The organism is Microbacterium sp. BWT-B31 (assembly GCF_041379855.1).
Taxonomy (GTDB): Bacteria; Actinomycetota; Actinomycetes; order Actinomycetales; family Microbacteriaceae; genus Microbacterium.
In genome coordinates, this window is the sequence record NZ_JBFECU010000021.1 from 1 (window position 1) to 48,859 (window position 48,859).

The 48,859-nt window shown below is 69.6% G+C and carries 67 protein-coding genes; 7 read left to right on the forward strand and 60 right to left on the reverse strand.

All coding sequences use genetic code 11. From position 1 onward, the window contains the following. The first annotated feature begins 131 nt into the window (after window positions 1-131). The 4 genes from AB1K54_RS15770 to AB1K54_RS15785 all read left to right on the forward strand — a co-directional run bounded on the left by AB1K54_RS15770 (window position 132) and on the right by AB1K54_RS15785 (window position 4,613). On the forward strand, window positions 132-1,613 hold the full coding sequence (locus AB1K54_RS15770; RefSeq protein WP_371203711.1) for a substrate-binding domain-containing protein: 1,482 nt from the start codon (window positions 132-134) through the stop codon (window positions 1,611-1,613). A gap of 17 nt (window positions 1,614-1,630) precedes the next feature. Beyond that, entirely contained in the window at window positions 1,631-2,644 is a 1,014-nt protein-coding gene (locus tag AB1K54_RS15775) for a hypothetical protein (RefSeq protein ID WP_371203712.1), read from the forward strand. A gap of 76 nt (window positions 2,645-2,720) precedes the next feature. Beyond that, window positions 2,721-3,098, forward strand: coding sequence for a DUF4870 domain-containing protein (locus AB1K54_RS15780; RefSeq protein WP_371203713.1), 378 nt, complete (start codon window positions 2,721-2,723; stop codon window positions 3,096-3,098). A gap of 126 nt (window positions 3,099-3,224) precedes the next feature. Beyond that, a complete protein-coding gene (locus AB1K54_RS15785) occupies window positions 3,225-4,613 on the forward strand; it encodes a glycine--tRNA ligase (protein WP_371203714.1) in 1,389 nt (462 codons plus the stop codon). A gap of 142 nt (window positions 4,614-4,755) precedes the next feature. Here the strand turns inward: AB1K54_RS15785 and AB1K54_RS15790 are convergent, their stop codons facing one another. From AB1K54_RS15790 to AB1K54_RS15800, 3 genes are all read right to left on the reverse strand, one after another. After that, entirely contained in the window at window positions 4,756-6,534 is a 1,779-nt protein-coding gene (locus AB1K54_RS15790) for a choice-of-anchor K domain-containing protein (protein WP_371203715.1), read from the reverse strand. 189 nt (window positions 6,535-6,723) lie between these two features. Further along, window positions 6,724-8,232: an SPFH domain-containing protein gene (locus AB1K54_RS15795; protein ID WP_371203716.1), complete on the reverse strand. Its 1,509-nt coding sequence runs from the start codon at window positions 8,230-8,232 to the stop codon at window positions 6,724-6,726. A gap of 59 nt (window positions 8,233-8,291) precedes the next feature. Next, window positions 8,292-8,765: a hypothetical protein gene (locus tag AB1K54_RS15800; RefSeq protein WP_371203717.1), complete on the reverse strand. Its 474-nt coding sequence runs from the start codon at window positions 8,763-8,765 to the stop codon at window positions 8,292-8,294. Window positions 8,766-9,070: 305 nt separating this feature from the next. Between AB1K54_RS15800 and AB1K54_RS15805 the strand changes: the two genes are divergently transcribed. Next, on the forward strand, window positions 9,071-9,502 hold the full coding sequence (locus AB1K54_RS15805; protein ID WP_371203718.1) for a hypothetical protein: 432 nt from the start codon (window positions 9,071-9,073) through the stop codon (window positions 9,500-9,502). A gap of 82 nt (window positions 9,503-9,584) precedes the next feature. Here the strand turns inward: AB1K54_RS15805 and AB1K54_RS15810 are convergent, their stop codons facing one another. The 8 genes from AB1K54_RS15810 to AB1K54_RS15845 form a co-directional block, all read right to left on the reverse strand. Beyond that, a complete protein-coding gene (locus AB1K54_RS15810; protein ID WP_371203719.1) occupies window positions 9,585-9,893 on the reverse strand; it encodes a YrhB domain-containing protein in 309 nt (102 codons plus the stop codon). A 90-nt stretch (window positions 9,894-9,983) separates the two neighbouring features. Beyond that, a complete protein-coding gene (locus AB1K54_RS15815; RefSeq protein ID WP_371203720.1) occupies window positions 9,984-10,979 on the reverse strand; it encodes a hypothetical protein in 996 nt (331 codons plus the stop codon). Window positions 10,980-10,992: 13 nt separating this feature from the next. Continuing rightward, window positions 10,993-11,196 carry a hypothetical protein gene (locus AB1K54_RS15820; protein ID WP_371203721.1) on the reverse strand — a complete coding sequence of 68 codons (204 nt, stop codon included), beginning with the start codon at window positions 11,194-11,196 and terminating at the stop codon, window positions 10,993-10,995. 13 nt (window positions 11,197-11,209) lie between these two features. Beyond that, window positions 11,210-11,338 carry a hypothetical protein gene (locus AB1K54_RS15825; RefSeq protein WP_371203722.1) on the reverse strand — a complete coding sequence of 43 codons (129 nt, stop codon included), beginning with the start codon at window positions 11,336-11,338 and terminating at the stop codon, window positions 11,210-11,212. A 123-nt stretch (window positions 11,339-11,461) separates the two neighbouring features. Continuing rightward, on the reverse strand, window positions 11,462-11,959 hold the full coding sequence (locus tag AB1K54_RS15830) for an Imm61 family immunity protein (RefSeq protein ID WP_371203723.1): 498 nt from the start codon (window positions 11,957-11,959) through the stop codon (window positions 11,462-11,464). Then, complete coding sequence (locus tag AB1K54_RS15835; protein WP_371203724.1) at window positions 11,956-12,399, reverse strand: glycohydrolase toxin TNT-related protein; 444 nt, start codon at window positions 12,397-12,399, stop codon at window positions 11,956-11,958. The genes AB1K54_RS15830 and AB1K54_RS15835 overlap by 4 nt, the downstream gene beginning before the upstream one ends. A gap of 10 nt (window positions 12,400-12,409) precedes the next feature. Then, window positions 12,410-12,967, reverse strand: coding sequence for a hypothetical protein (locus AB1K54_RS15840; protein WP_371203725.1), 558 nt, complete (start codon window positions 12,965-12,967; stop codon window positions 12,410-12,412). Window positions 12,968-12,998: 31 nt separating this feature from the next. Beyond that, on the reverse strand, window positions 12,999-14,516 hold the full coding sequence (locus tag AB1K54_RS15845; protein WP_371203726.1) for a hypothetical protein: 1,518 nt from the start codon (window positions 14,514-14,516) through the stop codon (window positions 12,999-13,001). Window positions 14,517-14,849: 333 nt separating this feature from the next. Between AB1K54_RS15845 and AB1K54_RS15850 the strand changes: the two genes are divergently transcribed. Next, a complete protein-coding gene (locus tag AB1K54_RS15850; RefSeq protein ID WP_371203727.1) occupies window positions 14,850-14,987 on the forward strand; it encodes a hypothetical protein in 138 nt (45 codons plus the stop codon). Between the two features lie 28 nt (window positions 14,988-15,015). On the opposite strand, the gene AB1K54_RS15855 is transcribed toward AB1K54_RS15850, so the two are convergent. The 47 genes from AB1K54_RS15855 to AB1K54_RS16085 form a co-directional block, all read right to left on the reverse strand. Then, complete coding sequence (locus AB1K54_RS15855) at window positions 15,016-15,366, reverse strand: hypothetical protein (RefSeq protein WP_371203728.1); 351 nt, start codon at window positions 15,364-15,366, stop codon at window positions 15,016-15,018. Between the two features lie 120 nt (window positions 15,367-15,486). Beyond that, entirely contained in the window at window positions 15,487-17,325 is a 1,839-nt protein-coding gene (locus AB1K54_RS15860; protein ID WP_371203729.1) for a hypothetical protein, read from the reverse strand. After that, the gene (locus AB1K54_RS15865; RefSeq protein WP_371203730.1) at window positions 17,216-17,770 is read right to left on the reverse strand and encodes a hypothetical protein; all 555 of its coding nucleotides are present in this window, start codon (window positions 17,768-17,770) and stop codon (window positions 17,216-17,218) included. The genes AB1K54_RS15860 and AB1K54_RS15865 overlap by 110 nt, the downstream gene beginning before the upstream one ends. 13 nt (window positions 17,771-17,783) lie before the next feature. Beyond that, complete coding sequence (locus AB1K54_RS15870; protein WP_371203731.1) at window positions 17,784-18,218, reverse strand: hypothetical protein; 435 nt, start codon at window positions 18,216-18,218, stop codon at window positions 17,784-17,786. Further along, window positions 18,218-18,850: a hypothetical protein gene (locus AB1K54_RS15875; protein ID WP_371203732.1), complete on the reverse strand. Its 633-nt coding sequence runs from the start codon at window positions 18,848-18,850 to the stop codon at window positions 18,218-18,220. Before AB1K54_RS15875 ends, AB1K54_RS15870 begins: the two co-directional genes overlap by 1 nt. Before the next feature lie 115 nt (window positions 18,851-18,965). After that, window positions 18,966-19,406 carry a hypothetical protein gene (locus AB1K54_RS15880; RefSeq protein ID WP_371203733.1) on the reverse strand — a complete coding sequence of 147 codons (441 nt, stop codon included), beginning with the start codon at window positions 19,404-19,406 and terminating at the stop codon, window positions 18,966-18,968. Window positions 19,407-19,418: 12 nt separating this feature from the next. Next, window positions 19,419-22,202, reverse strand: a complete 2,784-nt coding sequence (locus tag AB1K54_RS15885) for a DNA/RNA non-specific endonuclease (protein WP_371203734.1) — start codon at window positions 22,200-22,202, stop codon at window positions 19,419-19,421. Then, complete coding sequence (locus AB1K54_RS15890; protein WP_371203735.1) at window positions 22,203-22,547, reverse strand: DUF6507 family protein; 345 nt, start codon at window positions 22,545-22,547, stop codon at window positions 22,203-22,205. Window positions 22,548-22,562: 15 nt separating this feature from the next. Continuing rightward, complete coding sequence (locus AB1K54_RS15895; RefSeq protein ID WP_371203736.1) at window positions 22,563-22,874, reverse strand: pore-forming ESAT-6 family protein; 312 nt, start codon at window positions 22,872-22,874, stop codon at window positions 22,563-22,565. A 25-nt stretch (window positions 22,875-22,899) separates the two neighbouring features. Further along, window positions 22,900-23,235 carry a hypothetical protein gene (locus AB1K54_RS15900; protein ID WP_371203737.1) on the reverse strand — a complete coding sequence of 112 codons (336 nt, stop codon included), beginning with the start codon at window positions 23,233-23,235 and terminating at the stop codon, window positions 22,900-22,902. A 258-nt stretch (window positions 23,236-23,493) separates the two neighbouring features. Next, window positions 23,494-23,901 (reverse strand): hypothetical protein, encoded by a 408-nt coding sequence (locus AB1K54_RS15905; RefSeq protein ID WP_371203738.1) that lies wholly within the window; start codon window positions 23,899-23,901, stop codon window positions 23,494-23,496. Beyond that, complete coding sequence (gene eccCa, locus AB1K54_RS15910; protein WP_371203739.1) at window positions 23,891-27,988, reverse strand: type VII secretion protein EccCa; 4,098 nt, start codon at window positions 27,986-27,988, stop codon at window positions 23,891-23,893. Before eccCa ends, AB1K54_RS15905 begins: the two co-directional genes overlap by 11 nt. Then, entirely contained in the window at window positions 27,985-28,767 is a 783-nt protein-coding gene (locus tag AB1K54_RS15915) for a hypothetical protein (protein ID WP_371203740.1), read from the reverse strand. Before AB1K54_RS15915 ends, eccCa begins: the two co-directional genes overlap by 4 nt. After that, entirely contained in the window at window positions 28,764-30,101 is a 1,338-nt protein-coding gene (locus AB1K54_RS15920; protein WP_371203741.1) for a hypothetical protein, read from the reverse strand. Before AB1K54_RS15920 ends, AB1K54_RS15915 begins: the two co-directional genes overlap by 4 nt. Then, entirely contained in the window at window positions 30,098-30,346 is a 249-nt protein-coding gene (locus AB1K54_RS15925; RefSeq protein ID WP_371203742.1) for a hypothetical protein, read from the reverse strand. Before AB1K54_RS15925 ends, AB1K54_RS15920 begins: the two co-directional genes overlap by 4 nt. After that, window positions 30,346-31,434 (reverse strand): DUF6177 family protein, encoded by a 1,089-nt coding sequence (locus AB1K54_RS15930; protein ID WP_371203743.1) that lies wholly within the window; start codon window positions 31,432-31,434, stop codon window positions 30,346-30,348. The genes AB1K54_RS15925 and AB1K54_RS15930 overlap by 1 nt, the downstream gene beginning before the upstream one ends. Next, complete coding sequence (locus tag AB1K54_RS15935; RefSeq protein ID WP_371203744.1) at window positions 31,431-32,207, reverse strand: FHA domain-containing protein; 777 nt, start codon at window positions 32,205-32,207, stop codon at window positions 31,431-31,433. The genes AB1K54_RS15930 and AB1K54_RS15935 overlap by 4 nt, the downstream gene beginning before the upstream one ends. A 92-nt stretch (window positions 32,208-32,299) precedes the next feature. Continuing rightward, the gene (locus tag AB1K54_RS15940) at window positions 32,300-33,127 is read right to left on the reverse strand and encodes a hypothetical protein (RefSeq protein WP_371203745.1); all 828 of its coding nucleotides are present in this window, start codon (window positions 33,125-33,127) and stop codon (window positions 32,300-32,302) included. A 46-nt stretch (window positions 33,128-33,173) separates the two neighbouring features. Then, complete coding sequence (locus AB1K54_RS15945; RefSeq protein ID WP_371203746.1) at window positions 33,174-33,608, reverse strand: hypothetical protein; 435 nt, start codon at window positions 33,606-33,608, stop codon at window positions 33,174-33,176. Next, window positions 33,608-33,862: a hypothetical protein gene (locus AB1K54_RS15950; RefSeq protein ID WP_371203747.1), complete on the reverse strand. Its 255-nt coding sequence runs from the start codon at window positions 33,860-33,862 to the stop codon at window positions 33,608-33,610. The genes AB1K54_RS15945 and AB1K54_RS15950 overlap by 1 nt, the downstream gene beginning before the upstream one ends. 524 nt (window positions 33,863-34,386) lie before the next feature. Next, the gene (locus AB1K54_RS15955) at window positions 34,387-34,833 is read right to left on the reverse strand and encodes a hypothetical protein (protein ID WP_371203748.1); all 447 of its coding nucleotides are present in this window, start codon (window positions 34,831-34,833) and stop codon (window positions 34,387-34,389) included. After that, window positions 34,830-35,420 (reverse strand): hypothetical protein, encoded by a 591-nt coding sequence (locus AB1K54_RS15960; protein ID WP_371203749.1) that lies wholly within the window; start codon window positions 35,418-35,420, stop codon window positions 34,830-34,832. Before AB1K54_RS15960 ends, AB1K54_RS15955 begins: the two co-directional genes overlap by 4 nt. Beyond that, window positions 35,417-35,935: a hypothetical protein gene (locus tag AB1K54_RS15965; RefSeq protein ID WP_371203750.1), complete on the reverse strand. Its 519-nt coding sequence runs from the start codon at window positions 35,933-35,935 to the stop codon at window positions 35,417-35,419. Before AB1K54_RS15965 ends, AB1K54_RS15960 begins: the two co-directional genes overlap by 4 nt. Continuing rightward, window positions 35,928-36,293 (reverse strand): hypothetical protein, encoded by a 366-nt coding sequence (locus AB1K54_RS15970; RefSeq protein WP_371203751.1) that lies wholly within the window; start codon window positions 36,291-36,293, stop codon window positions 35,928-35,930. The genes AB1K54_RS15965 and AB1K54_RS15970 overlap by 8 nt, the downstream gene beginning before the upstream one ends. After that, complete coding sequence (locus AB1K54_RS15975; protein WP_371203752.1) at window positions 36,293-36,637, reverse strand: DUF6507 family protein; 345 nt, start codon at window positions 36,635-36,637, stop codon at window positions 36,293-36,295. Before AB1K54_RS15975 ends, AB1K54_RS15970 begins: the two co-directional genes overlap by 1 nt. Before the next feature lie 20 nt (window positions 36,638-36,657). Then, window positions 36,658-36,969, reverse strand: coding sequence for a pore-forming ESAT-6 family protein (locus AB1K54_RS15980; protein WP_371203753.1), 312 nt, complete (start codon window positions 36,967-36,969; stop codon window positions 36,658-36,660). A 25-nt stretch (window positions 36,970-36,994) separates the two neighbouring features. Next, complete coding sequence (locus tag AB1K54_RS15985; RefSeq protein WP_371203754.1) at window positions 36,995-37,330, reverse strand: hypothetical protein; 336 nt, start codon at window positions 37,328-37,330, stop codon at window positions 36,995-36,997. A gap of 178 nt (window positions 37,331-37,508) precedes the next feature. Next, complete coding sequence (locus AB1K54_RS15990; RefSeq protein WP_371203755.1) at window positions 37,509-38,129, reverse strand: hypothetical protein; 621 nt, start codon at window positions 38,127-38,129, stop codon at window positions 37,509-37,511. 27 nt (window positions 38,130-38,156) lie between these two features. Beyond that, window positions 38,157-38,447 (reverse strand): hypothetical protein, encoded by a 291-nt coding sequence (locus AB1K54_RS15995; RefSeq protein WP_371203756.1) that lies wholly within the window; start codon window positions 38,445-38,447, stop codon window positions 38,157-38,159. A gap of 125 nt (window positions 38,448-38,572) precedes the next feature. After that, window positions 38,573-38,782 (reverse strand): hypothetical protein, encoded by a 210-nt coding sequence (locus tag AB1K54_RS16000; RefSeq protein WP_371203757.1) that lies wholly within the window; start codon window positions 38,780-38,782, stop codon window positions 38,573-38,575. Between the two features lie 380 nt (window positions 38,783-39,162). Continuing rightward, window positions 39,163-39,426, reverse strand: coding sequence for a hypothetical protein (locus AB1K54_RS16005; RefSeq protein WP_371203758.1), 264 nt, complete (start codon window positions 39,424-39,426; stop codon window positions 39,163-39,165). Window positions 39,427-39,455: 29 nt separating this feature from the next. Then, window positions 39,456-40,016 carry an Imm61 family immunity protein gene (locus AB1K54_RS16010; RefSeq protein ID WP_371203759.1) on the reverse strand — a complete coding sequence of 187 codons (561 nt, stop codon included), beginning with the start codon at window positions 40,014-40,016 and terminating at the stop codon, window positions 39,456-39,458. A 164-nt stretch (window positions 40,017-40,180) separates the two neighbouring features. Continuing rightward, window positions 40,181-40,444: a hypothetical protein gene (locus AB1K54_RS16015; protein WP_371203760.1), complete on the reverse strand. Its 264-nt coding sequence runs from the start codon at window positions 40,442-40,444 to the stop codon at window positions 40,181-40,183. 90 nt (window positions 40,445-40,534) lie between these two features. Then, complete coding sequence (locus AB1K54_RS16020) at window positions 40,535-40,813, reverse strand: hypothetical protein (protein ID WP_371203761.1); 279 nt, start codon at window positions 40,811-40,813, stop codon at window positions 40,535-40,537. Between the two features lie 110 nt (window positions 40,814-40,923). Continuing rightward, on the reverse strand, window positions 40,924-41,052 hold the full coding sequence (locus AB1K54_RS16025; protein ID WP_371203762.1) for a hypothetical protein: 129 nt from the start codon (window positions 41,050-41,052) through the stop codon (window positions 40,924-40,926). Then, entirely contained in the window at window positions 41,045-41,266 is a 222-nt protein-coding gene (locus AB1K54_RS16030; RefSeq protein WP_371203763.1) for a hypothetical protein, read from the reverse strand. Before AB1K54_RS16030 ends, AB1K54_RS16025 begins: the two co-directional genes overlap by 8 nt. A gap of 100 nt (window positions 41,267-41,366) precedes the next feature. Continuing rightward, window positions 41,367-41,669, reverse strand: coding sequence for a hypothetical protein (locus tag AB1K54_RS16035; RefSeq protein ID WP_371203764.1), 303 nt, complete (start codon window positions 41,667-41,669; stop codon window positions 41,367-41,369). Beyond that, window positions 41,666-42,490 carry a hypothetical protein gene (locus tag AB1K54_RS16040; protein ID WP_371203765.1) on the reverse strand — a complete coding sequence of 275 codons (825 nt, stop codon included), beginning with the start codon at window positions 42,488-42,490 and terminating at the stop codon, window positions 41,666-41,668. The genes AB1K54_RS16035 and AB1K54_RS16040 overlap by 4 nt, the downstream gene beginning before the upstream one ends. Continuing rightward, the gene (locus tag AB1K54_RS16045) at window positions 42,487-42,921 is read right to left on the reverse strand and encodes a hypothetical protein (RefSeq protein ID WP_371203766.1); all 435 of its coding nucleotides are present in this window, start codon (window positions 42,919-42,921) and stop codon (window positions 42,487-42,489) included. Before AB1K54_RS16045 ends, AB1K54_RS16040 begins: the two co-directional genes overlap by 4 nt. Next, on the reverse strand, window positions 42,921-43,463 hold the full coding sequence (locus AB1K54_RS16050) for a hypothetical protein (protein ID WP_371203767.1): 543 nt from the start codon (window positions 43,461-43,463) through the stop codon (window positions 42,921-42,923). The genes AB1K54_RS16045 and AB1K54_RS16050 overlap by 1 nt, the downstream gene beginning before the upstream one ends. Then, the gene (locus AB1K54_RS16055; RefSeq protein ID WP_371203777.1) at window positions 43,463-43,585 is read right to left on the reverse strand and encodes a glycohydrolase toxin TNT-related protein; all 123 of its coding nucleotides are present in this window, start codon (window positions 43,583-43,585) and stop codon (window positions 43,463-43,465) included. Before AB1K54_RS16055 ends, AB1K54_RS16050 begins: the two co-directional genes overlap by 1 nt. A 208-nt stretch (window positions 43,586-43,793) precedes the next feature. Continuing rightward, window positions 43,794-44,051, reverse strand: coding sequence for a hypothetical protein (locus AB1K54_RS16060; protein WP_371203768.1), 258 nt, complete (start codon window positions 44,049-44,051; stop codon window positions 43,794-43,796). Continuing rightward, window positions 44,051-44,302 (reverse strand): hypothetical protein, encoded by a 252-nt coding sequence (locus AB1K54_RS16065; protein ID WP_371203769.1) that lies wholly within the window; start codon window positions 44,300-44,302, stop codon window positions 44,051-44,053. The genes AB1K54_RS16060 and AB1K54_RS16065 overlap by 1 nt, the downstream gene beginning before the upstream one ends. Next, window positions 44,299-44,769, reverse strand: coding sequence for a hypothetical protein (locus AB1K54_RS16070; RefSeq protein WP_371203770.1), 471 nt, complete (start codon window positions 44,767-44,769; stop codon window positions 44,299-44,301). Before AB1K54_RS16070 ends, AB1K54_RS16065 begins: the two co-directional genes overlap by 4 nt. 138 nt (window positions 44,770-44,907) lie before the next feature. Continuing rightward, entirely contained in the window at window positions 44,908-45,273 is a 366-nt protein-coding gene (locus AB1K54_RS16075) for a hypothetical protein (RefSeq protein WP_371203771.1), read from the reverse strand. Beyond that, window positions 45,251-45,502, reverse strand: coding sequence for a hypothetical protein (locus tag AB1K54_RS16080; protein WP_371203772.1), 252 nt, complete (start codon window positions 45,500-45,502; stop codon window positions 45,251-45,253). Before AB1K54_RS16080 ends, AB1K54_RS16075 begins: the two co-directional genes overlap by 23 nt. A 304-nt stretch (window positions 45,503-45,806) precedes the next feature. After that, the gene (locus AB1K54_RS16085; RefSeq protein ID WP_371203773.1) at window positions 45,807-46,427 is read right to left on the reverse strand and encodes a TNT domain-containing protein; all 621 of its coding nucleotides are present in this window, start codon (window positions 46,425-46,427) and stop codon (window positions 45,807-45,809) included. A gap of 75 nt (window positions 46,428-46,502) precedes the next feature. On the opposite strand from AB1K54_RS16085, the gene AB1K54_RS16090 reads away from it, so the two are divergent. Continuing rightward, entirely contained in the window at window positions 46,503-46,934 is a 432-nt protein-coding gene (locus AB1K54_RS16090; RefSeq protein WP_371203774.1) for a hypothetical protein, read from the forward strand. Between the two features lie 28 nt (window positions 46,935-46,962). Here the strand turns inward: AB1K54_RS16090 and AB1K54_RS16095 are convergent, their stop codons facing one another. Together AB1K54_RS16095 and AB1K54_RS16100 are read right to left on the reverse strand one after the other, a co-directional pair. Continuing rightward, window positions 46,963-47,250, reverse strand: coding sequence for a YrhB domain-containing protein (locus tag AB1K54_RS16095; protein ID WP_371203775.1), 288 nt, complete (start codon window positions 47,248-47,250; stop codon window positions 46,963-46,965). Next, a partial coding sequence (locus tag AB1K54_RS16100) for a glycohydrolase toxin TNT-related protein (protein WP_371203776.1) occupies window positions 47,250-48,859 on the reverse strand: 1,610 nt, incomplete at its 5' end. The genes AB1K54_RS16095 and AB1K54_RS16100, both read right to left, overlap by 1 nt.

Sequence of the window (48,859 nt, forward strand, 5' to 3'; positions counted from 1 at the left end):
ACCGGAGACCCGCCACCGCAGCGCCACGCGGCCATTGTCGTACCCTCACAGCAGAATCAGCACCACACCCCCGGCAACGACGCCGAACACCCCCGATCAACGGCCCGATGAAAGATCGAGGCTGGCCGGTGATGTGGTCGCCCGCATCGACGGTGTGGACCGAGCGTGTGGCGGCCGCGGCATCCCCCGCCCTCGTCGGCCAGCCCGAGAGCTTCACCCGCACGCCCGTCGTGTTCGCGGTGCCTGAGACGATGGCGAAGGCCCTGGGCTGGCCCGATGCCGACATCGGGATCGCCGACTTCGAGCGGCTCTGCCAGGATCCGTCAGGCTGGGGGAGTGTCGGCAAGCCGCTGTGGGGCTCGTTCAAGATCTCGAAGACCAACCCGAACACCTCCACCACGGGCCTGTCGATGATCCTCATGCAGACCTACGAAGCCGCCGGCAAGGCCGACGGGCTCACGGTCTCGGACGTCGATGCCGCGGGGGAGTTCTCGCGCGTGTTCGAGGAATGCGTCATCCACTACGGCGACACGACCGGCAAGGTGCTCACGCGCCTGTACGACGACACGCAGAACGGCGCGGGCGGCTCGGGCTATGTGTCGGCCGTCGCGGTCGAAGAGACCTCGCTGCTCAACTACAACCAGGGCAACCCCGACTCGCACACCGTGCAGCCGGGCGAGAAGCTCACGCCTCCGAAAGAGAAGCTGGTCGCGGTCTATCCGGCAGGCGGGTCAATGTGGTCCGACAATCCGATCACGGTCCTCGGCGCCCCGTGGGTGACCGACGCGCAGCGCGAGGCTGCCGGCGCGTTCGCGGCATTCCTGCAGACGGCGCCCGCGCAGCGCATCCTTCCCGACTTCGGCTTCCGGCCGCTGGACTCGTCGGCGCCGCTCGGCGAACTGTTCACTGCGGCGTATGGCGTCGATCCCGCCGGCCCGGCCGTCACCCTTCCGAGCCCCGGGGTGGACGTCGTGTCTGCGGCGATCGACCAGTGGACGCAGATCCGCAAGCCTTCGTCGGTGCTCGAGCTGATCGACATCTCGGGATCGATGGACGAGGGCATCGGCGACGGACGGTCCCGCCTCGACGGCGCGATCGAAGGCGCCCAGTCGACCCTCGGGCACTTCCGCTCCAGCGACGAGATCGGCGTCTGGGCGTTCACGACCGGGGTCGAATCCTCCGCCGGCCGCAACATCGTCGTGCTGCGCGACGTCTCGCCGCTGGCATCCGATCGTGAGAAGGTCGACTCGTCGCTCGACGAGCTGCGCTACGCTCGGCGCGACGGCACGCCGCTGTACGACGCGGTCGCGCTCGCCTACGACGAGATGACCGCGCGCGCCGAACCGGGGCGCATCAACGCGATCGTGCTGCTCTCAGACGGCCAGGACACCGACTCGGCCATCTCGCTCGACTCGCTCGTCGCGCGTCTGAGCAAGTTCTCCCGCGAGGGCGGCGACGACTCCCCGGTGCGCATCTTCCCGATCGCGTACGGCGAGGGCGCCGACACCGGGGCGCTGCGCCGCATCGCCGAGGCGACCGGCGGGCAGTGGTTCGACGCGTCCGACGCCGCGAAGATCGACCTCGTGTTCGCCTCGGTGATCAACAACTTCTGAGCACGACAGGACACAGGATGCCGCATCCGTTCGACGCCGCCGGGTACGTGGACGACGCCGTCGGCGCCCTCGCGCACTCGAACGTCTACGTCTCGCCCGAGGTGGGCGGGTCAACGCAGCTCGCGCACGCGCTCGAGCAGCAGGTGGGGGATGCCTCGATCGGCGTCGTCGTCTTCTCGACGAACGTCGAGCTCGAGGCATCCGATGCCCAGATCCTGGCCGAGCTCGCAGAGTCGACGCCGTACGAGACGATCGTCGTGGCGGTCGGGGACGACCTGTTCGCGGGATCGCGCGCGCTTCCCGCGGGCGAGGCGATGCGGATCGCGAACGAGGCCGAGCAGTCGGCCGGCTCGCTCGATGAGGCCCTCAGCCAGACCGTGCAGCAGATCACGGCGGCCACCGCAGGCGCCGGCGACGGGGGTGGCGGCGACGGCGGACTCGCGATCGGCCTCGGCGTCGGAGTCGCGGTGATCGTGGCGCTCGCAGCGGCGACGCTCACGACGGTGCTGGCGCTGCGCCGGCGCACCAGGCAGCGACCCCTCCCCGATCCGGTGCGCAGCTCGATCGCGAGACTACGCGCCCTCGTCGGGGAGTACTCGGGCGCCGCGGCGCGGGGCACCCAGCAGGCGGGTGAGTTCGCCGGCGAGATCTCGGGCATCGTGACGAACACGACCGAGCTGTTCGTGCGGCTCGGGCGCCGCGGCGACGAGGCGCAACGAGCCATGGCCGCCGTCGAGTACGGCGACACGCTGCGCAAGCTCGCCGCGGCCCTCGACAGGGATTACCTGCTCGACATCCTGACGCACCCGAACCTGTGGGACGACCCCGCCGAGCGCGTGCGCGAGGTGCGGGACTCGGTTACCGCTGTGCAGACCGAGATCGTCGACAACATTCGGCAGGTGAACGCCCGCCGCGGGCTGCTCTTCCAGGTGTCGCTCGACGGCATGATCGGCCGCCGGAAGGAGTTGCGGGAATGGGAGCGGGAGTTCGACCGCGCCGCCGACGACGACCCAGTCGCGCGCGACGGCTGAGGCAGGGTCATCCACCGCGCTGTTGCGGGGGCTGGCACCAGAGCGCGGCGGGGCGCGCGGCCTCTACTCTGGGTTCATGACCACCCCTCCGCAGCCCCCCGTCTACGGCCAGGCCATCCCTCCGCTTCCCATGTCTCCCGCCGACGAGAAGCTGTGGGCGACCCTCGTGCACATCGGCGGCATCTTCTTCTGGTTCCTCTCGCCGCTGATCGGCTATCTCGTGCTGAAGGACCGTGGGCCGTTCGTGCGCGCGCACACCATGACCGCGCTCAACTTTCAGATCACGCTGGTGATCGCAAGCGTCGCCGGAGGCGTCCTGAGCTTCATCGGCGTCGGCGGGCTCCTCATCTTCGCCGCGTACGTGCTGAACATCGTCTTCAGCATCATCGCCGCGGTGAAGGCCAACCAGGGCCAGTGGTACTCCTACCCGGTGGCGATCCCGTTCATCAAGTGAGTCCGCGGCGGGACCGCTCGCGCCCGCGTGCGGCGAAGCTCCAGAGGCGGGATCGATAGAATCGAAGGATGCCGCGGCTCTCGCCGCGCCGCATTCTCACCCCCTTTCACGACCATTGGAGCCACCGTGGCCGAGCAGTCCCGCCTCGACAAAGTGATCGCCCTCGCCCGCCACCGCGGGTTCGTGTTCCAAGCGGGTGAGATCTACGGCGGATCCCGGTCGGCGTGGGACTACGGCCCCCTCGGCGCCGAACTGAAGGAGAACATCCGCCGCCAGTGGTGGCAGACGTTCGTGCGCGGCCGCGGCGACATGGTGGGGCTGGACTCGTCGATCATCCTGCCCAAGCGCGTGTGGGAGGCATCCGGGCACGTCGCGACCTTCACCGACCCGCTCGTGGAGTGCCTGCACTGCCACAAGCGCTTCCGCGCCGACAACCTCATCGAGGACTTCGAGGCGCGCAAAGGCCGCAAGGCCGAGAACGGCCTGGCCGAGATCCCGTGCCCGAACTGCGGCACCAAGGGCCAGTACACCGAGCCGAAGGCGTTCTCGGGCCTCATGAAGACCTACCTCGGCGTCGTCGACGACGAGTCGGGCGTGCAATACCTGCGCCCCGAGACCGCTCAGGGCATCTTCGTGAACTTCTCGAACGTCGTCACGGCCGCCCGCAAGAAGCCGCCGTTCGGCGTGGGCCAGGTCGGCAAGGCGTTCCGCAACGAGATCACCCCCGGCAATTTCATCTTCCGCACGCGCGAGTTCGAGCAGATGGAGATCGAGTTCTTCACGCCGCCCGCCGAGGCCGGCGAATGGTTCGACCACTGGGTCGAGGCCTGCTGGAACTGGTTCGTCGACCTGGGCGTCGACCCCGGCAACATGCGCCGCTTCGACGTGCCGAAGGAGGACCGCGCGCACTACTCGGCCGGCACGATCGACGTCGAGTACCGCTTCGGCTTCCCGGGCAAGGAGTGGGGTGAGCTCATGGGCATCGCCAACCGCACCGACTTCGACCTGTCGAGCCACACCGAGGCCTCCGGCCAGTCGCTGTCGTATTTCGACCAGGCGTCGGGCGAGAAGTACATCCCTTACGTGATCGAGCCCTCGTTCGGTCTTACGCGGGCGATGATGGCGTTCCTCGTCGACGCGTACCACGAGGAGCAGGCGCCCAACGCGAAGGGCGGCTTCGACACCCGCACGGTGCTCGCGCTCGACCCGCGCCTGGCGCCTGTCAAGGTCGCGGTGCTGCCGCTGTCGCGCAATGAGCAGCTCTCGCCGATCGCGCGGGGCCTGGCCGACGACCTGCGCGCACGCGGCTGGAACACTGACTTCGACGACGCGGGCGCGATCGGCCGCCGCTACCGACGCCAGGACGAGATCGGCACGCCGTTGTGCGTCACGGTCGACTTCGACTCGCTCGATGACAAGGCTGTGACCGTGCGCGACCGCGACACGATGGGCCAGGAGCGCGTGCCCCTCGACGCCCTCGAGGCGTATCTCGCCGAGCGCCTGCGCGGCGCCTGACCGGCGCCCCAGCCCCCGACAAAGAACCGAGGCCTGTGATCCGTCGATCACAGGCCTCGGCCTGCGCTGAAGATACGCTCCAGCGCGGCGCAGCGGGCGGACTCTGGGGATTGGTGCCCGTCCGCTGCGCCGGTCTTTGCGGCTAGCGGCGTCGTGCGCGGCGAGTCACCATCAGTGCGGCACCGAGCAGCAGGACCGCCGCTCCGCCGACCGCCCACGGGAGGACAGGGGCCGAGCCGGTGCTCGGCAGGGCCGAGATCCCGGGTGTGCTCGGAGTCTGCGGCGTGCCGGGGTCGACCGGCTCCTCGGGGTGGGTGTACAGGTTGGTGATCGTCAGCGATGCCACCTCGTCCTCGGCGATCGACACGGACCCGCTCGTCTCATAGCCGTCCCACGCGTAGTCGTCGTCGGCGAAGTCGGTGGGCTGCGGGGTCAGCCACTCGTCGGTGATGTCACACTCAGCGCCGACGGGCACTCGATCGATCACCACGGGTGCGCTGATCGTGACGGGAGCGAGTCCCTGGGCCACGGTGAAGCCGTCGAGCGCGCACACGTACTCCACCTCGTAGACACGCTCGTCGCCGCCGGTGTAGCCCTCCGCAGGCACGCCGGGGCGCGGGGCCACGTCCTTGCGGATCTCGACCGAGCCGAGCAGGGTCACCACGTGGGGGTGGTACTCGTTCGTGAAGGTGCACGTGATCGGCGACGCCTCGGGATCCTGCACCGACAGGTCGCCGCGGCCCAGCGATACGTTGCCGTCGCGGATGAGGGTGAGCGGGTTGCCGAGGCCGTCGACACAACTGACGTCGACGAGGTCCCAGTCGTCCGGGCGATCACTCTCAGAGATCGTGATCGACTCGCCCGCCGTGAAGGTGGCCGTGGTCGATGCTGCCGCGCCGATGCCGAGTCCGGTCGGCGTCAGCGTGAAGTCGTTCGCCCACGGCGAGCCGAGTGTGCCGCTGGTCGAGGTGAAGTCGAACGAGGGCACCACGTCGGGCTGGGGCCCGGGTGCGGTGGCGACCTTGACGATGGTCAGTTCACGCACCTGCTCGACGTGAGCGTACAGGCACGCGTAGTTCGACTGGGCCTCGAAGGTCGAGAACTGCTCGAAGGGCACCGTGGCGTCGATGGTCTCGGGGCAGGCGACGTCCGGGTCCACGTCGGTGAACCCGTCGATGATCAGCGTGTGCTCCAGGCCGTCCGCCGTGGTGAACGACTGGTCGCCCACAGTGTTGAGGAAATCGACGATGTCATTGCTCTCGGGCGGTCCGGGCTGGTTGGGCGTCTCATGGAGTCGCCACTCGAAGGCGAGGTCCATGCCGAGGAGTTGGACGTCCAACGTGCCGTGGTACCACTCGTTGGGCTCGAGCACCGGGTTGTTGCGGTGGATCAGACGGCCGAGGTTGAACAGCGGCCCCGTCTCGATCTCGGAGACCGAGGCGGGTGCGAAGCCGATCGCGCTCTGCGTGGTGAGGTCCAGGTCGGAGGAACACCTCGGCGTGCCATTGCCGTCGGCTGTAGCGGCCCCGTGGGCGGTGTAGACGGTGGTGCCGGCAGTGCCCCACTCGGTGTAGCCGTCGGAATAGGCGGCAGCACTGTCGCCGACGTATCCGTGGACGTTGCCGATCACACCCGGCGCCGCGTCGCTGGGGGCGGCGCCGTAGCGCACGCAGTCGTACACCTGCGGGTCCGGAGCGGTGTCGCCGTCCCACCCCGTGTGGAAGGCGAGTCGTGCCCTCACGCCGTCATCGACGGGCACCGTGATCGTCTCCGCAGCGGCGGGCGCGACATCCAGTGCGAGCTGGGCTCCCGGGATCATGCCGACCAGCAGCACGCCGACCCCGATGAGGGCCGCTCCCGGTGCCTTCTTGGGCTTGTGGACAGGACTCTGTGCGCGCGAGAGCGCGGACAGGTTCGCCATGGAATCTCCTCATGCCGCGATGCGTACGACGACGCACCACATGCCCGGTCGGCGCCCCAGATCGCCCCGTGACCGGCTCAGGTTAAGAGAAAGGAACATCCGCGGATCATTACGCGAGTTTGAGAATTTTCCTCCAAAACGACCGATGCCCCGCCCCGGCGCGCGCCGGGGCGGGGCATCGGTCGTTCGTCAGCCCTGCGTGGCGTGCCCGTTCGGCGGGGTGGGCGATGCCGACGAACCCGCCTTGAGCGCGAAGCCCTGCAGCAGCGTCGTCAGGTCGAGCCCGGTGAGGCTTTTGACGACCTCGGTGCCCTCGCCGAGCACCTTTCCGACGGTCTTGGTCATCTCGGCTGCGCCGTCGGTCGAGACGACGGTGAGCGTCCCGATCGCGCCGATCGGCTCGGCGGCCGCGCGCACGATCTCGGGCAGCCGCGAGATGATCTCCTGTGCGAGGGCTGCCTCGCCGTACTTCTGCAGTGCGAGAGCCTTCGCATCGGTCGCGGCCGCCTCGGCCAGACCCTCGGCCTGCACCGCCGCGGCGCGCGCCTCGCCCTCGGCCTTGATGCCGGCGGCGAGGGCGACCTGCTTGTCGCGTTCGGCCTCACCCGCGACACGCACGGCGGTGGCCTGCGCCTCGGCGGCGAAGCGCACGGCCGTCGCAGACGCCTCGGCGTCCTGCACTGCGGCGACCTTGTTCGCCTCGGCGATCTTGGTGCGCTTGTAGGCGTCGGCCTCGGTGGCCGCGTTGGCGGCGTCGCGCAGCGCGGTGGCGCGCTGCACCTCGGCATAGGCCTCGGCTTCGGCGGGCTTGCGCACCTCGATGTCGAGCTTCTCCTGCGTGACGAGGGCCTGCTCGGTGAGCGCCTCACGCTCCTGCACGGCGACCAGCTTGTCCTGCTCGGCGGTCGCGAGCTGTCCAGCGGCCTGCGCCTCGGCGTTCGCGCGGTCGGTCTCGGCCTTGATGGCGGCCTGCTTGAGGCTGAGGGCCTTCTGGCGCTCGGCGATCTGCTCGGATGCCTCGATACGGGCGAACTCGCTCGCACGGGCCGCCTCGGCCTCGCTGATCTCTGCGACCTGGCGGGCGCGTGCGGCCTCGGCACGGCCGAGGTTGGCGAGGTAGTCGCTGCCGGGCGTCGAGATGTCGCTGATGTTGAGCAGGTCCACCTGCAGGCCCTGCTCGACGAGGTCGGTCTTCGTCTCGGCGACCACGCGGTCAGAGAGGCTCTTGCGATCCGAGATGATCTGCTCGATGGTCATGTCGCCCACGATCGAACGCAGCGACCCCTCGAGCGACTCCCTGATGATGTCGGTGAGCGCGGTCTGCTGCGACAGGAAGCGCTGCGCGGCGCGGCGCACGCCCTCTTCGGTGCCCGAGACCTTGAAGTTGATCGACGCCTTGATGGCGATCTTGATGCGGTTCTTGTCGACGCCTTCGACGGTGATGCCGATCTGGCGCTGCTCGAGCGAGATCGAGAAGCCCTGCTGCAGGATCGGCCACACGAACGTGCGTCCGCCGATCACGACCCGCTGACCAGAGGCGGACTCGCCCGCGGCGGGCTTGCCCGCGCCGCGGCCTACGATGACGAGAGCCTCGTTCGGGGGGACGCGCCTGATGCGGCGGGCGATGAACACGAGCAGGCCGAGCACCGCGACGACGAGCGCGACGACGGCGATGATCTGGACGAGATCGACGGGCATGGTGTCCTTTCGGGAGTGGGGAGCCGCGGCGCCAGGCGTCGCGGACGGTGAGGGGGACGCTATTCGGCGACGACCTTGACGCGCGTGCCGTTGTGCTCGACCACGCGGATGCGGACGCCCTCGTCAAGGGTCGTATCGGCGTACGCTAGCCGACGCTCGACCTCGTGGGGTCCGTCGAGGCTCACCTCACCGCCTGCGGGCGAGACGGTCGACCGAGTGACGCCGACCAGGCCCACGGCCGAGGCGGGGACGCCGTCGGAGCTCTTCGTCAGGCGGCGCACGACCACCGCCGCCGCGAGGTACGCGAGCACGGCGAGGACCGCGGCGAGCACGTACGCCCAGATCAGGTCGAGCCCAGCCGAGGTGGTGAGCACGCCCGACGCCCCGAACACGACGGCGGCGATGCCCAGCGCGGTGCCCGAGATGGCTCCATCGCCGATGTCGAAGAAGTCGAAGATGTCGCCCACGATGAGCGAGATCACGAGCACGAGGAGACCGACGCCTCCGATGACGATGAACGGCGTGAGGGCCACCGGGGGTCCTTCCTCGTGACGGATCGCACGGCGGCGTGCGAAGCGGATGCTTCCAGCTTAGGTGCTCGCCCGGGCGGCCTTCGCACGCGCGTGGCACCTGTGGACAACGGGCGTCACAGAGCGGGCGGGTCGAGGCATCCGTCGCCTGCACGACCCGCGTCAGCGTCGCCGGGCAGGATCACCGCCTCGTCGCGCAATCGCGCGCGAGCCGCCTCCCAGGGTTCCGTCATCACACGCCCTTCCGTCGGAATCGCCTGCCAAGCCTGCCGATGTCGGTGGGGCGGCCGGACGGGCAGAATGGAGCAGTGCACGAGGAGCAGCTGCTCGCGACCTGGGCTGAGCGCCTGGGCTTCGCGGAGCTCTCGAAGGAGCCGGGCCTCGTTCACGGGTGGGGCGACATGGAGGTCGCGTTCGGGGTGCGCCACGAGCTCGACGGGTACACGGTCGTCACTCAGAATCGCGGGCACTGGTCGACGACGGGGCACTTCGCGACTCTCGCGGACGCCGATGCCTTCCTTCTCGTCTGCTTCGGAGTGATCTGGCGGGCCGATCGGGGGCTGGAAGACGTCTTTCCGGCGGATCCTGCGCCGCGCGCGACGATCGTACACGCGGATGGTGGATACATCGCGGAGGTGGACGGCCACCGGGCCGTGCTTGCGCGCCGCTCGGACGCCAAGCGGTACACGTACGTCGCCGGAAAGAGCCTGCGCGAAGTGGCCGACTTCCTCCTCGCGTGACGCTGCGGTGCGTCCGCCGATGCGCACCGGGGTGGCTGGGCTCTCCGCGTTCTCGCCGGTGTTGCCCGCCCGCCCGGCTGTTCTAGACGTGAGGGTCAGCGTCGTCGGCTCGCTGGAGGCGTTCCATCTGATCTGCGGCAGGTTCGGCGCTCGACAGCGCGAAAGGCTCGGAGCCGTCCTTCGGCACGGCGATCGGTCCATTTCCTGCCAGCGCAGACAGGATGTCACCGCCCTCGACGAAGGCCCGGCTCTGGTAGCCCTGAACCCACCACCGGCCGAAGTCCTTCGCCTCGCCGACGAGCTCACAGGGGACACCGCCTGACTTCTCGGCGGCGGCGAGCATCTCGCGTACGATCCGCCGAGCGGTCTCTGCATCGATGAGATCAGCCATTCTTTGTCACGATGAGGCCGATCTGCGCGGCCTCCTCCAAACGAGCGAAAGTATCCTGTCTGTGCATCGAGGAATGTGACGCCGTTCCGATCATGGATCACGTTGAAGACATGGGCCGACCCGTCGTCGCGAGCGATGTAGACGATTCCGCGGCTGCCGTCCGGCATCGACGCCGGACCCACTGGTCTCGGTGCGGACGGGCGCCTCGTCGACGAGGGAGTTCACGGGCCCCGGGGCGGTCTCGCCGCGCACGCCGCCGGCGGCGAGGAGCTCGGGCTCGCGCACGGGCGCGGTGACCGACGCATCCGCCCCGCCATCCGCTGCGCGGACGCCGCCGCCCGCATCGAAGCTGCCGGAGGGAAGCTCGACGCGACCGCCCGGGAACTCGAGGGCGGGGATGCCTTCGTCGACACGCGCGGTGACCTGGGCCATGTCGACGCCCCAGTCGTCGAGCGCGCGGAGAGCGGAGGCCGAGTCCGTCGCGGTGTACACCTCGATGTGCGGGACGTCGAGCTTGCCGGCGACGTCCAGACCCCCGATGAGGTTGTCGAGCGAGCCGAGGCCGGTGCCGCCGAGTCGCAGAGCGCCGTTGACAGCCCACGCGCCCGGGTCGACGAGGTCGACCACGCGGGCCATCTTGGAGAGCACGGATGCCGCGGTGCCCGCGGTCTTGACGCCGGTGATGGCGGCGCCGGCGGGGATGACGATCGTGGCGACGTTGAACAGGGACTCGCCGAGGGCGGTGCCGGGGTCGTCCTGCCATTTGTCCCACGCGATGAGCGCCTTGCCGGTGTTCAGCAGCGCGTCGTCGGCGGCGTCGGCGAAGTCGTCGATCGGGTCGGGGAGGAAGCCGTCGCCGCCGAAGGCCTCGATGGTGTCGTCGATGCCCTTGATGATGTTCAGCGGCGGGGTGGAGGCGATCACGAGCCCCGCGGCGAGCATGCCGAGCCCGCCCCACGCGGCACCGTACCCGCCCAGCTGGTCGTACCCGCGCTCTCGCACCAGCCCGGACATTCCGGGCGGCAGCAGCTTCTGAAGGACGACCCTGCTCACCGGCGCGCCCCCGCCGTCGTCATCCGTCCGCACCGGTCGAGCATCGTCATCCGCCAATCATCGGGTACATGGTCTCGGTCACGCTGATGTCGTCGATCTCGGACGGCTGGACCTCCGCATGCCAGCCGTCGTTCTGATTGCCGCGCAGTCCCGCGGCGACGGCCTCGTCGGGACGGTTGCCCGTGTAGAAGATCTCAACCAGGCCGCGACGCGGCCCCGACCTGATCGTCGAGCCGACCGAGACAGGCACGCCATGCCACCGCTCATTCGACGACCTCCCTGAGATGGATCCGCCACACGCCATCGGCGAGCAGGTGCTGACCCGCGCCCGCGCGGCGCGTGAGCACGAGCGCGTCCACCTCAGCGGTGCGGGTCGAGTCCGGTGTCGTCATGAGTGTTCCGTCCGGCAGTGGACGCGTCGAGTCTAGGCGAGGCGGAGCCGCCGGATCCGGACGCCCACGGTCTTCGTCGAAGAACGCCTCCCGTGAACGGGGGCGCGCTCGTTCACCTGCCTCTCACCCCTGAAGCGGGATCTCGCGTGCAGGCCCGAGGATCGCGGCGCGGAGCTCGCGGGGCTCCAGCCGGTGGTAGCGGCTGAACCGCGCTGCCTCGATGTCACTGGCGAACATCCACCGTTCACCCGTGCGGGTGTCCTGCAGGACGAAGCCGTTGTCGAGACCGCCCGAGAGGGCGAACCCCGCGAACGGTTCGGCGATGCCGTCGGGCCCGGTGGTGATCCCGTGACGCAGCGGAGGGAGCCCGCGACGCGCCCGGACCTCGTTCGCGGTGAGCAGGGTGAGGTACCGGTCGACGTCCTCGACGGAGGAGCTCGTGAACACGACGCCTCGGTCCTCATCGCGCCAGGTCTTGTGAATCACCCACTCGTGGTCGTCCTTCGCGATGCGCAGCGTCACCTCGTCGTCGGCGACGGAAAGCCCCGTCGGCTGCTGCTGAACGGCTCGACCGGTCTCCGCAAGCCAGTCCGCAACCGCCGTGAGCCCGAAAGTCGTCATCCGAGCACCTCCAGGTCGATGAGCTCGTCGATGCTCAGGAACACCGCCCGCCCGTCCGCTCCAGTCCTGAAGAACCGGATCTGCCAGCCGCCGCCGGGGTAGCCGAGCGCTTCGTCGATGACGGAGATCTCGATCTGCACGCCCCTCGGCAGCGGAGGCGTCAGATCGAAGGCCGAGTACGGCATGGCCCGATGGCCCGGGGTGAGACCGCGGGCCTCGAATGGCGTACCCTCGACGGTCAGGTAGTCGCCTCCCCAGAGGCCGATGCGGTCCAGGCGGGCGAACTCCGGACAGTCACGAAGCAATGCCTCCGTGCTGTCGTAGTGCACGCCAGAGCCCGCCACCGCACCGTCGTTGGTCGGCCAGCGCACGCCCCCGGTGCTCCCGTCCTCGCCGTCGGGATACGCGTAGACGCCGCGGCGGAGCGCCCGTTCGGTCACGACGCGTCCGTCAGGTGCTGAACGGGCGGTACCGGCGCTCCGCCACCATCTGCTCGAACTCGAGCGCTTGCCGTGCGCTGATCGGCTCGATGTCGGCTTCCAGCGGATTCACCGTCGACGACCAGATCACACGGTTGCGGTCCGCTCGCCATTCACCGACGTCCTTGAGCACGGAATCGACGACGGACTCCCCGTCGCGCACCCGGCGATACAGTGCCCAGGGCACACGCTCGCCGTCTTCAATGCCGAATCGGGCGAAGTACTGCACCCGGGGGTTCTCGACCTGGGCGGGAAGGTCGAGCCACAGACGTCGGAATAACCAGGTGTCGGCCAGCGCCGCGCGGGCTTCCGTCGTGAGGTCGGGGCGCGCCGCCGCGAGGCGGGAACGGAAGGTCTCGCCCGCCGTCTCGGACGGAAGGGGAACGTCACTCATGTCGACGGCTTCGGCCGCCGCGAGGGCCGACTCGACCGCCGGCATCAGATCGACCCGGTGAACCTGCCCGAGCAGCGCCACGGCGTCGCGATCCTCGCGGGGCATCTTGGAAGCGCCGTGGCCGGTGTACGCCACGATCGCCTCGGTGAGCAGAGCTGGACCGATCTCAGCGGACATAGGAACTGAGCACCTCGCCTGTCTCGGCGCTGATCACGGTGATGCGCGTCACATGCTCATTCTGGAGGAGCCGCGGCAACTCGTAGTTCAGCCACACGGAGTGACCGCCGACATTGCCGACGACCGCTGTCACCTCGCCGCGCGCGCCCTCGGCGAGGCGCGAGGACACCGCCCGCCACGTCTCGAGCGTCTGGGGCGACGACCACTCGGACGGCATGTCGTCGAGCAGCCCTTGCCGCGCGAGCGTCTGCTCCAGTGTCGCACGCGAATGCGCCGTCGCCCACGCCTCGACGGAACTCATCGAGCTGGAGCCGGACTTCGTCGGCCCCGACCAGAAGGTCAGCGAGTCGGGGGCGGTGCGGTTGTCGAAGCGGCCCACGACATCGCCGTCCACGAGGCCGGCGTCGAGCGCGTGGGGGACGACGTCCGACGGGATGGACAGGTCGGTCCAGTCGACCGCGGATGTGCCCGAGGGCACCTCCACCTGCCCGAACACGCCGTTCATCGCGCCCTCGAGCTCGGCGAGCCGCTCGGGCGTCACCCCGGGCAGGCGCGCCTCCTCGTAGTCGTGGTGCGTCAGAGACTTGGCGTCGAAGCTCGCGTCGGTGTGGAACTGCACCTCGAACACCTGCCTGGTGGACGGGTCGAACCACGTCGAGTTGATGCCCTGGTATCCCGGCCCGCCCCAGGAGTTCTTCAGATCGCCGACAGGAACGAATCCGCGGTCGGAGAGGTCGCTGATCACGGCGCGGGTGCTGTCGGCGTACGCCGCAGCGTCGGTCACGACGGTGTGGCGGATCGCGTCGTGGGTGTCGCCGAGCGCCCGGCGAACCGCGTCGGTCCCGGGTGCGGCATCGTCCAGCGCCGTGGCGATCTTCCGATAGAGCGACTCGTCGCCCTTCAGACGCGCGTCGAACCCTTCGAGACGGCTCCCGGGGTTCACTTCCACGACGTGCTGCAGCGTCGCCGAGATGTCGGGCTCAGCGGCGCGAGCGCCCGCCAGGAACTCGTCGACGGCCGCCTTCTCGGGCGCACTCAGCGTGAGATCGGGCTGCTCGGGACTGCGCCAGGCCACCTCGCCCGGGTCCGAAGCGGCCGGCGCCGGCGAGGTGGACTCGCTCTGTGAGCCGCTGCCACCCGCCGAGGCGGACCCGTCGTCGGCACTGCTGCCGGGGTCGGACTCGCCGTGCCCGCCGAGCGAGCCGTCATCGGCGGATCCGCCACCGTATGCGCCGGAACCGCCGCCGCCGTCGGGCCCGGAAGCGGAGCCGCTCCCGGACGCGCCCGTCTCCGACTCGCGTACGACGGTGCTCTCGCCCGGTCCGCCAGTGTTGGTGCGCACGGGGGCGTCGTCGACGATCGTGTCGACAGCCCCGGGGCCGGTCTCGCCCCGCACACCGCCGGCCGCGACGAGCTCGGGTTCGCGGACGGAGCCGTCAGAGGAATCTCGCGCGCAGGCCCGCGGCTCGTACCGGATCTCGCCATGCGCCTTGGCGACCACCGCCACGCCGGGCTGATCGTGCCCCACACCCCGCCGACGACCACGCCTTCCCAGAGGAAGTCTTTGAACACGAACTTCGCGGTCGCCTCACCACACCCCTCGGTGCGCTCCACCTCGGCACCCCAGGGCATCTCGGTGCCCTCAGGAATCTCCGACAGTCCGTACCCGTTCGCGTCGTTCTCCGACTGGAACGCGCGCAGCTTGCCCGCCCCGTACAGGGCGCGGATCTTGTTCGCACACGCCCGCTCGGCCTCCCACAGCAGCACCTGCTGGGCGTTCACCGCGGCGATCAGCTCATTGTTGCGGTCAACCGCATCCTGATCTTCATGCCACTCCTTCGTGACATACACATACTTCGGGATGTCGGTGTGCACCGCCGTCGCGGGAGCCGACCGCGACTGTCCGTACGCCGGATACCCCGACCCCGCCGTCGACGTCGTCGCCCCGTACGCACCCTGTGCGCGCACCCACGCCTGATTCAGCCCCAACGAATCCCTCATTGGCGTCAAGACTGTTGCGAGTCCCACGCCTCGAGATACTTGTCCGGGATCCGCAAACGGACCTTCCGATCGAGTTCATCGAGAATCCGGTCGAGGTCATCGATTGACTGGCCAGAATCCGGGTCGAGCACAGGCACGAAAGTATCGCCGAGCGGAACCCCAAATCCGAACATGCCTCGGTCGTATCCGAAACTAATGATCCAGTATTCGTAGAGCGCGAACGACGCTTGTAGCACAGCGTGTTCACCCTCACGCCGTTCCCGAATCGTGAAGCCAGAGACTGCCCGACCGAACCGCGCGCGTAGAGTGCCGTTCAGTCTCCTTGCGAGGGTCAGCATCGGCTCATCGGATGGCATGCCAGCCTCCAAATCCGTCAGGCTCGATCATGTAGCCGTGGTCCTCCAAGTAGACCTTCTCCCGATGCAGGAAGGTACCAGTGTTGTCCGCCGCACGCGGGTCATGACTGAAGGTGATATTCAGATCCCGCGCGATCGCGTCGTCGAGCGCGGGGCGGTTGAAGAGCTCGGACATGTCGTCGACGGGCGAGAGGTCATACCGCGTCTTCGCCGCATCCCAGTCGCCGCCCATGTCGAAGTACATCGCGTCGGAGCGTTTCGCGACAGCAAGGTAGGAACTGTCATCGTTCGTCCAACGCCCGAGCACGAGCGTGTTCGAATGCGGGTTATGGAGCGACTCTTCCCGCAGCTGGAGATATTCATCGACAGGGATGCTCGACCCGCGGACCCCTGGTCATACCGCACGACATCGGTGCCCTCGAGCTCGATGCCGCGAGGAAGCCACAACGACTGGCTGTTGACGTCGACGGCCTTGCCCTGAAGCACGGCGGCGGCCGGGGAACCAACATCGCCTCCGTCGCTGTTCTTCGACATACCTCCAGGGCCGTCCCGAAGCCCGCCTGCCGATCCCCCAGTTTCGGTCGGTGGGTCGCTCGGCCCGTCATTACCACCAGCATCGGGGTTGGTCTCGCGGACGATCGTGGACTCGCCCGCGCCACCGGTCTCGTGGTGCACGGGCGCGTCGTCAACAACGGAGTTGACGACACCGGTGCCGGTCTCGGCGCGGGCACCACCCGCGGTGACGAGCTCGGGTTCGCGTGCAGGCACATGCACCGCAGCATCCGTCGTGCAGCGGTGTACTGCCGTGTCGAAGGTACCTGCGGGCATCTCGATCCGGCCGCCGGGGAAGTCGAACACGTCGTTGCCGGCCGCGTCGACGCGGGCGGTGACATCGGCGGGGTCGATGCCGAACTCGTCGATCAGGTTCATGCCATGACCGACATCGGTCGCGGCATACACGTCGATATTCGGGAGGTCGAAGTCGAACGACTTGCCCAGACCATTGATCAGGTTGTCGAGCGAGCCGAGCCCGGTGGAGGCGAGCCGGAGGGAGCCGTTGACGGCCCATGCGCCCGGGTCGACGAGGTCGACCACGCGGGCCATCTTGGAGAGCACGGATGCCGCGGTGCCGGCCGTCTTCACCCCGGCGACGGCCGCGCCACCGACCGGGATCAGGAGCGTGCCGACGTTGAACACGGATTCGCCGAGCGCGGCGCCGGGGTCGTCCTGCCACTTGTCCCACGCGATGAGGGCCCTACCAGTGTTGAGGGCGGCCTCGTCGGCCTGCGCCTTGAAGTCGCGCACACCGTCGGGGAGGAACCCGCCGCCGGACGTCTCCATGGCCTGGTCGGCCCACAGGATCGGGCCGAGCACGGGGGAGTTCATGACGCCGGACGCGGCGAGCAGGCCGAGGTTGCTCCACGCGGCCCCGTACGCGTCACCCGAGAACCAGTCGCCGGTCTCGGGGTTGTAGCCGAACACGAGCGTGCCCACGCCCTGGACCGTGCCCCACACCCCGCCGACGGCGATGCCCTCCCAGATCAGGTCCTTGAACACGAACTTCGCGGTCGCCTCGCCGCACCCCTCGGTGCGTTCCATGGGCGCGCCCCACGGCATCTCGGTGCCCTCGGGGATCTCGTCGAGCCCGTACCCGTTGCGGTCATCCTCGGACTGGTAGGAGTGCAGCGCGGTAGCGCCGTACAGCGCGCGGATCTTGTTCGCGCAGGTGCGCTCAGCCTCCCACAGCGCGACCTGCTGCGCGTTCACCTGGGCGATGAGGTCCGTGTTGCGGTCGATCGCGTCCTGGTCTTCGTGCCACTCCTTCGTGACGTAGCGGTACTGCGGAACGTCACTGCCGGTGCTCGGCGTGCCGCTCGTCGCGCCGTACGCGTTCCACGAGCCCGAGTACGACGCGCCGGAGGTGCCGTAGCCGTGACGCGGGGCGCCATTCGCGGGCACTGGACCATCCGCGCGCGGCACCGCGGTAGACCGCGAGGAACTCCTGCGGGGCGTCGGCGTGGACACGCCAGACCTCCGCGCCGGGCGGGTACCGGGTCGTTGACAGCGTCCAGACCGGGACGATCGTCTCGTTCACCGGACGCAGGAAGCCCGCCGCAAACGACGGCCACGGGCGCTCGGCGCCGGTCGGGGCCGCCAACGTCGCGCAACGCGGCATCGCGAATCGCACCACATCGATCCAGGGGCTCGCGTCGTCGGCGATGCCGTAAGCCGCGCGCAGCGCGCCGGGCGTGCTCAGCGCGGCTGCGGCGGCTGCCTCCACCACGTACCCGCCGAGCTGGTCGTATCCGCGTTCTCGCACCAGCCCGGACATTCCGGGCGGCAGCAGCTTCTGAAGGACGACCCCGCTCACCGGCGCGCCCCCGCCGTCGTCATCCGTCCGCACAGGTCGAGCATCGTCATCCGCCAATCATCGGGAACATGGTCTCGGTCACGCTGATGTCCTCGATCTCGGACGGCTGGACATCCGCATACCAGCCATCTCTCTGATTGCCGCGCAGTCCCGCGGCGACGGCCTCATCGGGACAGTTGCCCTTGTAGAAGATCTGAACCAGGCCGCGACGCGGTCCCGACCTGATCATCTCGCCGACCGAGACCGGCACGCCATGCCACTGGCCGCGCACCTCGCGCTGGTACGCCGCGTCGAACGCGCTCGTGGGAAGCATCACCCACGGATCGGCCGGATCGGCGCTGAACTCAAGCGCCTCGGGAAAGCGTGCCAGCGTGAGCTCGCCGCTCACGGTGACGCGCTTGTAGGTGCCGCCGCCGGAGCGGTACAGCAGCTTCTGGCCCCGGTACTCGAAAAACCGGGCGGTGGTCATGAACTCTGTCATCAGCTTCCCTGGCGGATCCACACCTCATCGCGCAGCACCGCGTACAGCCGCTGCGTCCCATCATCGAGCACTTCCCACACCTCGGCCCCATCGCGCATCTGGACCTCGTCCGCGCGATACTCCGGAATGATATCGTCCGGGGCCGCCAGGAACCCGTTCCCGGTGAAGGGAGGGCTGTAGTCGTCGATCGTGCCGTCGCCGCCCATCGAGCTGTGCAACTGCGAGTCGACCGTGTTCGTCCCGTTGCCGAGATCGAGGTTGTCGGCTTGGAATCGCAGCACGAAGGCCGAGCCGTCTCCGGAGGAGAAGTTCGTGCCGGGATAGTCCAAGCGCAGGGCGCCGAAGAAGTCCCGCGGCGTCGCGAGGTGAGCCGTGTCCTCGACCACCGACACGGACCCGCTGATCTCACGGAGGTCGCGGAGCACCATATTCTCGGCCTGGCCGAAGACCAGCGTCACGCTGCCGTCGGGTCCGACCTCGAAGTGCGGCTGGTCCATCACCTTCTGGAACACGGTGTCGGGGGTGATCTGGGCGGTGAGCGCGTCGCGCACGTCGTTGATGAGAAGACGCTCACCCGCCGACAGCGACCTGATCGGCTTGTTGATCAGGTCGATGAACTGCGCCCGCGTCACTCCGTGGCTCTTACGAGTCAGGTCAGAAAGCCTCCCCACCCGAACTCATGGAGAGAAGACCCGACCGAGCCCGGGAAATCGTGACATCAATAGGCGAGAGCCTTCTCAAGCCGATTCAATCGACGAGACTGTCAGATATCTCAGACTGCCACTCTTGAACGATATCCGCTGCGGTCAACGAGGAATGATTCGTATACTGCATTTCATACTCGTAAGACGCGTCTAGAGAGCCGTCGGCAACCACATAGTGAAGCTTAATTTGAGTCGGCAAAGGTCGATCATACTTCTTCGCAGCATCTTTCAACCTAAGGAGTTGCTGATTTCCGTACTTCACAAGTGCACGCTGACGCGGAATCGATGTGTCAATCCCCGCGATCTTGTGACGTTCAGCAACCTTGCCGTCTACCACGAAGAAAGGATCGTACTGAAAAACCCCGCCTTCGGTAGTGCAGTAGACATAAACATCACTGGCGCGACCGTCCACATATTCGAGAGCAGCCGCAATCATCTCGCTTTGCACGTCGGCAAGATCGTGCTCAAAACTGCCACTGTTCACCGATTGACATCCCTACTCATTGGGTATTGTCTTGCTTTTGAAAAGACCATCTATGGTATATTCTACCTCAAATTCGATGGGACGCCCAGTGCTTGAGTCCGTCTTGACATAGACGTCAACAGAAACATCTAGCGGGCCGCCCGGACGATCGGGATCCAGTGCCTTGAACCACTCAATCTCGATCTTGCGGTAGGTGCTGAGATTGACTCCGCGCAGCTGGGAAACCAAGTTGTCTATGTACTTTGATCCACCGAAGAGATCCCCAGCCAAATGTCCAGCATGGTCGGCTTCGAGTTTGCCCGGGGTGTTCGGATCATGGTTGAGTCTGCCATCGTGCACTTTTAGCTGCAAACTATCGGCATGGAAACTCGAAATGCACCCGTGCTCGTCAGTCGTGTAGATGTACTCGTGTTCGCCCGCTTGATACCGCACATTGGGCTTGAGTGTTCCGTCAGGATTGAACTGCTCGCCGTTTCGCATAATAGGCGCGTTCGCGACGTCAGAAGCATCGTGAATCGACCCGTCCGAACCATCGCCGTCCCCACCGTGGCGGGCGTCACCGCGGTGTGGCGAACCGTCAGACGTCCCGCCGTCGCTGTCGTGTCCGTCAGGCGCACCAGTCCCATCGCCCCCGTCGCCGCCGTGTCCCGGGTTGCTGGTCTCATGCGGGTCTGTGTCCACGTTGTCGTGGTCACTGACCGGGGGCGTCGTGTCGTGCGGGACGGTCGGTGCGTCGGGTTCGCCGACGTGGACGCGTTCTGGCCTGGCGTCGGTGTGGAACTGGACTTCGATGATCCGGCCGGTGCCGGGCTCGACCCAGTTGCTGTTCTCGGCGTGGGCCAGCGTGAGGTCGGCCTGTTCCGAGCTGCGCCAGGCGACATCACCCGGTTCGTCGGCGGCACCGGGCGCGGCGCCGTCTCCATCACCACCGATGCCGGCGGCGCCGTCGCCACCCGAGGCGGGAACGTCGTCGACCGCGGAGCCGTCGGCACCCGACGCGCCGTCGCCGGCGGAGTGCGAGCTCTCGGCGTCCGAACCGTCCGATCCCGTTCCGCCGTGCGATGAGCCGCTGTCGCCGGTGGCGGTCGTCTCGGGTTCGCGTACGACGGTGGTCTCGCTCGAACCGCCGGTCTCGGTGCGCGCCGGAGCCTCGTCGACGGTGGAGTTCCCCGGGCCGGGGCCGGTCTCGGCGCGGACGCCGCCGGCGGCGACCAGTTCGGATTCGCGGACGGGCGCGTGGGTGGCGGCATCTGTCCCGCTTCCGCCGTGGATGGCGGCGTCGAACGAGCCGGCGGGGGTCTCGATGCGGATGCCGGGGGCTTCGAGGACGGGGATGCCGTTGTCGACGCGGGCGGTGACGGTGTTCAGGTCGATGCCGGCGTCGTCGAGGAGGTCCATGGCGTGGGCGGCGTCGGTCGCTGCGTACACCTCGATGTGTGGTGGGTCGAGCTTTCCGGCTACGTCGAGGCTACCGATGAGGTGGTCGAGCGAGCCGAGGCCGGTGGAGGCGAGTCGGAGGGCGCCGTTGACGGCCCATGCGCCCGGGTCGACGAGGTCGACCACGCGGGCCATCTTGGAGAGCACGGATGCCGCGGTGCTCGCGGTCTTGACACCGGTGATGGCCGCTCCGGCGGGGATGAGAATGGTGGCGACGTTGAACACGGACTCGCCGAGGGCGGTGCCGGGGTCATCTGCCCATTTGTCCCACGCGATGAGTGCTTTGCCGGTGTTCAGCAGGGCGTCTTCCGCGGAGTCCAGGAAGTCACCCGCCGGTCCGCTGATGAATCCCTCACCGCCGGTGACGGTCTCCATGATGTTGTCCGCAACCGTGATCGGACCCAACGTGGCCAGCCCGACGGCGAGCATGCCCAGCCCGCCCCACGCGGCCCCGTACGCGTCACCCGAGAACCACTCGCCGGTCTCGGGGTTGTAGCCGAACACGAGCGTGCCCACGCCCTGGACCGTGCCCCACACCCCGCCGACGGCGATGCCCTCCCAGATCAGGTCCTTGAACACGAACTTCGCGGTCGCCTCGCCGCACCCCTCGGTGCGTTCCATGGGCGCGCCCCACGGCATCTCGGTGCCCTCGGGGATCTCGTCGAGCCCGTACCCGTTGCGGTCATCCTCGGACTGGTAGGAGTGCAGCGCGGTAGCGCCGTACAGCGCGCGGATCTTGTTCGCGCAGGTGCGCTCAGCCTCCCACAGCGCGACCTGCTGCGCGTTCACCTGGGCGATGAGGTCCGTGTTGCGGTCGACCGCGTCCTGGTCTTCGTGCCACTCCTTCGTGACGTAGCGGTACTGCGGAACGTCACTGCCGGTGCTCGGCGTGCCGCTCGTCGCGCCGTACGCGTTCCACGAGCCCGAGTACGACGCGCCGGAGGTGCCGTAGCCGTAGCCGCTGCCGTTCAGGGCGGTCCACGAGGGGTTCAGCTCCCGCACGCGCACCCCGTTCGCGACGGTGGTGTCCACGAACGTCTGCGCCTGGGTGCGCAGCGCGTCGAGTTCGGCCTTGATCGGCCGTACGTCGGCGGCGAACTGCTTCAGTGCTGCCGAGACCGTCTCGAGGTTGTCGCCGGCCTGCGTGGCCTGCGACGAGACCGGCTGCATCAGCCCCAGCAGCGTGCCCGATTCGGGAGCCGAGTACACCCCCGCCATGCCCTGCCACTTCAGGTGCACGTTCGAGCCGTTGCTACGCACCTCGGCCGCGAGCGTGGCGACCGTCGACGCGTTCGTCTCGATGGCGTCGGGGTCGAGGTCCTTGCCTGGGATGGATGCCGGATCGATCGCGGACGGCACTCACATCACCCCCGGGGGCAGGTCGGGCGGGTACACCGTGGCCACCGACGCAGACTGCGCATTCGCCGCCATCTCCAGATCCCCGGCCACATACGCCTCGGTGGCCTTGACGACACCGGACGCCGCCGCACCGATGCGGGTATTCATCCCCTGGATGCGGGGGCCTTCCTTCTGCGTGAAGTACGCCTGCACCGCGTCGGAGATCGCCGCGGACTGGGTCGCCACGACCGCCCCCTCCAGTGCGGGGCTCAACCCGTTCAGCGCTTCACCCAGCGCGACGGCGTACGTGTTCACGTCGGTGAGGACGGCCACGACCCCCGACGGCTGAATACTCCAGGACGTCATCGATATGGTGGGGTGCTAGCCGATCGATTCGACAGCGGCGCGCGCCTTGCGCAGCGCGTCTTGCGCGGACTCGTCGTTGCGCTCGAGCGATGCGCGCAGCGTCTGGATGATGCCGCGGACTTCGCCGGCGGCGTTCTTCCACCGCAGCTCCTTGGCGCGGTAGTCCTCCGACACGCCGTCGGCGGCGTAGTCGGCCATCGCGGCCTGCACGTCGCGGTCATGCTGGTCGATGAGTGCTTCGAGCTGCGCGGCGACGCGGTTGAAGTTGTCCTGCGCGTTCTGGGATGCCGCGATGTCGTAGTCGCGACGGTCGGCCTGGTTCGCCATGATGCGTCCTCTCGTCTGTCGCCGGTCAGCGGCCGGAGCCGAACCGGGCCGCGTCGAATGACGAACCGGCCTCGAGGCTCGATGTGGAGTCGACCATCGCCGACTCGCCTTCCAGGAATGAGCGGTTCATGCCGCCGATGCCCGTCAGCACGCCGTCCAGCGCCGCCTTCAGCTCGCCCGAGATCACGTCGGTGCGGTTCTTGAAACGGTCGAACGCGGCGCGCCCGGCCCCCTGGAACCGGCCCTGCAACGGCTCGGCAGCTTCCAGCAGCTGCCGCACCAGCAGCGACAACTCGTCACTGGACCCACTGGTCGCCTTGCTCAACACGCCCAGCGTGTCCGCACCCATCGCGAACTTCATCCCCACGTCCCTTAACTGTCGAGTCGACAAAACCGCCGATCGAACCGCGAACACCAATCTTTGAGACAGGCTGGCCCATCTCGTGCCATGCCCGATGTCTCCGAACGGGGGACATCGGGCACGTGTGCGCGCGTCAGCACGCCGGGGATGGGCGCATGCCACCTCGAAACGCACAGCTCAATCCGAGACCGCACCCGCACACGACCGAACAGACCAGCGACCTTCCCGCGTGCAGGAGCTTTCGAAGGACGGCGCCGCTCACTCCGTGCGGCGCGGGTCGACCGGGCGGGCAAGGCCCTGGTGCACGACACCGCCGCCGGTTGTCGCGACCATCGCGTCGAGGATTGCGACGCCGATCGCACCGCCCGGGTGCCACGGTGTGTACGCGTCGGTCCACCACTTCGCCATCGCCGGGTCGGCGTTCGCGCTCGGCAGCAGGCGCGCGACCTCCGCCGCGGTGGGGAGCAGACGCGGCCTCAGCACCGAGAGCACGACCGTGCCGGTTGCCAGCACCTGCAGCACCGCACCATCGTCGAGCGGGCGCAGTGTGAACGCATCGCGATCGGGATCGAGCCCGTCACCGCGCGCCCACACGACGCCGGCCGCGGTGGCGACGGTGTTGGCATCGATCGGCGTCGGCGTGAGAAGCACACTGCTACGAGGCATCCCGCCTCCCCGCTCGTCGAGACGGAGGTGGAGCGGCGGGCGCGGACACGGGTGCGGATGCCGCGACTTCGCCCGTGGTGGCGGTGGGCGTCGCGGCGTCCGGCGCGGCGGGAGTCGGGTTCGAACTCGTAACCGGTGTCGCTCTGTCGGGCGCCGCGGTAGCCGGACTCTCGACGTCGGTCGCCGGTGCCGGCGCGAAGTGCGCGATCTGCACGAGCGTAGGCCGGTCTCCGCGCCGCGCGAGGCGACCGCGGCCCGCGATCATCGGCTCGGCGTAGAGCTTGGGCAGCAGCTGCCCCTCGGCGCGGTCGCCCGACATGATGACCGCCGTCCCGCCGGTGTCGCGCACGCCCTGCAGGGCGACGTCGAACATCGCACGGGACGCGCCGGCGACCGGCCGGGAGACGACGACGTTGAGCCGCAGGTCGCGCGCCGACGCGAGGTAGGGCAGGAGGGGTCGCAGCGGCTCGGTGCCGCCGGCGGCCAGAATGTCGAAGTCGTCGGCGATCACGAGGATGCGGGGGCCCGAGGCATCCCTCGACGACTGCCGCTTCTCGAGCTCGGTCGCGATCGACTCGGCCAGCAGCCGCGCCTGCCTGCCGCTGGTGGCGTGCCCACCGAGGTAGTCGTCGGGGATCTCGCCGGCGAGATCCCCGCGGGCGTCCATGAGGCCGATCACGAGCTCTTCGCTGGAGTGCCGGTCGATCGCGCCCTGGACGACGCCGCGCAGCACCGTCGTCTTGCCGCATCGGCTGTCGCCGAGCACGAGCAGATGCGGGTCGCGGCTGGCGAGGTCGAGCGCGACCGGTTGCATGGTGTCCTGGCGGAGGCCGATCGGGATCTCGTCGGGCTCGTCGAGCGCGTCGGGGAGGTCGTGCGGCGAGAGGTCCTCGGGCAGCAGCCGGATGGGCGCCGCGCCGGGCCCACCCCAGCGGGCGGCCGTCTCTCGCGCGCTGCGTTCGAGCGCCTCGCCGATGTCGCCGTCGTCGACCTCGGCCAGCAGCGGCAGCGCGATCTGGGCGAACAGTTTCTCGTCGGTGAGGACGCGCCCCGGCTCGTCCGCGCGCAGCGACGCCGACAGCTTGCGGGCGATCTGCGAGTCGGCGGGGTCGTTGAGCTTCAGCTCGAGGCGCGTGCCGATGAGGCCCTGCAGATTCATGCGCAGCTCGCTCCAGCGCGACAGGGTGACGACGACATGCATGCCGAAGCTGCCGCCCCGCTCGAGCAGCTGTGTGAGCGGGCCTTCGAGGTCCTCGAAGTCGGTGCGCAGCGCCCCGAGCCCGTCGACGAGCAGCACGACATCGGCGCTCGGCAGCTCGGGCAGGCGCCCGTCGCGGTGCTGGCGGCGCATGTCGGCGAGGGAGTCGAGTCCTTGGTCGCGGAACACGCGCTCGCGCACGGCCAGCATCGCGGTGAGCTCTTCGAGCAGGCGCGTGAGTCGCTCGCGGTGGCCGCGGGTGGCGACCCCGCCCACGTGCGGGAACGGCTCGATGCGGCCGAGGCCGCCTCCGGTGAGGTCCATGCCGTACACGCTCACCTCGCGCGGCGAGTGCGTGAACGCCAGACCGGCGGCGAGCGTGCGCAGGAACGTCGAGCGGCCCGACTGCGGCGCGCCGACGATCGACACGTGCCCGCCCGAGCGAGTGAGGTCGAGCAGCCACGGCGACTGGCGCTGGCGGGTCGGGTCGTCGAGCAGCCCGATCGGCACGCGAAGCCCGCCGCCCTCGCCCTCGGAGCTCGGGAGCACCCCGCCGAGGGTGAGCACCGGCGGCAGGGGCGGCAGCCAGACGGGGGTCGTGCGGGCCACGCCGTGCGACAGGCGCTCGGTGGCCGCCTGCACCAGGGTGCGGCCGGTCGTCGGCGCCTCCGGCTCGGCAGGCTCGTCGGCGGTCGCGTCCGCGGCCGGCTCGGGCAGGTCGTACGCGGGCAGCTCGAGGATCGGCGGGGCGCCGGCATCCGTCTGCCCGTCGTCGACCCGCTCGGGGACCGGACCCGACACGTACCCGGCGCGGAAGCGTGTGTACACCGACGTGTCGACCTTGAGGTAGCCGAAGCCGGGGATCGCGGGCAGGTGGAACGCGTCGGGCGTGTCGAGGACGACCGCCGACTCGGACTCCGAGAACGTGCGCAGGCCGATCCGGTACGACAGGTAGGTGTCGAGGCCCCGCAGACGCCCGCCCTCGATGCGCTGGCTCGACAGCAGCAGGTGCACGCCGATCGACCGGCCGATGCGGCCGATCGTGAGCAGCAGTTCGACGAAGTCGGGTTCGGCGGTGAGCAGCTCGCCGAACTCGTCGATCACGAGGAACAGGTGCGGGAGGGCGGGAAGGTCGGGGCGGCCCTGGCGCAGCTGCCGGTAGTGGCCGATGGATGCCGCGTTCCCCGCGTCCTTCAAGAGGCGCTGGCGCCTGACGACTTCACCCTGGATCGACTCGCGCGCCCGTTCGGTGAGCTGCGGGTCGTCGGCGAGGTTGTCGATGATGCCCGCGACGTGCGGCAGCCGCGCGAACGGCGCGAACGCCGCCCCGCCCTTGTAGTCCACGAGGATCATGCTGAGGTCGTCGGGCGCGTGGGTGAGGGCGAGCCCGAGGATGAGCGTGCGCAGCAGCTCGCTCTTGCCCGAGCCGGTCGCGCCGATGCAGATGCCGTGGGGCCCCATGCCGAGCTGCGCCGACTCCTTGAGGTCGAGCAGCACCGGCGCTCCGCGGTCGTCGACGCCGATCGGCACCCGCAGGAAGTCGCCCGCCGACCTCGGCCGCCACGCCGCGTGCGGGTCGAGGTCGTCGATGCCTGTGATGCCGAGGAGCTCCGTCACGTCGGGTGCGAGCGAGGTGCCCGCGTCGACCGCCGAGGTGCGCGTGAGGCGAAGCCCCGCCAAGGGCCGCGCGATGACCTCGAGCAGAACGGTGCCGACGTCGTCGGGGCGGATGCCGCGCACGGCGTCCTCGCCGGTTCCCGGCGTCTCGATCATCGCGAGCCCGTCGGCGAAGGTGATGCGGGCCGACACCGCCGAGGGCTCTTTGAGCCGGTCGTCGACGAGGTGGACGACGGTGATCCCGAGGTCGGCGAGGTCGAGGGCGCTGTCCAGACGCGGCAGGGAGGTGGCGGCATCAGTGCCCTCGTCGATGAAGAGAACGAGCCGCCCAGGTTTGGTGCGCCGGCCCGAACGGCGCGATGCCGCCGCTGACGCGACGCGGTCGCGCAGCTCGCCCCCGATCAGGGCGAGCAGGTCATCGAGCGTCGGAGCGAGGCGGCGGGCCGCCGCCGCCCCCGGCGCGAGTGCGGGCTGCGAGACGTGCGGCAGCAGGTCGAAGCCCGCCCACGCGTCGAGGTGCGCCGGCGGCACCACCGCCGCGAGGTGCAGGTCGTCGGGGGAGTGCAGCGCCGCCAGCTGCGCGGCGAGCGCGCGGGCTGCCGCGAGCGTGTCGTGGCGGTCCCCGACGAGCGACACCTGGCCGCCGCGTTCGAGGTCGACGACCGCCGGCACGCCCTGCGCGACGCCCGCGAGCCGCACGAGCCGTTCAGCTGCGCCCTTCATCACGGGGTCGAAGGGCTGCACCGGGTTCTGCTCCGGGGGCAGGCGCACCTCGATGGCGCGCAGGTCGCCGGCGCCCAGGCGCACGCGCAGGAAGTCCGCGTCGCCGGGCCGGCGCTCCCAGCGCCGTGCCGGGTTCGCCCCGATCTCGACCAGCGACGCCGGATCGGGGTTCAGGGCGATGACGGCGTCGCGGTGCGCGTCGGCGTCCTCACGCACGCTCGCCCGGGTCTGCTCGAGGTAGTCGAGGTAGCGCTCGCGCTGCACGCGGCGCTGGCGGACGGCGTTGCCGCGCGCGGTGAACATCATCGTGACACCGCCGACGAGGGCGACCACCAGGATCACCGCGCCGACCACGACCATCAGGGGGTTGTTGCGCAGCAGCACGATCATCGTGACCGACGACAGGCTTCCGACGATCGGCAGCAGGGACTGCAGGGGAAACCCGCCCGCGTTCTCGCCGAGCGGCGGGGGCGGTGCGAGCACGACCTCGGCGGGCGGGTCGGTGGGGGCCGTGACCCGAGCGGGGCGATGGACGACGCGGGCGGTCACGCGACCACCTCGCCCGAGACGAGCGCGGACGCCAGCTGCAGCACGGCGCGGCGCGCGGCGGGCCGGTGGGGGCCGCGGCCGGCGCGCAGCCCGCGATCGAACGGGATGCCGACCACGCGGCCGTCCGCGGCAAAGGCGCGTGCCACGGCGTCGCCGGCGCGGGTGTGGTCCACGAGGGCGAGTAGCGCCGTGGGCGCCTCGGGCAGTCCCTCGATCGCCGGGACGACGGCACGCGCGAGTTCGGCGGGGGAGCGCCGCGCGTCGCTCACAACGCACACGGTGTCGCACAGCGCCGCGCATTCGGCCAGGTCGATGAGCGGATGCCGCGCCCCGAAGTCGGTGATCGACACGTCGAAGAACCGGGTGATCGGCGCCGCCTCGTCGAGCCAGGTCGCGACGGTGCCCGACGATGCGGCCGGGCGCAGGCCGAGGAATCCATCACCGGGCGCCAGGCCCGCGGTGGCGTCGGCGGTCGTGCGCGCCGCCCAGCGGTCGTCGTTCGGGGCGGTCGGTGAGAAACCGAGCCGGTCGCCGAGCCCGAGCGCGCCGGTCGAGACGTCCACGGCGAGGAGCGGCTCGCTCCGCCGCGCCGCGATCGCGCGCACGACCGCTGCGGCGAGCGTGCTCACCCCCACGCCCGGCGTGAGCGAGACGAATCCGATGCGCCGCGCGGTGGGGACGGCGCCGCGGATGCCGGCATCCCACGTCGTCAGGGTGTGCCGCAGCGCCGCACCGCTGCCGAACAGGGCGCCGGGAAGCTCACGCAGGTCGAGGCTCATGAGCCTGCGCCGAACATGCCGAGCAGCTCCGCGTAGACGCCGAACACCCCGAGGACGAGTGGGATGAGCGCGACAACCGCGACGGTCTCGAGCGCGTTGCCGAACCCACGCAGCCGTGCGCGCGTGTGCGGGCGGGGGCGCACGAGCACCGCGATCGCGACGAGCACTGCGGATGCCACGCCCGCCGCGGCACCGATCCATCCGTTCGCGCCGCTGAGGTCTGCGATGAGCGCAGCGAGGGCGATCGCGGCGACTGCGGCCCACAGGGCCCAGCCCTGCGCGCGCAGCGGGAACGCCCGCGTGCGCAGGGCGGCGATCAGCGCGAATGCGAGCGCGAGGAGCCCGCTCCACAGCTCGTGCTCGAGCGCGAGCGCCACGCCGGTCACGCCGAGGACGGCCGAGACAGCGGCGACGCTCCACGTGAGAGCGGCGTACGCGTCGTCGATCGACACCCGCGCGAGCGTCCGCGTGACGCTCGCGCCCTCGGCGACGCGCTGGTCGAGGCCGGTGAGCCCTGCCGCCGACAGGGCGATCCAGGGGAGCGGACCGGTCGCGAACGCGGCCAGAGTGCCGGCGATCGCCGCGGCCGCGACCGGCGGCACGTCGAACAGCAGAAGGGCGATGAGGATCGCCGCGAGCACGAGGCCCAGCGCTCCGCCCGCGGCCGCCCCGGGCCGGCGTCGAGCGAGGCCGAGCCCGACCGCGACCACGAGCGACGCCGACGCGATGAGGACCGCGGCCCCCAGCAGCGCCCCGCCGGGCCCCGCCGCCGATGCCGTGACCGCGGCGACCGCGAGCGGCGCCGCGAGACCGGCGCCGGCTGCGGCGAGGCATCCGGACACCCGCGCAAGACCCGCCAGGCCCACGCCTGCGGCGACCGCCAGCAGCACGAGCAGCGACGCCGTCAGCGCCCACAGCGCGGCCTGTGGGTCGCCCCACGGGGCGAGCAGGCCCGCCGCGGCGAAGGCGAGCGCGATGCCGGTGGAGCCGGCGATCGTGCGGGAGCGGTCGCCCCACAGGTCGGTGCGCGCGTCGTGCACGTCGGCGGCGGCATCGGTCACGTCGATCACAACCGGCGGCGGGGGCGCGGCATCCAGTCGCACGAGGCGCAGCAGGGTGCCGTCGGCGAGGTCGAGCTGCTGCGGCGAACGCGCGATGTCGACCTGCTCGCCGTCGGAGCCGACCAGCGTGAGGGGGCGGGCGACCGTGCCTCCGGTCTCGCCGAGCAGGTCGAGCAGGCGCGGAACCGCTGCGCCGAGCGGCTCGGCGCTGGCGACCACGACCTCGGCGCGGCGCGAGGCGCCGGCGACGGTCAGGCGGGTGTAGATGCTCACGGGGCCTCCGTGGGGGTGACGGCGACGGATGCGGTTGCCCGGTCGGACAGCAGCTGGCCGACGAACGAGACGCCGACGCACGCCGCGCACGCGATGGCGGCGACGATGACGGATGCCATCGCCCGGCGCACGTGGTCGTTGACGGTGCGGCGCTCGTCGATGCGCCCGTAGAGCAGGGCGGAGCCGAGGCGCATGCGCTGGATCTTCGCCTGCTCGATGAGGACGGTATCGCGCTGATCGGGCATCAGGGCCCCTCTTCCTGCGGCGCGCGCAGCTGCGCCGACACCTCGGGTGCGATGGCCAGCAGCTCGGCCACGCGTCCGGTGTCGAGCGCCCCGAGCACGTCGGCGAGCCGCTGCCAGCCGCCGCCCGCTGTCTCGCCGAGGGGCACGAGCACCCCCGGAAGCCGAGGACTGCCGACCAGGGCGGCACCGAGCTCGTCTGCCCAGCGCTTCGGCTCCAGCCCGAGCGCGCGCACGCCCGGTGGGCCTATCAGGAGGGCCAGCGGCTCGGGCGGTGAGACGACGGTGCAGCGGCGGGCGAGGTCGGGGGAGCCCAGCGCGGCGAAGGCCACGCCGAGCAGTGGCATCCCGACCCCTGCCGCACGCGACAGGAATCCGCGGGCCTCGGCGGCGATCGCGGCTCCGCGCGCCTCGCCGGGGCCTGCGACGTCGGCCCACACGCGCGTGGTCTCTTCGAGCCCCTCGGCCGTGCGGGCGACCTGCACAGTGCCGATGAGCGGATGCTCGGCCGCCGTCACCGCGGCGAAGCGCGTGTCGTCCGGCATCCGTCGGCGCGTGCGCTCGGTGATGTCGTCGCGATCCCACGGGGCCACGAGCGGCTCGGTCGGCCCCCACGCGGTCGGCGCCGACCCCGCGAACACCTCGGACGCCGCCTCCGCGACCCCGCCCAGTCGCACCGGGCGGGTCACGCGGTGCCGCGTCGACACCGTCGCGACCACCTGCATGCGCGACAGGATCGCGCCCCGTAGGAAGGAGGGGTGCGGGCCGTGTGCCGCCACGGCGCCCGGGCGCAGTGCGAGGGCGTCCTGGGCCGCCGCGACCCGCACGCCGGTGCGCACGTCGTACAGGCCGTCGCCCTCAGTGCGCACCACCCACGCTCCGCGTACGGCGGCCAGCGCGTCGCTGAGCGGCTGCGTCATGCGGGAGTGCTCGCCCGTGACGACCACGGGACGAAGCCCCGCCGTCGCGGCGCGATGCAGGAAGTCGCTCATCCCGACGGCGAGCGCGACGACCTCGGCGCGCGTCTCGGTCGCCGCCCAGCCGGGGCCGCCTGCGTCCCGCAACGGATGCTCGATCGTCGTGTCGGTCATGCGGCCGTGCTCACGGTGAGGACGCGGTCGCCGAGTTCGAGCGTCGCCTTGGCCGGCAGCGGGGTCGGCTGGAACGGCAGCAGCGGCTGTGGCGCCGCACCCGCCGACCGCAGAAACGTGCCGTTCGTCGAGCCGAGGTCCGTCGCCCACAGCACGCGGCCGTCCCATTCGAGGCGGGCGTGCGACTTCGACAGCGTGCGCGACAGGTCCGGCCACCGGTACAGGTGCGCGGGGATGTCCGCCGGTGCCTGCGGGTCGCGGCCGATCACGAGCACCCCCTCGACCTGGATCCGCTGCCCCGAGTCGAGCTCGACGACGGGCGCGCGAAGGCGCGTGGCGGTGACCGTTGCGACCGGGGCGGGTGCGGCATCCGGGAACACCAGCGGCGCCAGCGCAGGCGCGAACGGATCCCGCCCCCGGTTCAGGTCGAAGGTGCGCAGGCGGCCCGCGAAGAGTGCGGGAACGACGGATGCCCCGGCCGCGACGCCCGTGGAGCGGTCGACGGTGCGCGTGCCCGCGGCGCGCCGGCCGAGTGTGCGCCCGGTGCGGGCGAGCCGGGTGACGGATGCCGCCGCCAGCGCGATGGCGGCGAGGAGCAGCATCCACCCGATGCCTGCCGCCGCCGCGACGAACGCGACCGCGGCGATCGCGATCAGGGCGGCCGGAACGAGGATGTCGACACCCGCGGCGGCGAGGCGCTGGCCGACGCTCGCGCGGCGGGTGAGCACGAGCGCATCCACGTCGGCGGGGCGGGTCGAGTCCGGTGTCGTCATGAAGGTTCCGTCCGGGGTGAGGACCCTACGAGTCTAGGCGGGCCGCCGCGGGCGGCCTCAAGCGTGTGAAGAGCGGATGCCGCGGCATCCGGCTACTGCGGGCCCGGCGAGAGCTGGTTCGCCACCAGCCGGTTCTCGGTGAGCAGAGCCCCGGGCACACCGCCGACCTCGAACACGCCGAAGTCGATCATGGTCGCGCCCAGTCGGCTCGCGACGTCGGGGTCATCGCCGACGACCTGCAGGTGCACGTTCGCGTCGGCGACCCGCAGCACCCGGACCGGCACGCCCTGGTACAGCGCCGTGAAGACCAGTTCGAGCACCTCGCACTCCGCGAGCGACACGGTGCGGCTCCACGTCGCCGGGCGATGCTGCGTCCAGCCGTCGCCCTCGGGCGCGGCGAACGACGTGAGCTCCACCGTGTCTTCGTCGACGTCTGCGGCGTACTCGGTGCCGTTCCAGACTGCGCGGGTGCCGAAGTACCGCGACGCGGGGCGCCATTCGCGCGCGCCGGACCAGCCGCGCGCGGCACCGTGGTAGACGGCGACGAACTCCTGCCGGGTGTCGGCGTGGACGCGCCAGACCTCCGCGCCGGGCGTGTACCTGGTCGTGGACAGCGTCCAGACCGGGACGACAGACTCGTCGACCGGATGCAGGAAGCCACCTGGAAACGACGGCCACGGGCGCTCGGCGCCGGACGGCGCACTCAACGTCGCGCAGCGAGGCATGGCGAATCGCACCACGTCGACCGACGGACTTGCGTCGTCGGCGATGCCGTACGCGGCACGCAGCGCTTCGGGCGTGTTCAGCGCGACCGCGGCGGATGCATCCACCACGTACCCGCCCAGCTGGTCGTACCCGCGCTCCCGCACCAGCCCGGCCATGCCCGGCTGCAGCAGCTTCTGAAGGACGACTCGGCTCACCGGCGAGCCTTCGCCGGCGTCATCGGGGAGCCTCGGGCGAGGCACATCATCCGCCCACCATCGGGTACATGGTCTCGGTCACGCTAATGTCGTCGATCTCGGACGGGTCGACTTCCGCGTACCAGCCGTCGTTCTGATTGCCGCGCAGGCCGGCGGCGACGGCCTCGTCGGGGCGGTTGCCTTCGTAGAAGATCTGAACCAGGCCACGATGCAGTCCCGACCTGATGGTCGATCCGACCGAGACCGGCACGTCGTGCCAACGGCCCGAGACCTCGCGCTCGTAGGCCGCGTCGAATGCGCTCGTGGGAAGCATCACCCACGGGTCGGCGGGATCGGTGCTGAACTCGAGCGCTTCGGGAAAGCGGGCGAGCGTGAGCTCGCCGCTCACGGTGACGCGCTGGTACGTGCCGCCCCCCGAGCGGAACAGCAGCTTCTCGCCCCGGTACTCGTAGAACCGGGCGGGTGTCACGAACTCTGTCATCAGCTGCCCTGGGGGATCCACTCCTGACCGCGCAGCACGGCTTCGAGGCGGGCGTGCGACTTCGACAGCGTGCGCGACAGGTCCGGCCACCGGTACAGGTGCGCGGGCAGGTCCGCGGGCGTCTGCGGATCGCGGCCGATCACGAGCACCCCCTCGACCTGGATCCGCTGCCCCGAGTCGAGCTCGACGACGGGCGCGCGAAGGCGCGTGGCGGTGACCGTTGCGACCGGGGCGGGCGCGGCATCCGGGAACACGAGCGGCGCCAGCGCAGGCGCGAACGGATCGCGTCCTCGGTGCAGGTCGAGGGTGCGCAGGCGGCCCGCGAAGAGTGCGGGAACGACGGATGCCCCGGCCGCGACGCCCGTGGAGCGGTCGACGGTGCGGGTGCCGGCCGCGAGAGCGCCGAGCGAGCGCCCGGGTGCAGGCGAGCGAGGTGACGGATGCCGCCGCCAGCGCGATCACGGCGACCGCGGCGAGGGCGACCGGGACGACGACGTCGATGCCCGCCGCGGCGAGGTGCTGACCCGCGCTCGCGCGGGCGCGTGAGCACGAGCGCGTCCACGTCGGCGGAGCGGGTCGAGTCCGGTGTCGTCATGAGTGTTCCGTCCGGCAGGGGACGCGTCGAGTCCAGGCGAGGCGGTGAGGTCGGATCCGGACGCCCACGGTCCGGGGATCCACGAGTCGGAGCCTGGTCTCGCCGGCCGCCGTGAGTCCGAAAGTCGTCATCCGAGCACCTCCAGGTCGATGGCCGGCGGGTGTGAGCGACCTGCCGCGCGGATCACGCACCATAGCGACCGGGCTGATGGATCTCGGCGGGAGCGGTCGCGCGAGCGCTCCGCACCAGTTCCCCGATAGCCGCATCGTCCGGCACGTGTGGGAGTGCGGTGCCGGATGCGGGCTGCTCGAGCACGACCTGGATACGAAGGCCCCCGACTTCGCGAAATGACGTCACAGGCACCAGTCGGGCATCGGGGAGCAGCACGATCTCCTGGTCCGCGGGGTGCGCGGACAACATGGAGATATCGCGTGCGGAGGTGCAGAGGAACAGGTGGGCGCCTGTCGCCCGGAAGTTCTCGGTGGCGACACGGAGGTCGCGGCTCGCAGCCAGTGGCACGCCGGAGGTGAAGGGTGCCGCCAACTCGAACCCCGCAGCGCGCCATGCGAGGCCGACAAACGTCGGCAGGCGTGAGACCGCTGTGACGAACGCGGACGTCGGATCGCTCACGGATGGTGCTCCTCGAACGTGTGGAAGACAGAGGTGACCCCGACGATGCCGAGATCCTCTGCGCGCGCCGCAGCCTGCGCCTCGTCGGCGGACACGGCCGCGATCCACGGTCCGGGAGACCCCGGCTTCTGTCCGACCCAGGGAAACAGCTCCGCATCGGTACCGGGATCGTCGCGGCGCACGACCGTGCGCGCCACGACACGCTCGGCAAGGGCCTCATCCCACCGCGACCCCCAGCGAGCGTGTCCGACGGCAGCCAAGACGACGGCCGCGGGATGGAACGCGATCATCGTCCGGACGTGAGCCTTGCCCTCGACCACGACGATCGCCTCGTGGATGCCGAACTGCACCGCGACGCCGTCGCCCACGGCGACGCGGGCATGCCCATGGGGCGTCAGCGGCACAAGCCGCCCGAGTGCATCGAGCTCTCCGCGCACGCGTCCTAGCCATCTCTCCTTGGCAGTCTCGTCGTCGCGGGCGCCGAGCATCTTGGAGACGCCCGCGAATCCGAGTGTCTCGCGCACGTGCTCGTTCAGGCCGGACCAGAGGACGTCGTCTTCGAGTCCGCGCTCTCCGGGCCGGATCATCCGTCCACCTCCCGGAGATGGATTCGCCATACGCCGGCGCTGTCTTGGAACTTGCTCACGACTTCGAACGACGTGCCGCGCTGGAACAGGAACTCGGCCTCGCCCCACAGGAAGTCCTTCACGACGAAGTTGAACGTCGCCTCGCCGCACCCCTCGGTGCGCTCGACCGGCGCGCCCCACGGCATCTCGGTACCCTCGGGGATCTCGTCCAGGCCGTACCCGTTCGGGTCGTTCTCGGACTGGTACGAGCGCAGTGCGGCAGCGCCGTAAAGGGCGCGGATCTTGTTCGCGCAGGCCCGCGCGGCCTCCCACAGCAGCACCTGCTGGGCGCCCACGGCCGCGATCAACTCGTTGTTGCGGTCGACCGCGCCCTGATCCTCGTGCCACTCCTTCGTGACGTACCGGTACTGCGGGATGCCGCTCGTCGGCGTGCCGGTCGAAGAGACCGCGCCGTACGCGTTCCACGACCCGGAGTACTGCGTCGCACTCACCCACACGGGGTTGAGCTCACGCACGCGCACGCCGTGCGCGACCGTCGTGTCGATGAATGCCTGCGCCTGGGCGCGCAGCCGGTCCAGTTTCCGCTTTGATCGGGCGGACGTCTTCGGCGAACCCGATCAGCGCGGCCGAGACCGTGTCGAGGTTGTCGCCCGCCGCGGTCGCCTGCGTCGACACCGGATGCATCAGCCCGAGGAACGTCGCAGACTCGGGGGCCGAGTACACCCCGGACATGCCCCGCCACGACGTCTGCACGCTCGAGCCGTTGTCACGCACCGAGCCGGCGATCGTGCCGACCGTGCGGGCGTGGGACGCGATCAGGTCGGGCTCGAGGCCCTGCCCGGGAATCGCGGAGGGGTCGATCGGCGACGGCATCAGAACATCCCGCGCGGAAGCTGCGGCGGCGAGATCGCGGCGACGGCTGCCGACTGCGCGTTCGCGGCCATCTCCAGGTCGCCTGCGATGTACGCCTGCGTCGCGGTGACCGCGCCGGAGGCGGCCGCGCTGATCCGCGCGTTCATGCCCTGGATGCGCGGGCCTTCCTCCTGCTCGAAGTACGCCTGGATCGCCTCGGCGATCGCCGCGGACTGCGCCGCGGTCACCGCCCCCTCCAACGCCGGGCCCAGACCGGTCAGCGACTCACCGAGGGCCGTCGCGTACGTGTTCACCTCGGTGAGCACTCCGGCGACCCCGGTCGGGTCGATACTCCACCCCGTCATGTTCCGGGATCAGTCCTGGGTCAGCCGATCGACTCGACCGCGGACCGCGCCTTGCGCAGGGCGTCCTGCGCCGACTCGTCGTTGCGTTCGAGGGACGACCGCAGCGTGGAGATGATCCCCTTCACCTCGGCCGCCGCGTTCTTCCACCGCACCTCTTTCGCACGGTAGTCCTCCGACACGCCCTCGGCGGTGTAGTCGGCCATCGCCGCCTGCACGTCGCGGTCATGCTGGTCGATCAGCGCCTCGAGCTGCGCGGCGACGCGGTTGAAGTTGTCCTGCGCGTTCTGGGATGCCGCGATGTCGTAGTCGCGACGGTCGCTCTGGTTCGCCATGATGCGTCCTTTCGTCTCTCGCGGGTCAGCGGCCGGCACCGAACCGGGCGGCATCGAACGCGGAGCCCGCCTCGGCCGACTGCGTCTGATCGACCATCGCCGCCTCGCCCTCCAGGAACGACCGGTTCATACCCCCGATACCGGCCAGCACGCCGTCCAGCGACGCCTTCAACTCGGCCGAGATCGCATCGGTGCGACCCTTGAACCGGTCGAAAGCGGAACGCCCCGCACCCTGGAAACGGCCCTCGAGCGGCTCAGCCGCCTCGAACAGCTGCCGGACGAGCAGCGAAAGATCGTCGCTCGAACCGCTTGTGGCCTTGGACAGCACCGACAGCGTGTCGGCTCCCATCGCGAACTTCATGATCGTTCCGCACCCTCCCCGGCCCGCGATCGTGACCGCGGACCCACCCGAACAAGCAAAAGCCTGATCAGGCTAACTCACACCTTCGACACTCCCTGTGAGAGTTTCCATAGAAAGCGCCGTGACGGCGGCGTGAGGCGACGCCGGTCGCCGTCTGCGACGAGAGGAACCGCGGGGATCAGGTGCGGAAAGGGCGGTAGCGGCGCTCGGCCACCATCTGCTCGAACTCCTGAGCGTGCGACGGCGAGATCTCCTCGAGGTCGGAGTCGAGGTAGCGGGTGATCGCCCGTTCGACCCGACCTGATCGGTCGGCATCCCAGCGGTCGGTGTCGCGGAGCACCTCATCGACGACGCGGTCGCCGATGACCTGTCGCCGGAAGAGAGCCTGGGGAACCCGCTCGCCGCCCCGAGGAGCGAAAAGGGCGAAGTATCGCGTGACCGCCGGCGGATCGATGAGCAGGGTGTCGACGCCGACCCACAGTCGCCGGTAGAACCAGCGGGAAGCGAGGGCATCCGTCGCGCTGTCGTCCAGATCCGGTCGGGCCGCGTGCAACAGCCTCCTGTACTCGTCGCCCGCGCCCAGCGATCGCGGGTCGAGGCCATGCGTGTCGAGTGTCTCCGATGCTGACACCGCCGTGAGCACCTCCTCAAGGAGCGCCTCCGGGGAGAGGCCGGCGGCGGCTGCGAGGGCGGCCACCGCGGACGTGTCAGCGCGCGGCATCTTCGCCTCGCCCCAGCCGGTGAAGGCTACAACTCCGGAGGAGACCTGCTCCGCCGTCGGATCAGCGCTCGTAGACATGGAGGGGCCTCCCGGTATGGGCGTCGATCAACGTGATGCTCGTGACGTTCTCGTTCGCCAGAAGCCGCGGGAACCCGTAGAGATTCCAGACCGCCCGGTGCGGGCGAGCGAGGTGACGGATGCCGCGGCCAGCGCGATCGCGACGAGGAGCAGCATCCACCCGATTTCTGCTGCCCCTGCGACGAAGGCGACCGCGGCGAGGGCCACCGGGACGACGACGTCGACGCCCGCGGCGAGCAGGTGCTGACCCGCGCTCGCGCGGCGCGTGAGCACGAGCGCGTCCACATCGGCGGTGCGGGTCGAGTCCGGTGTCGTCATGGCGGTATCCGTCCGGGCAGGGGACGCATCGAGTCTAGACGAGCCGGTGCGGATGGATCCGGGCGCTCGCGGCCTGGGCATTCTGTCTCATCGATCAGCCGCGGACTCGATGAGTTCGGGGTGGTTCATGGCCGGACCTCCTTGATGTATCCATTGTTGAGGAGCCACTGGACGGTCTGCGGCAGCTCTAGCTGGATGCCGCCACCACCGCGGGCCGTCTCGAGTGCATCGTCCAGCGCTTCCTCCTCGGTCGCGAATTCGCGCCTCGAGGACTCCATGACGCCCGCCCGCTCGTCGGTGATCTCGCGATGCCAGACCCCGTCGCGGACGTACAACAGACCTTGTTGGTGGAGGTGCCGCGGGGCTCCCCGAAGACCAGCCAGCGGGTCAGCCGCTCCTGGCTGACGATCGCGTCGAAGCTCGCTCGATCCATCACGGAACCTCCCTCAGCACGCCCAGCTTCTCGAGCAGATAGACGGGGGAGCGGGAGCTCCACCTGCAGGCCGCCCCCGGTGCTGCCGAACCCCGGCGCGATCTCGCTCTGCATGGGCTGCTTGCCCCAGGTGAAGCGGCGCGTCAGCACGAGCGCATCCACCTCGGCGGGGCGGGTCGAGTCCGGAGTCGTCATGAGTGGTTCCGTCCGGGGTCGGGACCCTTCGAGTCTAGGCGGGGCGCCGCGCGCCACCGGGAGGCGGATCGCCTTGCCCGGCGGACATCACATCGGGATGCCGCGGTTCCAACCCGGCTTGCGGATCAATCGCTCGTCGTTCTTGCGCTCACGACACTCGTCCGCGAACGCGGTCGCCGCCTCGCCGTCCGCGAGGAACCGCTCGTACTCGTCGAGGTCGAGCTCGTAGTACTCCTCGTAGTCGGCGAGGCCGTTGGTGACCGGGATCGCGAGGTACCTCTTGCCGGTGTCCTGCTCGATGCCCAGCGAATACCGGCCCTCGCAAGAGAACTCGACGGGTGTGAACTTCACGATCAGCCCTTCGTCCGCGCGTTTCGGGCTTACCGGTCGGGTGTGGACGAGTCGGAGGGGGACCCCGTGGGGTGCTCGGGGTCTGGTGGCCGCGCAGCGGGCACGTCGATCACGCGCGCAGAGCTGAGGATCGCGGACCGCAGCACGCCGGGGGCAAGTCCGATGTAGCGGCTGAACCGCGCGGCTTCGATGTCGCTGGCGAACCGCCGTTCCTCGCCCGTGCGCGGGTCGGTCAAGACGAACCCGCGGTCGAGGTCGCCCGAGAGGTTGAGCCCGTTGGAGGGTTCGGCGATCCCATCGGGGCGGGTGGTGATGCCGTGACGCAACGGGGGGAGCCCCTTGCGGGACCGGACCTCGTTGGCGGTGAGCAGGGTGAGGTAACGGTCGACGTCTTCGACGGAGGGGCTCGTGAACACGACGCCTCGGTCCTCATCGCGCCAGGTCTTGTGGATCACCCACTCGTGGTCGTCCTGCGCGATGCGCATCGTCACCTCGTCGTCGGCGACCGAAAGCCCCGTCGGTTGCTGCTGAACGGCTCGGCCGGTCTCCGCAAGCCAGTCTGCAACCTCAGTGAGTCCGAAAGCCGTCATCCGAACACCTCCCGGTCGATGAGCTCCTCGATGCTTCGGCGGGAGCGGTCGAGCGAGCTTCCCGCACCAGTTCCGCGATTCCCGCTCGTCCGGCGCGAACGGGAGTGCGGTGCCGGATGCAGGCGCTCGAGCACAACCTGGAATGGATCCTACTCACGGACGGATCACTGGCCTCGCCGGCGGGCGCGCCAGCGCATCATGCGATCGAGCGCGCGGAGGCGTTCGATGAAGTCGTCGAGCGCGGCCTCCTCATCGTCGAAGAACACCGCGCCGTGGACTGCCGCGCGTTCGTCGGTCGTGTACGTCCACCAGCGCTCGCCGTCGCGCCCGATTCCGACGACGTTCGCGCGGTTCGTGGGCTCCTCGAACCACACGAAGTCGGTGAGCGACTCGACTGACACGATTGCGAGCGCCTCATCCTGTCTCATTGATCAGCCTCGGATCTCTCGGATAGCCCTCCGGGACTCCGGCCCGCTCATCCGTCATCCATTCTCAGAAACGCTGGCACATGGATGCCGTCAGCGCCACGTGAAGCTGAGCAGAGACACGAGCGCCTCGCGGGCCTCCTGCGAGAGCTCGGATGCGGCACTGAGTCCGTCGACCTCGCGACGCGCCCAGTCGAAGAGGTCTCCCGCGGTCTGGTCAGGGCGGATCGCATCGAGTCCCGCCATGATCGCGCCGACGCGGGCGCGCAGTTCGTCGGATGCGATGCGATCCGGGTGGTTTCCCGGGATTGCACCGACGTCGAGCCCGACGTAGTCCACGATCGCGGCGCTGAGCGGAACGTCGAGGGTCATGAGTGTGGGTTCCTTTCGAAGAGCAACCGTAGCGGCAGAGCGCGTCCGATTCGGTTGCGAACCTCCGGCGAGTGCCTTCCAGGACTTCGGCGCCGGCGTCATCATCACTGTCAGTCGCGGCCGAGCGGCCGGTAGGAGCGGTCGGCGAAGACACGAAGCACCGCATCGGGGGAGGCGTCGTGGCTCCCGCCCGAGCGGATCGCCGCTTCGAGGGGTGTTTCGGCGCGGGGATCAGGCATCTAAGTACTCTCCGTAGACTTCCCGGACGTCATCCGGCGCGACGGCGACAGCGTACCGCTCGGTCATCAGCCACCACGTGCCGCAGACGTCGCAGCGGTACAGCTCGCTGCGATCGGGAATGCTCTCACCGATGAATCGAGGACGCTCGCCGGCCTCCCACTGCCGCCGGCATACCTTGCAGCCCTGAGACTCCCAGGGCGTGACCTGGTTCACCAGACCCGCTCGAGGACCCACTGGCCGTCGGCCAGGAGGAAGCGGAAGGCGTCGGGCATGACAGGTGTGCCGCCCGGGATGACGAACTCGCGGGTGGGATTCACGAGGTATCCGGCACCCGGCCCTCACCGAGGGCGGCGGTGTGTCCGCCTTCGAGAAAGTGCGGCCACCCCATCGCGTCCGACGCGGTCGGGACCCGGTAGCCGATACCGTCCGTGGGGAAGGCGAGACTGTGGACCTCGCCGCCCGTGACGAGGCGTGCTTCTGTCGCCGGAGACATGCCGGCGTCCTCCGCGGGCATGACGAAGAACGGCCGCCCGGGAGCGCCGAGCGTGTCGGACGGACCCGAGTAGTACTTTGACGAGGCCGCGTCGTCGAAGAAGGCGACGTCCGGTGCCGTCATGGCTCGTCCCTGCGGGCCCTCGCGACCAGCTCTGTCTGCGTGAGCAGTGCCCCCGGCACGCCGACGAGCTCGAACTGCCCGAAGTCGATCATGCTCGCGTGGAGCTGCTCGGCGATCGCCGGGTCGTCGCCGACGATCTCGAGGCGGAGGTCGCTGCCGATCACCTCGAGCACCCGGACGTCGACGCCCTGCAGCGATGCGCGGAAGTCGAGCTCGTAGACCTCGCATTCGGCGACCTCGACGACCCGGCTCCAGGTCGCGGGGCGCTGCTGCGACCACCCATCGTGCTCGAGCTCTGTGAAAGACGTCAGCGAGACGGCGCCGTCTGCGACGTCCGCGGCATACTCCGTGCCGCGCCAGACGGCGCGCGTGCCGAAGTAGCGGGACGCGGGCCGCCACTGGCGAGCACCCGACCAGCCGCGTGCAGCGCCTCCGTACGACGACATCATCTTCTGAGTGCCATCGGCGGAGATGCGCCACACCTCCGCACCCGGCGAGTATCGCGTCGTCGAGAGCGTCCAGACCGGGACGATGGGCTCCGCCACCGGGTGAAGGAAGCCTTGGGGGTAGGCGGGCCACGGGCGCTCCGCCCCGGACGGCGCGTTCAGCTCCGCGCACGCGGGCGTGAGGAATCGCACGACATCGACCCAGGGGTCTGCGTCATCGGCGATCCCGTAGGCGGCGCGCAGAGCCTCCGGGGTCCGCAACTCGGCTGCGGCCGAGGCCTCGACGACGTACCCGCCGACCTGGTCGTAACCGCGATCGAGCACTATCGCCGACATGCCCCTGTGCAGGAGCTTCTGAAGCACGATCCGACTCATCGGCCCGTCATCGGGTACATCGTCTCTTCGACGGTGACGTCCTCGATTTCGGACGGATCCACCTCCGCCGTCCACCCGTCGTTCTGGTTGCCGCGAAGACCCGCCGCGATCGCTTCGTCGGGACGGTTCCCCTCGTAGCTGATCCTGACCAGCCCGCGCCTGAGTCCGTGCGCGATCACGGACTCGAGCGCGACGCGAACCCCGTGCCACCTCCCGAAGACCTCCTGCCGGAACGACGCGTCGAAGGCGGTCTTTGGCAGCATCACCCACGGCTCGTTCGGGTCGGAGCTGAACTCGAGGGCTTCAGGGAAGCGTTCGAGGGTCGGCTCACCGTCGACCTGGACGCGGGCCCACGTGTCGCCCCCGGAGCGGAAGCGGAGCTTGTGTCCCTTGTACTCCAGGAACGTTGCGAACGTCGGGATGTCAGCCATCAGCTGTCCTGCGGGATCCACTGGTGGTTGCGCAGCACGGCGTAGAGGCGCTGAGTGCCGTCGTCGAGCACCTCCCACACCTCCGCCCCGTTACGCATCGTCACCCTGTCGGCGCGATACTCGGGCAGGATGTCGTCGGCAGCCGCGAGGAAGCCGTTGCCGGTGAAGGGTGGCTGGTAGTGGTCGAGGGCTCCGTTGCCGCCCATCGAACTGTGCGGCTGCGGAGTGACGGTGCCCTGACCGGGGATGTCGGATACCTGGAATCGGAGAACGAACGCGGAGTTGTCGCCGACCGAGAAGTTGGTGTCGGGGTAGTCCAATCGCAGCCGGTCGTAGAAGTCACGGGGCAGGGCGAGATGCGCGGTGTCGTCCGCGACCGAGACGGACCCGCGCACGGTGTCGACGTCATCGAGGATCATTCTCTCGGCCTGGCCCAACACGACCTTCGCGGATCCGTCGGGCTGAACGGCGAAGTGCGGCTGGTCCATCACCTTCTGGAACACGGTGTCAGGGCTGACCTGTGCGGTCTGGGAGGTGTCCATCAGTTCACCTCACGTATCAGCCCGAGGTCGAGCAGGTCCTCGACGGTCAACGGCAACTCCATCTGGATTCCTCCGCCGGGGTGTTCGAACGCCTCGGCGATCGGTCCCTGCCTCGTGAGCAGACTCGGATTGTAGAGGGTGCTGCCCTGCGCTCGCGCGGCGCGTGAGCACGAGCGCGTCCACGTCTGCGGTGCGGGTCGAGTCCGGTGTCGTCATGGCGGTTTCCGTCCGGGCAGGGACGCATCGAGTCTAGGCGAGCCGGTGCGGATGGATCCGGGCGCCCGCGGCCTGGGCATTCTGTCTCATCGATCAGCCGCGGACTCGATCCGCCTACGCGCGGAACGTCAGCAGATCCTTCAGCAGGCGCAACGAATCCAGTGCGTCGGCGAGCGCCTCGGACTCGGTCGCGAACTCCCGGCGAGTGCCTTCCAGGACTCCGGCCCGCTCATCCGTCACGAGCGTGCGCCACGCGCCGTAGTCCTCGAAGACGCACACCTTGTTCGCGGTCGTCCCTCCCGGGCGGGACCGTGCGAGCCATCGACCGAGACGCTCCTCGACCACGGCCTTCTCGAACTCTGCCTCGTCCATCAGTGGACCTCCTTCAGAATGCCGAGGGCCTCGAGCACGCTGACCTGGATCGGCAACTCGATCTGCAGACCACCGCCGGAGCTGCCGAAGCCGGGCGCGATGACCCCTTGCATCGGCGACGTGCCCCAGGTGAAGTAGCCACGATCGATGACGCGGTCGACCAGGGCCCCACGCACCGCGCCGGCGATCGTGCCGACGGTGCGGGCGTGCGACGCGATCGTGTCGGGGTCGAGGCCGTGCCCGAGGATCATCGAAAGTCACGTCGGATCTCGTCGGCGGGCTTGCGACCGCACTCGATGAGTCGAGCTGCGTTGACGGTGCTGAGACCCCAGGCGCGCCGGCTCTGCTTGCTCTCTGTCCACTCGATGAGGTAGCCATCGGCCCCCAGATCGGTCGAGACTCCCGGCGGCGGTGACGTCACGACCGCAGCGTCGATCGGCCGAGGAAGCCTTGGCATGCCCGCCCGTCGGCGCACGTCCGGACCGTATCGGAGCGTCAGGAATCGGTCGAGCACCTCGAGGTCGTTCGTCATGATGAGCGGACTCGAGATGGCCCCCCGCTCGTACTTTCTCACGACATAAACGCCGTCGACCACGGAGCAGACGTCGTCGGGGTCGCCCGTGCGGAACGCGAAGAGCGCGTCGCTGGGCTGCGTCCAGGTCCAGCCACCCTCGGCGGCGAAAGCGATGAGGGGTGCGAGCTCGTCGGCGATGGTCACGAGAGAATGCCCAATCCGTCTGGTCCGAGATCCAAGATCGACAGGACTCGTTCGTCGTGGTGTCGCGGAATCGGATCTGCCATCCACCGCCCGGGAATCCGTGTGCGGGCGCGCCCGCACTGTCGCTCAGCCAGATCGTCAATCTTTGGTTCCCACACCCCGATCGGCGAGGTACTTGTCGGGGATCCGCAAGCGCACGCGCCGATCGAGTTCGGTCATGAGCCTAGTCAGGTCATCGAGCCCCGGTGCAGACTCGGTCGAGGTCAGTACGGGGAGCACCACGTTCCCGTGATCCTCGCCGAACCCGAACGCACCGCGGTCATACGTGAAGACGATCGGTGAGAAGTCATACAGCACGAAGCGGTACGCCAGCCACGCCCTGTCGCCATCCGCATGCTCAAGCACACGGAAGCCGGAGACCTGCTCGCCAAACACTCCGCGGAGCGCATCGCGAAGGGCGCGTGAAAGGTCGAGCATCGACTTACCGGAGAGCATTCCATCCACCTTGCCCATCTTCGACGATCTGGCAATCGAATCGCTCAAGGTAACGTGCCTCCATGCTGAGGAAGGATCCGGGACGCAGATCCGGATCGTGCGTGAATCGAATCGTCTTGTTCGCGCCGATCGCGTCGTCTGGAACTGGACGGTTGAAGAACTCGAACATGTCGTCGACGGGCGAGAGGTCATATCGCGTCTTCGCCGCATCCCAGTCGCCGCCCATGTCGAAGTACATTGCGTCGGAGCGTTTCGCGACAGCAAGGTAGGAACTGTCATCGTTCGTCCAACGCCCGAGCACGAGCGTGTTCGAATGCGGGTTATGGAGCGACTCTTCCCGCAGCTGGAGATATTCATCGACAGGGATGCTCGACCCGCGGACCCCTGGTCATACCGCACGTCGGTGAGGACGCGGCCCGGCTCGTCCGCGCGCAGCGACGCCGAGAGCTTGCGGGCGATCTGCGAGTCGGCGGGGGTGGAACGCACCGTCGGTGGGCAGGATGTCCGTGTTCCTGCGCCTGTCGAAGCCCATTCTGGGCGGATCAGTCGAGTCGAGCGAGGCGGCCCTCGCGCACCAGGTCGCGGATACCGACGCCGGCCTCTGCGATCGCGAATCGCACGCCGCCGCCTTGACGTCCGAACCAGGGGGGTGTGACCGACGCCTCGACGCGGAGAGCGTCCGTCGTCACGAACGAGTGAAGAGGCTGGCCGAGAGCCGTCGGCGGGAGGGAGCGCGCCTCGAAAGACGTGCCGGTGGGGAAGAGCAGGTAGCCGTCGAGCGCGCCGATGCGATCGAGCAGCAGCCCGGCGGGAGCGTCGATGAAGGTCCTGTTGCCGGCTCGGCCCGCCAGGTCGAGGATGTGCGGCGCGGCCCACGCGAGCATGCGCTCGCGTTCATCGTCGGCGATCGACGAAGCGGGCGGGAGCGGGCCGAGCAGGTAGGCGTACAGCGCTGCCACGGCTTCCTCGGCGCTCGGCCTGCGCAGGAGCAGACGCGGCTGCCCGTAGTCGACGGTGCTGATCGTCCACACGCCGGCAGGAGTCGAGCTCACATGCAGGGCGCCCTCCCACGCGAGTCCGACGTCGCCGGGCAGGATCACCGCCTCGTCGGGCACCGCCTCGTCGCGCAATCGCGCGCGAGCCGCCTCCCAGGGTTCGGTCATCACACGCCCTTCCGTCGCAATCGCCTGCCAAGCCTACCGATGTCGGCGGGGCGGCCGAACGGGCAGAATGGAGCAGTGCACGAGGAACAGGTGCTCGCGACCTGGGCAGAGAGCCTGGGCTTCGCGGAGCTCTCGAAGGAGTCGGGCATCGTTCACGGGTGGGGCGACATGGAGGTCGCGTTCGGGGTGCGCCACGAGCTCGACGGGTGCACGGTCGTCACTCAGAATCGCGGGCACTGGTCGACGACGGGGCACTTCGCGACTCTCGCGGACGCCGATGCCTTCCTTCTCGTCTGCTTCGGAGCGATCTGGCGGGCCGATCGGGGGCTGGAAGACGTCTTTCCGGCGGATCCTGCGCCGCGCGCGACGATCGCACACGCGGATGGTGGATACATCGCGGAGGTGGACGGCCACCGGGCCGTGCTTGCGCACCGCGCGAACGCCAAGCGGTACACCCACATCGCCGGAAAGAACCTGCGCGAAGTATCCGACTTCCTCCTCGCGTGACGCTGAGCAGTTGCCATCGCGGGAATCCTCAAGGGTTGCGGTCGCGCAGTCTCGCGATCTGAGCATCGAGATCTTCCGCTGTCGACAGCGCGAACGAGTCCGAACCGTCCTTCGGTACGACGATGGGGGCATTGCCGACCAGCATCGCGTCGAGGTCGTCGTTCTCGAGGTAGTCACGACCCTGATAGAAGAAGACCCAGTGCGCACCGGTGTCGACGGGCTCGCCGATGATCTTCCGCGCTATCCCGTCAGTTCTGGCAGACGCCTCGAGCAGCTTCTCCGCGGCATGCACGGCGTCCTCTTGCGAGCGATCCATCATGGCGTTCCCGTGTGGGTGATCAACAGGCGCAGGCGTGCCGCGTTCTCGAGCGTCGCGAACTGGCCGGACTGTGCATCCAGGAAGACGACGCCGTTCCGATCATGGATCACGTTGAAGACATGTCCGATGCCCGTCGGTCGCTCGATCAGCACGATAGCCCGGCTGCCCTCCGGCAGCGTTCCCATCGTCTGGGCGATGGAGGCATAGTCCGGCACGATCTTGAAGGACTCACTGAGCCCGAGGGACCTCGTGATATCCGTGATCGGTGCACCGTTCGTGTGCACGGGCATCGCAGACGATGGTGCTCCATCCATCAGCTGGTCGAAAGCGATGACGCATCGTGTGCAGTTGACGTCGAACCCCGCGCCGTTGTCGAGGAAGCGTGTTGCGTTGATGCCGAGCATGCCCGGGTACTCGTGACGGATGATCGCCCGCTGAATGTCGGCAGGCACACTGCCGAAGTGGAGCGCCGACACGTCGGCCGAGCCGGGAATCGGTGACCGCAGCTCGCTCAGCGTCGTCGCCCCGGCGTCGAGATCTGGATTCGGCGTCGGGACCGTCGGCTCGAGGACGCGGTAGTCGTTCGAGAGCAACTGCTCGACGCTCAGCACGCCGTCCGTCTCATGGACGAATTGGATCTGCACGCCGCCGCCCGGTTGCCCGAAGGCGGGGGCGACCTCGGAGACCTCGATGCGAACCCCTGGAGGGAGCTCATCCACGGTCCGGAACACGTGATAACCCGCATTGAGGTTGCCGCCCGGAAGCGCACGGTGCTCGAAGGGAACGCCCTCGGGCGACAGGTAGCTGCCGCCGCTGCCGCCGAAGCGGTCGACCGTCGTGCCGAACTCGCTTCGGAACGCGCTCATGTCCGTGTACGTGACGCGGGTGCCGGGTGCGGCGCCGTCGTTGCCGGGGTAGACGGGCCGGTCGTCCGGACCCATGTAGCGCTCTTCCCACTCCGCGCGCGTGTAGGGCTGGCCGTCGGAGCCTCTGCCGTAGGGCGCGTCGGGATCGGTGACGAGGTGCCGGATATCGGCGGGCACCTCAGTCGGAGGCGCATAGCGATCCGGAAGGGTGCCGTGGTCGGGACGGGGCTCGCCGTAGCCTGCGTCGATCTGATCGCCGCGGTGCGCGGGACCAGACGTCCAGCCGTCGCCGGGATCAGCGGGAGCGGGCGCGTCGTCGGCGGCGCCAGACGCGCGCGAATCGGCAGTGGACCCGGAGGCGGGCGAGTGTCCTGATCCGCCCGTGCCCGATTCGGCGGCTCCACCGGTGTCGGGGTCGCGCACGACGGTGGTCTCGCCGGACCCACTGGTCTCGGTGCGGACCGGCGCCTCGTCGACGATCGTGTTCACCGCGCCGGCGCCGCTCTCGGCGTGGGCACCGCCGGCGGTGACGAGTTCGGGTTCGCGGACGGGCGCGGAGATCGCGGCATCCGTCCCCTCGCCGCCCGTGCGGATGCCGGCGGCGGCGTCGAACGAGCCGGCGGGGGTCTCGATGCGGCCGCCCGGGAAGTCGAAGACGTTGTTCCCCGCGGCGTCGACGTGCACGGTGACGGTGTTCAGGTCGGTGCCGAAGTCGTCGAGGAGGTTCATGGCGTGGGTGG

Excerpts from the sequence above, each read along its gene's own strand:
- AB1K54_RS15925 (WP_371203742.1), bottom strand. The coding sequence starts at position 30,346 with ATGCCCGATCAGCGCGATACCGTCCTCATCGAGCAGGCGAAGATCCAG.
- AB1K54_RS16040 (WP_371203765.1), bottom strand. The coding sequence starts at position 42,490 with ATGAGTCGGATCGTGCTTCAGAAGCTCCTGCACAGGGGCATGTCGGCG.
- AB1K54_RS15790 (WP_371203715.1), bottom strand. The coding sequence starts at position 6,534 with ATGGCGAACCTGTCCGCGCTCTCGCGCGCACAGAGTCCTGTCCACAAG.
- AB1K54_RS15870 (WP_371203731.1), bottom strand. The coding sequence starts at position 18,218 with ATGACAGAGTTCATGACCACCGCCCGGTTTTTCGAGTACCGGGGCCAG.
- AB1K54_RS15975 (WP_371203752.1), bottom strand. The coding sequence starts at position 36,637 with ATGACGGGGTGGAGTATCGACCCGACCGGGGTCGCCGGAGTGCTCACC.
- AB1K54_RS15890 (WP_371203735.1), bottom strand. The coding sequence starts at position 22,547 with ATGACGTCCTGGAGTATTCAGCCGTCGGGGGTCGTGGCCGTCCTCACC.
- AB1K54_RS16045 (WP_371203766.1), bottom strand. The coding sequence starts at position 42,921 with ATGGCTGACATCCCGACGTTCGCAACGTTCCTGGAGTACAAGGGACAC.
- AB1K54_RS16095 (WP_371203775.1), bottom strand. The coding sequence starts at position 47,250 with ATGGATCGCTCGCAAGAGGACGCCGTGCATGCCGCGGAGAAGCTGCTC.
- AB1K54_RS15985 (WP_371203754.1), bottom strand. The coding sequence starts at position 37,330 with ATGAAGTTCGCGATGGGAGCCGACACGCTGTCGGTGCTGTCCAAGGCC.
- AB1K54_RS16065 (WP_371203769.1), bottom strand. The coding sequence starts at position 44,302 with ATGATCCTCGGGCACGGCCTCGACCCCGACACGATCGCGTCGCACGCC.
- AB1K54_RS15895 (WP_371203736.1), bottom strand. The coding sequence starts at position 22,874 with ATGGCGAACCAGGCCGACCGTCGCGACTACGACATCGCGGCATCCCAG.
- AB1K54_RS15915 (WP_371203740.1), bottom strand. The coding sequence starts at position 28,767 with ATGAGCCTCGACCTGCGTGAGCTTCCCGGCGCCCTGTTCGGCAGCGGT.
- AB1K54_RS16050 (WP_371203767.1), bottom strand. The coding sequence starts at position 43,463 with ATGGACACCTCCCAGACCGCACAGGTCAGCCCTGACACCGTGTTCCAG.
- AB1K54_RS15945 (WP_371203746.1), bottom strand. The coding sequence starts at position 33,608 with ATGACAGAGTTCGTGACACCCGCCCGGTTCTACGAGTACCGGGGCGAG.
- AB1K54_RS15795 (WP_371203716.1), bottom strand. The coding sequence starts at position 8,232 with ATGCCCGTCGATCTCGTCCAGATCATCGCCGTCGTCGCGCTCGTCGTC.
- AB1K54_RS16085 (WP_371203773.1), bottom strand. The coding sequence starts at position 46,427 with ATGACCGAACCCTGGGAGGCGGCTCGCGCGCGATTGCGCGACGAGGCG.
- AB1K54_RS15900 (WP_371203737.1), bottom strand. The coding sequence starts at position 23,235 with ATGAAGTTCGCGATGGGTGCGGACACGCTGGGCGTGTTGAGCAAGGCG.
- AB1K54_RS15825 (WP_371203722.1), bottom strand. The coding sequence starts at position 11,338 with ATGACGACACCGGACTCGACCCGCACCGCTGAGGTGGACGCGCTCGTG.
- AB1K54_RS15930 (WP_371203743.1), bottom strand. The coding sequence starts at position 31,434 with ATGACCGACACGACGATCGAGCATCCGTTGCGGGACGCAGGCGGCCCC.
- AB1K54_RS15905 (WP_371203738.1), bottom strand. The coding sequence starts at position 23,901 with ATGCCTCGTAGCAGTGTGCTTCTCACGCCGACGCCGATCGATGCCAAC.
- AB1K54_RS15775 (WP_371203712.1), top strand. The coding sequence starts at position 1,631 with ATGCCGCATCCGTTCGACGCCGCCGGGTACGTGGACGACGCCGTCGGC.
- AB1K54_RS16025 (WP_371203762.1), bottom strand. The coding sequence starts at position 41,052 with ATGCCTGATCCCCGCGCCGAAACACCCCTCGAAGCGGCGATCCGCTCG.
- AB1K54_RS15855 (WP_371203728.1), bottom strand. The coding sequence starts at position 15,366 with ATGCCATCCGATGAGCCGATGCTGACCCTCGCAAGGAGACTGAACGGC.
- AB1K54_RS15810 (WP_371203719.1), bottom strand. The coding sequence starts at position 9,893 with ATGGCTGATCTCATCGATGCAGAGACCGCTCGGCGGATCGTACGCGAG.
- AB1K54_RS15995 (WP_371203756.1), bottom strand. The coding sequence starts at position 38,447 with ATGACGACACCGGACTCGACCCGCACCGCCGATGTGGACGCGCTCGTG.
- AB1K54_RS15935 (WP_371203744.1), bottom strand. The coding sequence starts at position 32,207 with ATGACGACACCGGACTCGACCCGCCCCGCCGACGTGGATGCGCTCGTG.
- AB1K54_RS15970 (WP_371203751.1), bottom strand. The coding sequence starts at position 36,293 with ATGCCGTCGCCGATCGACCCCTCCGCGATTCCCGGGCAGGGCCTCGAG.
- AB1K54_RS15830 (WP_371203723.1), bottom strand. The coding sequence starts at position 11,959 with ATGACGACTTTCGGGCTCACGGCGGTTGCGGACTGGCTTGCGGAGACC.
- AB1K54_RS16015 (WP_371203760.1), bottom strand. The coding sequence starts at position 40,444 with ATGAGACAGGATGAGGCGCTCGCAATCGTGTCAGTCGAGTCGCTCACC.
- AB1K54_RS15770 (WP_371203711.1), top strand. The coding sequence starts at position 132 with ATGTGGTCGCCCGCATCGACGGTGTGGACCGAGCGTGTGGCGGCCGCG.
- AB1K54_RS15960 (WP_371203749.1), bottom strand. The coding sequence starts at position 35,420 with ATGATCCGGCCCGGAGAGCGCGGACTCGAAGACGACGTCCTCTGGTCC.
- AB1K54_RS16080 (WP_371203772.1), bottom strand. The coding sequence starts at position 45,502 with ATGTACTTCGACATGGGCGGCGACTGGGATGCGGCGAAGACGCGATAT.
- AB1K54_RS16020 (WP_371203761.1), bottom strand. The coding sequence starts at position 40,813 with ATGACCCTCGACGTTCCGCTCAGCGCCGCGATCGTGGACTACGTCGGG.
- AB1K54_RS16010 (WP_371203759.1), bottom strand. The coding sequence starts at position 40,016 with ATGACGGCTTTCGGACTCACTGAGGTTGCAGACTGGCTTGCGGAGACC.
- AB1K54_RS15980 (WP_371203753.1), bottom strand. The coding sequence starts at position 36,969 with ATGGCGAACCAGAGCGACCGTCGCGACTACGACATCGCGGCATCCCAG.
- AB1K54_RS15780 (WP_371203713.1), top strand. The coding sequence starts at position 2,721 with ATGACCACCCCTCCGCAGCCCCCCGTCTACGGCCAGGCCATCCCTCCG.
- AB1K54_RS16035 (WP_371203764.1), bottom strand. The coding sequence starts at position 41,669 with ATGACGGCACCGGACGTCGCCTTCTTCGACGACGCGGCCTCGTCAAAG.
- AB1K54_RS16060 (WP_371203768.1), bottom strand. The coding sequence starts at position 44,051 with ATGGACGAGGCAGAGTTCGAGAAGGCCGTGGTCGAGGAGCGTCTCGGT.
- AB1K54_RS15990 (WP_371203755.1), bottom strand. The coding sequence starts at position 38,129 with ATGTCTACGAGCGCTGATCCGACGGCGGAGCAGGTCTCCTCCGGAGTT.